Consider the following 44998-nt stretch of genomic DNA (forward strand, 5'->3'; position numbering starts at 1 on the left):
TATGCAGATAATGTTAACTTTCTCAAAGTAGATTGTGCAGACGGAAACTATGAGTTGGCTCCTTTTCAAAGCTATAATGGCGTAAGCGGAAGCACCAGCGATGGAAAATATTTAAATCCTTGTGATTGTAATCAACAAGCAATCCAGATGGATGATGATGCGCTTGCGATATTGAACGACAAGCCAATAATCGCTCCGGGTATCGAAGGTTTACGCGATATACAAATTGTTGAAGCTGCTTTGGCCTCAGGCCGAAATGAGGGTGAAAGAATAGTTTTAAAACAGTATTAAACAAAAAACCTCGCAATTTATGCGAGGTTTTTTGATACGTTATTTTTTCTCTTTGGAAGTAAAATAATCGGAGATTACCATCAGGATTCCGGCGACAGCGCCTAGGGCTAGCAACCACACCATAAATTGATTTTGTGTGGCGTTTGTATATTGACTGATCATTCCGCAGATGATGATCAAAGCTAAACCTATAAACTGTATGCGTTTCATCTAGTCGTTAAGTTTCAGTACCGCCATAAATGCTTCCTGAGGAATTTCCACATTACCTACCTGACGCATACGCTTTTTACCTTTTTTCTGCTTTTCAAGAAGTTTTCGCTTACGTGAGATATCTCCACCATAACATTTTGCAGTAACGTCTTTACGAAGCGCTTTTACAGTCTCTCTGGCGATGATCTTTGCACCAATCGCAGCCTGAATAGGAATATCAAACTGCTGACGCGGAATAAGCTCTTTGAGCTTCTCACACATCTTTTTACCTATATCGTAAGCATTGTCTTTATGCAGCAAAGCAGAAAGTGCATCTACGGTATTTCCGTTTAATAAAACATCTACTTTAACCAGATGTGAAGCACGCATTCCTATAGGTGCATAATCAAAGGAAGCATAGCCTTTAGATACTGTTTTAAGACGGTCGTAGAAGTCAAAAACGATCTCTGCAAGCGGCATATCAAAACTCAACTCTACACGCTCAGGCGTTAAATAGGTTTGATTGGTAATTTGACCGCGTTTTTCGATACACAATGACATTACCGGTCCTACAAAATCAGCTTTGGTAATGATCGAAGCTTTAATAAATGGTTCTTCAACACGATCCATTCCCGCAGGATCAGGAAGGTCTGAAGGATTGTTGACCAGTATAGGTGTTTCCTTATCTTTGATCGTATATGCTAAGTAAGAAACGTTAGGAACTGTAGTAATAACGGTCATATCAAACTCACGCTCTAAACGTTCCTGAATGATCTCTAAGTGCAACATTCCTAAGAACCCACATCGAAAACCAAAACCTAAAGCGGCAGAACTTTCCGGCTGAAAAACAAGAGAAGCATCATTAAGCTGAAGTTTTTCCATAGAAGAACGAAGGTCTTCATAATCTTCGGTATCTACAGGATAGATTCCGGCAAAAACCATAGGTTTTACATCCTCAAAACCAGAGATCATATTAGTTGTTGGGTTCTTGGCATCGGTAATGGTATCCCCAACTTTTACTTCTTTAGCCTCCTTAATTCCGGTAATTAAATAGCCTACATCACCGGTTTTGATTACTTTTTTAGGAGATTGTTTCAGGTTAAGCGTTCCTACTTCATCTGCATAGTACGTTTTGCCGGTAGCCATAAACTTAATATGCTGACCCTTTGTGATCTCCCCATTGATAACTCTAAAATAGGTTTCAACACCTCTAAACGGATTATAAACCGAATCAAAAATAAGTGCTTGTAATGGTTCGTCCGGATTTCCTTTTGGCGCCGGAATACGCGTAATAATCGCGTCTAAAATTTCCTGAATTCCAATTCCTGTTTTTGCACTGGCAGGGATCACCTCTGAAGCATCACAACCTAAAAGGTCAACAATATCGTCTGTAACCTCTTCAGGATTTGCACTGGGTAAATCTACTTTATTCAATACCGGAATGATTTCAAGATCATTCTCTAAGGCCAGATACAAGTTAGAAATGGTCTGTGCTTGTATACTTTGAGCAGCATCAACCACAAGTAAGGCTCCTTCACAGGCCGCTATACTTCTAGAAACCTCATAAGAGAAATCTACGTGACCCGGAGTGTCAATAAGATTTAAGATAAACGGCTCACCGTTGTGTATATAATTCATCTGGATGGCGTGCGATTTAATGGTAATACCACGCTCACGCTCCAGATCCATATTATCTAATAGTTGCTCTTGTTTTTCACGGTCTGTAACAGATCCTGTAAAATCTAACAAGCGATCTGCCAGGGTACTTTTACCGTGATCAATATGAGCGATAATGCAAAAATTGCGAATGTTCTTCATAGACGTTCTTCATCAATGTTCGCAGTAAGCGAACTTTAGCCTGCAAATATACAGTTTAGGTTATGCATTTTCTAATAAATAAATTTCGATTGATTTTATAGGCACTGCCAAAGGGTTTAATACTCCGCGGCTTATCTTGAATTTGAAAATTTGTTTCCAACCACCGCCTCATTGGCTTAACCTGAGGTAGTTTACCCTAAAAAACATTCAAAAAATTTAAGGTTTAATTTTATTAACATATAATTTACATTAGTTTTGAGCGTATATGAAGCACCAGTTACTAATCTCCTTTTTCTTAGCCCCTTTTGTTTCTTTTACCCAAAGCGGAAACATAACCGGTAAGGTTATAGATGATCAGCAACGTGCGGTGCCTTATGCTAATGTATTACTACTTAAAGCTGCAGACTCTACCTTTGTCAAGGGAGCGGTAAGTGAAGAAAATGGTGAAATTCTTTTTGCTGAAATTTCTTCCGGAACCTATTTAATTAAAGCCAGTTTTGTTGGTTTTAAAGAGAGTTACAGCAGTCCGTTTGAGTTGAAGGATCAAATACGTATTCCAGATTTAATACTTCAAGAGAATTCTGAAGCGCTCGATGCCGTTACGGTGAATTACAGAAAACCCACGGTAGACCGAAGAGTAGATCGCATAGTTTTTAATGTTGAAAATACTGCAATTTCTTCGGGGACTACTTTTGATATTTTACAGCGCACTCCCGGAGTAATTGTTAATCAGGGGCAACTTTTAGTAAAAAACAGACCGGCACAAGTATATATCAATGACCGTAAAGTGTATTTGACCAATGAAGAATTGCAACAATTGCTTGAAGGCTTTGCGGGAGTTAATGTAAAATCTGTTGAAGTGATCACGACACCTCCGGCGAGATATGATGCCGAAGGCGGTGCGATTTTGAATATCATTACTTCAAAAAATCTTTCGATTGGCTATAAAGGAAGTCTCAATGCTTCCAATACAGTTGCAATCAAACCTAAATACAACGTAGGAACCAGCCAATACTATAAAACCGATTGGTTAAATGCGTTTGCGAGTTATAATTTCAATTCCCGATTTGATGTCAAAACCGATGAAGGTTTTGTTCAGTTTTACAATCCTAACGGAAGTGAAAAAGCGACTTGGGAAGATTTGTTTCAGCGAGAAACCCGAACCATTTCGCACAGTTTAAATACCATTTTAGATTTCACATTAAGTGAGACAGAAATGTTGAGTTTTACTGCTAATATTCTGCATACGCCAAAAGCAAATTCAGACATCAGCGGTAGAACGGAAACCTACAATCCACAAGGTCAGTTAGATTCTTTATATACCACGCAAAGCCGATTAGAAAATCAGCGTGATAATTTGCTTTTCAATTTAAATTATGAGAAGCAATTGGGTGAAAATGGAGCAACGCTTTCGGCCAACGCCAATTATATAGATTATACAGATAATCAAATGCAATCTGTGGCTACGCGCTATGTTTCGGCTCAAGGCAACCTTTTAAATGCAAATGCGTTCAACACTATCCCAACTCAAAAATCTCAGATTTATACCGGGCAATTAGATTATTCAGGTAATTTAGGAAAGTGGTCCTTTGAAGCCGGAGCAAAATATTCTGGAATCAATTCTGAAAGTAGACAGGAGTTCTTTAATACTGCAGGAAATGTAAGCGATGCCGATGCGATCCTTAATGATAATTTCGATTATACTGAAGGTATTTATGCGTCGTATTTCAGCTTTGCTAAAGATTGGGAAAAATGGAGTTTTAAAACTGGCCTGCGCGGAGAATATACCGATGCTAACGGGAACTCACGAACTTTAGGCGTTGTGAATACGCAGGAGTATTTAGAATTGTTTCCTACAGCTTATTTGATGTACGCCGCTGCTGACAACCATAGCTTTGCTCTTGATTACAGCAGAAGAATAGATCGCCCGCGTTTTCAAAGTTTGAATCCGTACAGGTATTTCTTAAATGAAAACAACTTTCAAGAAGGAAACCCAAATATTCAACCGGCAATTGCAAACAAAGTCAAGCTTTCGTATTCTTTTAAAAACAAGTTGAGTTTTGAGCTGTATTGGGATCGTATCGATAATGCGATGAGTAGATTGCCTTTTCAGGATAATGAAAATTTAACCTTGAGAAGTGTAAATACTAATCTTAATTATGAGCAACAATACAGTCTGGATGTTATCTATTCAGAATTTGTAAATAATTGGATGTGGATGAGCGTTTATGCGTCTTTTTTCAATCTAGAAAATGAATTTGTAGCCCTAGAAGATAACAATAGCCTAGTTCAAAAAGAGATCAATGGGTTATACATTGAAACACTGAATTATCTCATAATCAATCCAACGCTTAATGTGGCTATTTCAAATAATTTCACTTCAAATTTTTTAGTGGGTTCCTATGAATACGATCGCCCGCAATATAGGCTCAATGTAGACATTCAAAAGCGTTTTCTAGATGGGCGTTTGATAGTTAATTTAAGTTCTGAAGACATATTCAACACCAATAACATTCCGCTTACGTCGCACTATTTGAATCAGAACAATACCTTCTTTGCTATGCCAGAATCTCAAAAGATTCGTGTAGGTGTACGTTATAACTTCGGAAACTTCAAATTAAGTGATAATAGTAGAAACACTTCAGTTGAAGAAGAAACCAGACTGAAAGAGCTCGGTACCAATTAAGAATATACTTCTTAATAAAACATTCCTTAATTTTGCGCGAGAATTGCTCGGTTAAAACAAACTGAAGCTTTCTAGGTATTCCAAAAAATTATTTTAAAAAGTATTGCTTTGGCTAAAATAGGAGATATTGATGTAGGAGACTTCCCGTTGCTTTTAGCACCTATGGAAGATGTGAGTGACCCGCCTTTTCGCGCATTGTGCAAAGAGCAGGGAGCCGATGTGGTGTATACCGAGTTTATCTCGAGTGAGGGCCTCATTCGTGACGCTGCAAAAAGCGTGATGAAACTCGATATTTATGAGAAAGAACGTCCCGTAGGTATTCAGATTTTTGGAGCCAATCTCGAGTCGATGCTTCAGAGTGTTGAAATTGTAGAAGCTTCAAAGCCAGATATTATTGATATCAACTTTGGTTGTCCGGTTAAGAAAGTAGTTTCTAAAGGTGCCGGCGCCGGGATTTTAAAAGATATTGATCTGATGGTTTCACTTACCGAAGCTATGGTCAAGCATACTAACTTACCGATTACCGTTAAAACCCGTTTGGGTTGGGATCACGACTCGATCAAAATCGTTGAAGTTGCCGAACGCTTGCAAGATGTAGGTTGTAAGGCGATTGCCATTCACGGTAGAACGCGCGCACAGATGTATAAAGGTAATGCCGATTGGAAACCTATTGCTGAAGTTAAAAATAATCAGCGCATGCATATTCCCGTTTTTGGAAACGGCGATGTAGATACTCCCGAGCGCGCTGTAGAAATGCGAGATCAGTATGGCCTTGACGGTGCGATGATCGGTCGGGCGAGTATTGGGTATCCTTGGTTTTTTAGAGAGGTAAAGCATTTTTTCAACACAGGTGAGCATATGGCTCCACCAACTATGCAAGAGCGCGTTGATGCTGCTCGCAGACATTTACAGATGTCCATAGATTGGAAGGGTGAAAAACTCGGTGTATTTGAGACACGCCGTCACTATACTAATTACTTTAAAGGAATTCCCGGTTTTAAGCCTTATCGTATGAAAATGGTAACCAGTGATGCTCCAGAAGATGTTTTTGCTGCTTTTGATGAGGTTGAAGAATTGTTTGCCGATTATGATTTTGCGCAACAAACCTATTAAAGCTAGCAGCAGGTTAATCCTGTAATAACTTAGGCCTAATAGTCGACGACGCGAGATAGGAAGCCAAAATCCCTAAGATGGAAATGGTAAAAAATACCGCTAAGAAATTAACGAGTGTAAATTCCATAGGGTAGGGAAGTGTTGGTGTGATCATTTTAAGCTGAAACTGCAATTGTGCTCCTACGATCAAACTTCCCAAAATCAAACCGATGATTCCACCAAAGACACTCATCATCGTTCCTTGTAAAAAGTAGATTTTTTTGATGTCTTTCAATGAAGCGCCCAGGCTATGCAGCGTTCGGATATTGGCTTTTTTATCGATGATGATCATAATAATACTTCCCACAAGATTGAAAAGCGCAATGATTAAAACCAAGGTGAAAATTAAGTAAACCGCTAGATTTTCGGCATTTAGCATTTTGTAAAGCTTGTCATTAAGCTGAAAGCGGGTTTTAACTTCAGTCTGATCTCCAAAAAGGCGTTGTATTCTTTGCTGTACCTGTACGGGGTCTGCCTTAGGATTTAACTTTAATTCTACACTACTGAGTGTAGCTTCGTTGTAATTCAGCAATTTTCGAACGTAGTCAATATTGGTGAACAAATATTTTTGATCAAGTTCCTCATTAACTTGAAAAATATCTGAAACGACCAATTGCGAACTATTAAAAGCTTGTGTAGGATCGGTAATTTGTCCGGTTCCCGGCTTGGGAACCATTACTCTAAGTAAATCACTATAATTATTTACGCCTAGCGAAAGAATGCGAGAGATTCCAAAACCAATGGCTGCTACAGGTTCTTCCGGAGTGATCCAATTACCATAGAGCAAGGTGCTATCGATACTGTTAACTTTTCGGTAGTTTTCATCAACACCTTTAATATAAGCTATGTGGTTTTTTCCTCTAAACTCGAGAAATGCACGCTCTTCAATAACTTGAGTGTAACTAATTATATCAGGATTAGCTTCAAGCTCAGCAGCTAAATCTGGAGTAAACAAAATAGTTTTTCCGCTTGCGGGAAGTACTTTTAAGTCTGGATCAAAAATCGAAGAAAAGGAAAGGCTGAAATCTTTTAAACCCGAAAACCCTGATAATACGATAAAAAGAGCGGCAGCACCTGCAATGATACTCACTGCCGAAATAAGCGTAATGATATTTATAGCATTATTACTGCTTTTTGTAAACAGATAACGTTTTGCGATAAATACGGGAAATTTCAACAGTGGAGTGCCTTATGATTTTTTTCTACGAGGAAGTAAATCGGGATTTTGAATAGGATCTTCAGAACCTTTAAGAGATTTATCAATTCCGTCGATGTACTCTAGAGAGTCATCAATATAAAATTGCAATTCAGGCATACGACGCAATTGATGACGCGTGCGATTTGCGATCTCGTGCTTAATAAAAGGCTTTACAGCGCTTACTTCCTTTAAAATTTCAGAAGCCTTGTCGTGAGGAAAAACACTTATGTAGACTTTTGCCTGTGAGAGATCTGTAGTTACATTCACTTTGCTCACCGAGACAATTATATTTTTTACACCAGCCTCCATCAATGCCTTTTGAATTACATCAACTAAATCGCGTTGAAGAACACCGGCAACCTTCTTTTGTCTATTTGTTTCCATACTGCAAAAATACATTTTTTATAATTGCGCTACCTTTAGCTTAACCGAGATTTAAAAGCTGAAAATTTAGAAACGGAATACCATGGAAAAAATTGAACATATAGGAATTGCTGTTAAAAGTCTGAAAGATTCCAACGAAATGTATACAAAGCTTTTAGGAACTGCTCCTTATAAAACTGAAGCCGTAGCTTCTGAAGGTGTAAACACCTCTTTTTTTAAAATGGGTGCTTCTAAAATAGAATTGCTTGAAGCAACACAAGATGATAGTCCCATAGCTAAGTTTCTTGAAAAGCGGGGAGAAGGAGTGCATCATATCGCTTATGCGGTTGACGATATCAGATCAGAAATGAAAAGACTGAAGGATGAAGGATTTCATTTACTCAATGAAGAACCTAAAAAGGGAGCAGATAACAAATGGGTAGCCTTTTTACATCCTAAAAGCACAGGAGGTGTTTTAATAGAGTTGTGTCAGGATATTGATTAAACAGCTGCTGCTATAATTTAAAGTTTGTAGTAAATAAAAATTAATCTTATTTTTGCGCCCGCTTTAACTATGAAATAATGGTTAACAGCCGGTCCTATAGCTCAGTTGGTTAGAGCACCTGACTCATAATCAGGTGGTCCCTGGTTCGAGCCCAGGTGGGACCACCAGTAAACACTAAGCCTCAGAAGATTTTGTCTTCTGAGGCTTTTTTAATTTGCAAGTAATTTGCAAATAAGTCCATTTTTAGTAAAACTTTAACTTATTTAAAGTCAATTGATTACAAATTGAATCACTTTTTGTAAAAATGGGAGTGAGAAAGCGATTTGAATGCACCTACAGCTTTATTAAGCTCAATAAGTAGCCTTGCTAAATTTATATAGCTAAGATTTTATTGATTTTTTCTTCAAGTATTACTATTCTCTCTTCACGTATATAAGGGTGAATATGTGCAGCAAGTAATTCGTTTTTAAGAGGGCTTTTCATAATAACGTTTAGTTCCTTTTGAATATAGGATATGACGTCTTTATGGGCTTTATTTATGTCTTCTACAATGTATGTACAGTTGTTGAGAACATTTATAATATCCTCAAAATCATGACTCGTTCGAAAATCACTCCCTCGACTGTGAAAAGCCTCAAATTTTGTTGCAATAAAAACAGCAGGACTGAAGATTTGAATTTCTTGATCCTTTGCAAATGTTTTGCGGATATCATCGAAGCCATAACTGTACCATTTGTTTGCCGGTCCAGTAAGGCCATCTTTTCCGGGAACAATATCTATAGCAATATTATTGAATTGATAGCTAATGATATCTCCTGCTTCTGGATCAGGATAAATGCTTAATTCACTCAATTTATCTTGAAGGTTTAGAAGGTCGGTATAGGTTACAAGTTCCGTAGTAAGATCAATATCCTGTGTTGGGCGTATCTCTTCTGCACTAGGATCATCTGTATATAAACTAACTATTGCACCACCTACAAAGATCATTTTCGATTTGAGATCTTTTAACCCTTCAGCTACTTGAGCAACTGTATCTATATTGATGATTTTATTTTCCATGAATTATATTTTGTTCTAGCTTTTCCTTTGCAATAGCTATTTCTCTTTGTTTTCCCACGCGAAGCGTATCAATTAAAGCCAGAAGTCCATAAAATTTAGAATCTACTAAACTAGCTTTTGGTAAATTTTTATAGAAAGGTTCAATATGCTGTCCTCTTATAGTTCCCTTAGCATATGCCCAAACATAATTTTCTTGACTGATTATAAGGTCGGACAGTGGTGGAGCGCTATGTGCTGTAGGTATACCTCTTACTATCGAGCCGGGTTGTACGGGAAATGCATATTTAACTCCATAAACCAGAAACTCAAAAGTATTGAGCCTATTTACTGATTTGTTGTACTTGCTATATAACTGGGCATAATCTAATCGGGATATAGATCTACTTACTTCAGATTGTGCTATGTATAGTTGTTCAGATAATTCAGTTTGCTTCAAAGGATTATCTTGATTAGCTAGTAATTTAAGTAGCATAGCTACATCTATTGCTGTAAGTTCTTTAGTAGTTTGCATAATAATATCCTGTATCCGGATATGCAATATAGTAATATATTATATTAGATATAAGCAAATTATAATAAAATATCCTGTATCCGGATATTAGATATTAGAATGAGATAAAGGTTAGTAATATGATTTATATTTATTAGAAAATTCTAAAAATGACAACTCAATTTACTCGTAAGAAGTTTTATGAATTAGTTTGGTCTAAGCCCTTAACCAAAATAACAGAGGAGCTCGAAATTGACTACCATACAATAGTAGCGCTTTGTAAAAAATACGAGATACCTCGACCTCCATCCAATTATTGGTTAAAATTAAAGTTTGGCAAACAAGCAGCTCAGCCAGCATTGCCTAACCCTGATGATGAACGTATTATTTGGGGAGCTATTAATGAAGAACAAGATCCTTATTCTTGGATCTATTTAAAAGGAAAGGCTTTAGAAAAACACATAAAAAAAGAAATAGAAGAGGATCAAAGCTTAGATCTAAATGTGTTTCAAAGACTCAGTAAACCTGATAGGTTGGTCGAAGACTATTTGAGGATAACAGAAGAGCGAGAAAAGGTACGTAAGCGAGGTCAATACCTGAGCAGTTATGACAATCCTACAATTTCTATTAACACCTCTAAAGAACAAGAGGTTCGTGCACTACGATTTATAGACTGCTTGATTAAAAATTTAAGATTGCGAGGCCACCATTTCGAAATCCGGAACTACCACTATGAAATTTATATTTGCGGGGTGTCCTATCCGTTTAGTCTTCGTGAGGTTAATAAACGGGTTCCTAGAAGTGATGGTTGGGGATCTGATTATATACCTACAGGAAAGCTTGCTTTAAAAATTGATAGCTGGCGCGGTAAAGAATGGCAAGACCAAAAGACCCTAACTCTAGAGCATAAAATTTCTGAAATCATTGCCAGGCTTGAATATTTAGCCAAGAAAGAACGTGCAGAATCTATTTATCGTGATGTAAAACACCGAAGAAATAAAGTCGAATCAGAAAAGGCTGAAGCTTTAAAACGGAAAAGGATTGAGGAAGATCAAAAATTTGAAAAGCTTTTACAATTAGCGGATCAATGGAAACGTGTTGAAAATCTGAAGGAATTTATATTGATGCTTGAAAATAATCGCTTAGTTGATAGTGATAAAAAACAAGTAATCCAATGGGCAAAAAACAGAATTGAGAAACTTGACTTTATTGGATCTATAGAATAGAATTTTAGATCCATAATTCTTCACCCCATTTCCCTACATTCCGCAAAATAGCTTCATTTCGGTAAAAGCGGTTCATTCAAAAATCTTGAACCCAATCCCGAAAAAAGGGATTACGTTCGCTTGATTCAAGTGCACTATAAAATGATTGCTCAAAAAGAGGCTGAGTCAAACTCAAAATACTACCAACACACTTTTTTCAAACGCTCATTTCCTTTGCTTGAAAGAACTAAAATTTAGTTTGAGCCGCTTTGCATAACCAGGCTCCGTTGTCGCTCTTTTTATAAAAGCTTTCCTCAATACTAAATTTTAAATGGAGGTAATCGAAAAGGAAACGCGATGGCGCTATGGAAAGTAAATGGATGCTTAGAAGCAGCTATTTTTCGTTTGAGCGGATATTGAAATCTATCTGATGTGGAGCTTCTGTTTTTCTATCAAACTTCAAGAAAAACGCTCCAGATATACCAAGTAATTGGTTTTTATCCTCCATAAAATTTGAAAGCATTTGACATCAAAATTAATGCGGATTTTAATTGATAACTTAGGGTGTAAAAGTTATCATTTTGAGTAGCGAAGCGGACAAAAATGAGAAGCAAGAGGATAACCCGCTGCGCGAGGTTATATAGCTCATTTTTATTTGTAATTAACTGTCTTTAAGCGAGTTATTTCAATATTGTAAAGTATTGAAAACAACTGCTTTATAGTAATTTTCCGTGAAACGCTTCAAAACCGTTATAAACAGGGTGATTGATTATCCTAATCTTTAAAAACCTAGTGATGAGTAAACGATTTTCCCGAATAAATTTTCACACCGAAACAGTGGAGCGCTTTAAAAAGTATGCCCTAGCAAATGATGCCAATTATACTGAAACCCTAGAGGCTATTTTAGACTTTTTTGAGCAGTATTCTATCAATCCATTTGAGCCTTTTGATGATTCTAAACAGCGATTGGAGGCACTAATTAACAAACGGATGGATGGGGTAGAAGCTATTTTAAGAAGAATAGAAAATGAACAAACCAAACCCACCAAAGCACTATTGGATCGGCTTTTTAATCAACAGGAAGAAGAACAACCCAAGTTTGTTGAACGGAAATTAAAATGAAAGCAAGTAAAGAGTTTATAACATTACTTCTTTAGATCTAGAATTTTGCAGAGAAGTAAAACCTTCTAGAGTGTATTGAGAAGTAATCAGTCGTGTTATTAAATACTTATCAAATTGTTACCTGTAATATAGTAATGATTTAAATATTCATATTTACAATTGATAATAATGAATATTATATGAAACATAACTACCATTTTTTACTATTTCCACTGTTCTCATTCCTTATAAGTTTTAGCTCTAACTCACAAAATTGTTCTTATAAATTAGAAGTGGCAGCAGATTATCTTTCACATCTAGAAAATCCATCTGAAAAATTGATTAGTGAGATTAGTAATAATATAGAAAACTGCTTTGATGACACTAAAATTTCCTTTTTTGTCAAAGGAAAAATACAGTTACTTACGGGGCAAAATGATGAAGATTTCCGACAAGCTTTTGAAAACATTGAAAAAGCAGCTATACTAGGAGATGTTAGTGCAGCTTGTTTATTAGGAGAACTTCATAAAAGTGGAATAGGCTGTTCGGTAGATTTTGAGAAAGCCTTCTACTGGTTTGAAAATGCAGCAGATTCAAATAATGAAAAAGCTAAGTATTCATTAGGTTATATGTACCTCAAAGGGTTAGGTTCTATTGAGCAAAGTTATGAAGAGGCAATAGAGTGGTTTGAAAATAGTTCTTACCCAATGGCTAAGCATTGGCTTGCAATATGTCAATTTTACGGACTTGGATTAGATGAGGGAAAAGAGAGTGCTAAGTCCAAACTTGATACTCTATCTCTAGAAAATAGTAAAAATTTCATAAACCATATTAATGAACTTAATGCTAATCGAACTGTATTCAGTTTTGAAAATCAACTTTTAACAAGCACGAGTAATAGTTCAAATGTTGATAAAGATACCTTACTTGGGGACTATGAGGGACATATTTTTGATATGGATTGGTCTGGAAATAAAGTAATCAGTAGTGATAATTTACAACTTAACCTTACCCAAAGTAAGGATGGCTCTTCCATAGAAATTCTGATGCAAACCCGTGAATCTATATTTAATGGCTCTGGATATTTTTACAATAATGTAATTTATCCTGAAGGGCTGGAAGTTGTTCTCCCTTTTGCTTATGTCGATCGGCCTGAATATAAAAATATCTCTTGGGCTATAAATAGTATATCATTTGAAAGTAAGAAGATCAAAGGAGATGAATATCTATTTGCTCATATTGATGCATGGAGCTCAAAATTACAAGAGCCACTTGAGCCCACTATCTTAGTTCTGACTAAAAACCAATTAGGTTTATCTGAATCTGAAATCGATGGTATAGCAGCTCAAAATGATTTCATTAAGGTTTATCCAAATCCCGTTGAGACAGATTTTCTGGTTCAATATGAATTACCTTATGATAGTAATTCCCAGCTTACGTTATATAATATGATGGGGTATCCAGTAAAAAGCTTGAGTAATAATGTTTACCAACGTCAAGGAATACAAACTTTAAGATTTGATGGAAGTGATATAGTAACCGGAAATTATGTTTTGAAACTTTCTACCGGCAAAGAATCTTACAATAAAGTTTTGATTAAGAAATAATATATAAGTGATGAAAAACAACAACCAAAGCTTAATTGTATTTCTTACAATTCTATTTAGTCCTATTCTACTTTTTTCCCAATATAATAAAATTGGTAATTCAGAGAATTCAAAATTAACTCAGCCTAACGAAACCTACTCTCTAAATAATACTGAGTCGGAATGGGATTTTACGTGTGAATGTTATTTCTACCCAAATTATTTTGATCTATTTAATTATTATGCTCAAATTGAGCAAGCACAAAGAAATTCTTGGTTAAGGCATCAAGAAGACAATTTGCAGGAAGAAATCGAAAATAGATTAAATCAAAGTTTCAGCAGTTTTAGAGATGCTCAACACGCTTTTTTTAAAAAGAATGATGGCTTAATAAGATCTCAAGATGAGATTAGAGATTTTCAACTCAGTTTGTCATCACAAATGAATGTTTTAAAACAAGATTTAAATTATACAGGAGCTGCATTCAGAATTTTAAAATTGAGATTTTCGGATTTACAACGTGTAGGTGATCCACCTATTTATGATTTTGAGGAATTAAAATATGATGGCGATAAAATCAATAATCTAAACTATTATGAAGTTAATAATGCCTTAGGTGATACAGGCGAGGATTATTATCCCACCTTTATTCCATTGGAGGAATTATATGTGAAAAATTATAGAAGTAATATCATTTGGGACCAAGATAGATTGGCAAATTTTATTGCAGATCAATGGATAGACATTTATAATAGTATTGGTAGTTATGAATCTCGTATAGCTTTTATGACTTATTCTTTAATACAAGATTATAATGGACAACGAATAGGAGCTATTCAAGGGCCAAGTCTACCATTATACCCATATTCCTATAATCAAGACGTATATGAGCATGATTATCAAGCAGAACTAGATAATTGGACTAATGATAGTAGTATGCCTTCAACGTTTTATAATGATATACTAGATCCGCTCGAAGTAAAGGTTAATTATGCTATTCATCAAATGAATAACGAAAATGTATTCAATACTATTACAAATAGTCCTGCTGTTAAACAAGTAGTTGGAAGTCATTTTGAAACAAGTGATTTTAATTCAGCTTCGATCAATGCAGTTAAAAATCTTTATCAGAGTTATTTGAATGGATCTACTAGTTTAGGTAACTTTTTCAACTCTTACCTAAGTTTTAGTGGACAAGATTCTGACCGCCCAGAATATCTGGCTCAAATGCGCAGATATTCTTCCACACCAGCTTCAGGGTATTACAACTTTCCGAAGGTACTTGAACAGTTTTCCTATGAAGCAACAGATTTAAGTAGCAAAGGAAACTTAATTCGCGAGTTTATGGCAAAGGGAGGAAAGCCTTTACCTACTTCACTTACTAATGAAATGCTAGGTAAGCTTTTTGATATAACAGGAAATAGTGACTATTATTCTTTAGAATATTCAAGTTTTGCTAGAGCACATATAAAAGACTGGGATTATGGCCCTTATGGATGGGCTTGGATAAATGATCCTTTTTTTATTGAAGGCCTTAAGGTAGTAGCAGAAGGAGGGGAAATGAATTGGAATGATAAAATCATTAAAGATTCAATGTTTATAAGTACTAAGGCTAATTGTGTTTTAGAAGCATTAATTTCTACTGGAAATAATATTTTTCGAAAAACTTCGGAAGCTTTTACGAATGGGAATAGTGAGTATAGGCTTAAGTTTTCGACATATAATAATGAAGATGATATCGGTCTAGCAAGAACTTCTCTCCCCAATTCAAATGGAATAATTGAGATCAAAGTAAACCTTTCTAATATCGCAAATAGCCCAGCTCTCGAAATAGCAGCAACAATACTTCATGAGACTATTCACGCAGAGTTACACAGACTTAAGTTTTCAAATAATTCAGGTCCAAACTCAATGCCAAGCGCCCAATTTGATTGGTATTTAACAATGTGGAATTATTATGAAGAAATAAACGTTGATCCGAATTATGTAGCTACCGCTGCTGAACATAATTATATGGCTTTATATTACATAGACCCTATTGCTTTGGCATTGAAGGAGTTTGATGGGGATCACCATACAATTTCTCATTATAAATATTTAGCTTGGCAAGGTTTGCAATATTACGGAAAACAAAATAAATACATTACTAATAATGAATTGGATCAATTATTAGTTTTACAAAATGAAGTATATAATGATGACAATACCAACCTTTGCGATTAGGAGTCTTTTATTCTTAGTGATTTCGATATATGGATGTGAATCGACTGAGGACTCTGGTCTATTTGAGCAAACTTTTAATAATATCCTATCAAATTCAGTAATTGATTCAAGATATAATAAACCACCTACGTTTGAGGAATTTAAAAAAGGAGAAAAACCTACAAGAGATATTGCCTATATCGATAGCTTAGCACCATTGGAGATATTTATTGAAAAAATACCGATACAATTAGAAATTGATAGTCTAAATATCAATTTGCCAGAAGATTATCATTTTGTTTTTACTGGAAGAAAGGATATGGTAAGTTACATATCTCAAAAGAAAAGGAGTTTTAAAAATGAAAAATTCGAAGTTTCGTTTTTGAAAAAAATAGATTACCAATCATTTTTTAAAAATGAAAAATTCGATGATCCTAATTTTGGAGGTATTCTACAGTTTAGCAAAGCTTTAATTAATGATAAAAAAAATAAGGCCGTTGTCCTTAAAAGATGGTCTCGTTCAAAATTGGAAAGTATTGAGACACTAATTTTATTTAAAAAAATTGAAGGCAAATGGAAGGTTCTTAAATATTTGCCAATATCTATGTCTTAATAAATAATAGAAATCATTTTGACCCGTCCTAAATTAGCTATACAAATTAATAAATAAATCCTGTTATAGCTATACAAAGCTAATTTTTATCTGATTAAGCCTTTAGCAAGTCGGTTCAAACTACGTGTTCTCCAACACTCCGCCGTTGGAAAGTCCATCCAAAAGCCCGGATGCTGTTATATGATGCCTCATCCACTACTCCATTGTGGAACTATACTCACCCACAAAAAGTGTGGCTGCAGTGTGGGCTCACTGTGGACTTAGTGTAGAGTCATCTTGCTATTTCAGGGTAGTTAAGTAGCTCCAATCAGCTTTTAAATCATCACGATGCGTTCATTGTACCCGTCTAAAACGGTACTGGGCAACGATTTTAGATAGACTTGAGTCGTATTTAAGCTGGTATGCCCCAGCATCTCTGATATAGCTTGCAACGGCACTTCTTGCAGCATAGCCTGAGTAGCAAAACTATGCCGGGCTACGTATGCTGTGAGTGTCTGTTGAATCTGGCATTTTTCACCAATTTTACGCAAGCCTAAGTTATAAAGGCGGCGGGCGCGGTGCAGGTCTTTGTATTGATGGTCTAAGGTTTCGCGATGAATAAACGGAAAGATAAAATCATCCGGCTTCTTATCTTTTGTGTAATGGGCCAGGAGTTCAATAACCTGATCAGTAAGCTTGATGTTATACTGTTTGGCTGTTTTCTTGCGTCTATACTTAACCCTGCCGTCCTGAATGTTCTTAAGTTTTAAAAAAGCCAAATCAATAAAAGGCATGCCGTAGAGCATATAAGATATGAGGAAGTAATTGCGGTGATGAAACAGTGGATCATCTTCCTTTAATTTGAGATTCACGATTTTCCGAATGGAAGGGAGGTCTAAAGCCCGTTTGGCGGTAGGTTCGGTTCTAATCTGATAATGAATAAAGGGATAGGCTTCCTGTTCAATGATCCCGGCCTTAATACCTCGGTTGAACAGGGCACGAATGTTTCGCATATAATTTGCAAGTCCGTTGAGGCTATTCCCTTTTGCCATATGGTATTTATGAAAGCGTTCTAACAAATCCAAGTTCACCTCATTGAACTTAAGATCTGCACCTTTATTAAATGTCCTTAGAACCCCAAGAGTAACTGTGTAAGACTTGGCACTGCCAATACGATCTGCGGCTTTTAGTTCAGCTACGACTTGATCTCCAAAATCAAAAAAGGAATCGTAGACAGCCTTCGTGGTGATTTTATCCCTTAATTCTCTAAGGGAGAGAAACCGCAGTTTTCGCTGATCGTTAAGCTTATTGATAATATCATTTCCTCTGGCTTTTTCTTTTAGGAGTACTGTGTTTAAACGAGAAACAGAAAAGGTGTCACGATAGGAATTTTTCACTTCTTGTTTTAGAGGGTCCCAATACCGTTTTTCGACGGCATATCCTGTAGCTATAGAAGTCGATTTTCCAAGATGAATCAATCGGAAAATTATGGGAAAAGTATTATCTTTTCGCTTGCGTCTAGTGTCTAAAATAAGGTTAAATCGCGTGTTCATAGCTTCAAATTACATAAAAAAAATCGCAAGCTATTTGCAACTATTTTCTGTAATCATCTGATATCAAATGAAATCGAAAATTATTAATATTCTAAAAATCAATAAACTAAGGTTTGTTTAAAGTAATTTTTAGGCACTCCTTAAATTCTCATAATCAGGTGGTCCCTGGTTCGAGCCCAGGTGGGACCACTACTAAAGACAAGCCTTACAGAGACGTAAGGCTTTTTTTATTTTCAAAAATTTTGAAGCGTAAATAAAACCAAATAGCCAGAATTAACGTAAATAAGGTAATTAGGAATATAACAGAAGTTAATTAAGAACATAGTAGCAATATTCCTTGTAAAAAATCGATAAACAGCAACGTTAAACAGCTGAAGTTGTGTAATTTTTCTTAATATTGCCGTGTTTATAAATTGAAGCCCCCACCTTCTATGCGTTCAAAACTATATACATATGTAGTTACGTTAATCCTCTTTGTAGGTACTGCGCATATTGGGTATGCGCAAGGAGGGAAAGAACCTCCTCAACCTGAAGTTAAATCAACTCCTCCTCTTCCTCCTCCTGTTGGACTTCCGACACCAATAGACGACTATATTCCGTACCTTTTGATTTTAGGTGCCTTAGCTGGAGCTTCTTATTTTTATAAGATAGAACGTCAGAAGCCTACAGATTCATAAGACGTTTCACATACTTACCGATCACGTCAAATTCGAGATTAACAATAGAATCCTTTTCGATAGATTTAAATGTGGTGTGTTCGTAGGTATATGGGATAATGGCAACACTAAATTCATTGACTTTTGAATTGACTACCGTAAGACTCACACCATTAATGGTTATTGAACCTTTTTCTATAGTCACATTATTATGAGACGCATCATAACTAAATGTAAAAATCCAGCTTCCATCTTGCGTTTCTTTATTTACACAGGTTGCTGTCTGATCTACGTGTCCTTGAACAATATGACCGTCCAGACGGGTGCCTAAAATCATAGCACGCTCCAGGTTCACGAGATCTCCTTTTTTGAGTTGGTCTAAATTGGTCTTCTTAAGCGTTTCATCGATTGCTGTAACTTTGTAAGAATTATCCTCCAATTCTACAACAGTCAAACAAACACCATTATGCGCAACACTTTGATCAATTTTCAGTTCACTTGAAAGTTTGCTTTTTACGGTAATATGTAAATTTTGACCCTCGCGCTCTAATTTTTCAATACTTCCTAAATCTTCAATAATACCTGTAAACATGTTTGCGTTTTAATTAAGTACTTTTACATTATAATTTACAAAAGAAAGCCAAAGCGGTTTCACATGAAAGGACAAAGTATAAAATTAGGAATAAGCATAGGAGATTTAAACGGAATTGGCGGAGAGGTGGTTTTACGAACCTTTGAGGATGCACGTATGCTTGACTTTTGCACACCGGTTATTTTTGCTTCAGCAAAAACAATAAGCTTTCTTCTCAAGCATTTTAACCTTGATATTAATTTTCAAGGAGTAAAGTCGGCAGATAAAGTGATCGATGGTAAAATAAACGTAGTTAATGTTTGGAAGGATAATCCCAGAATTCATTTTGGTTCTGAGACGCCAGAGGCGGGCAGTTATGCTATAAAATCTTTAAAGGCTGCAGTAAGTGCTTTAAAAGCTGATGAAATTGATGCTTTGGTCACTGCGCCAATCAATAAAGCAAATATTCAAGGAGATGAATTTAATTTCCCAGGCCATACCGATTATTTAAATCAGGAACTTGAAGGCAACAGTCTTATGTTTATGGTTTCAGATAAGCTTAAAGTAGGATTATTAACCGATCACGTTCCGGTGAATGAGGTTACTACAAAAATCACTTCAGATTTAATTAAGCAGAAATTTAAAACGATTCATCATTCATTAGTTCAGGATTTTGGAGTGAGTAAGCCAAAAATCGCATTCTTAGGAATCAACCCGCATGTTGGAGATAATGGCGTCATCGGGAAGGAAGACGATGAAATTCTAATCCCTACCTTAGAAGAACTTCGTGATCAAGGACATTTAACATATGGGCCATATGCTGCTGATAGTTTCTTCGGAAGCGGAAACTATAAGAATTTTGATGCCATCATCGCGGCTTATCACGATCAAGGTTTAATTCCTTTTAAAACTTTGGCTTTTGGAAAAGGAGTAAACTACACTGCCGGACTTAATAAAGTACGCACTTCTCCAGACCATGGAACTGCCTTTGAAATTGCCGGGAAAGGCACTGCAGATATTAATTCTTTTAAAGAAGCTGTGTATAAGGCTTTAGATATTTATAAGAAAAGAGAAGAATATGCTGTCTTGACTGAAAATATTTTGCAAAAACAACCGCGAAAAAAACAATATTCCGGTCGCTCTCGTGGAAAATAAAGATATTTAAAAAATTTATCCACACTTAATTAACAGCTAAATAAAAATTTATATCTTTGCACCCGCCTTTTGCGGAAGTGGAGATTTTAGGAAAGAGAAAGGTAATGAAGCATTTGAAAACGTATACCATACAATTTGTTGGTTTAAAACAAGGGGAACACGATTTTCAATATGAAATTGACAATACGTTCTTTGAGCATTTTGATTATGATGACTTTAATAGCATCGCAGTAGATCTAAAGGTAACTTTGATTAAAAAGTCTACCTTGATGGAGTTCTATTTTGATGCCGAAGGTACTGTAAATGTAAATTGTGATTTAACCAATGAACCTTACGACAACCCATTAGAAACTTCATATAAGTTGGTGGTTAAGTTTGGTCAGGAGTACAATGATGAGATTGATGATATCTTAATTTTGCCACACGGTGAATATGAAGTAAATATCGCTCAGTACATTTATGAAACTTTAGTTCTGGCGATGCCTGCAAAAAGAGTGCATCCGGGAGTTGAAGACGGAACCTTAAAGTCAGACATATTAGACAAACTTGAAGAATTAAGTATAAAAGATAATCAAGAGGAAGAGGAGCAAGAGCCTCAACCAAAGGAAATAGATCCCCGTTGGGACAAACTAAAAGATTTTTTAACAGATAATTAATTTAAACGGTAATGGCACATCCTAAGAGAAAAATCTCGAAAACAAGAAGAGATAAGAGAAGAACACATTACAAAGCTGCAATGCCTAAAATTGGTGTAGACGCCACTACTGGTGAAGCTCACCTTTATCACCGTGCGCACTGGCACGAAGGCAAACTTTATTACAGAGGGCAGGTTGTAATTGATGCAACAGCTGGCGAAGAAGTTGCTTAACAAAGACTTATAAAAAGATTAAACTCCCATCAAAGTGGGAGTTTTTTTTATTTTTTAGAAGGAGCAAAAAACGTTAATTGTAGGCTTTAATTGTTCTATTTTTAGTACTTTTCCTCCCATTTTTTAAGCGAAAAACCTTGTTTTTTCGTAGAAACCAGATTTATATGAGTAAAATCACTGCAGCCATAACTGCTGTTGGCGCTTATGTGCCAGAATATGTGCTTACCAATGAAATTTTGGAAACCATGGTTGAGACCAATGATGAATGGATCACAACCAGAACAGGAATTAAAGAGCGCAGAATCCTAAAAGATCCCGATAAAGGAACTTCTTTTTTAGGTATTAAAGCTGCCGAAGACCTGATCAATAAAAGCGGTGTCGACCCATCAGAAATTGATATGGTCATTATGGCTACCGCAACTCCCGACTTACCCGTGGCATCTACCGCTGCTTATGTAGCAACGCAAATAGGTGCAACAAATGCATTTTCTTACGATTTACAAGCTGCGTGTTCCAGCTTTTTATATGGAATGTCTACAGCTTCGGCATATGTAGCTTCAGGAAAATATAAAAAAGTACTTTTAATAGGAGCAGATAAAATGTCTTCTATTATAGATTATACAGATCGTACTACCTGCATCATCTTTGGTGATGGTGGTGGCGCTGTACTTTTTGAACCTAATGAAGAAGGTCTTGGACTTCAAGACGAATTCTTACGCTCTGATGGTATAGGAAGAGATTTCTTGCGTATTGAAGCGGGAGGTTCTTTAATGCCGGCATCAGAGGAAACCGTAGCAAATAAAAAACACTATGTTTATCAGGACGGCAAAACAGTTTTTAAATTTGCAGTCTCAAATATGGCAGATGTAAGCGAGCGTATTATGCAGCGCAATAACCTAAGTCATGATGACGTTAGTTGGCTTGTAGCACACCAAGCAAATAAACGCATCATTGATGCAACTGCGCGACGCATGGGGCTTGATGATAGCAAAGTGCTTATGAATATAGCACGCTACGGAAACACAACATCTGCGACACTTCCCTTGCTTTTAAATGATTTTGAAAAGCAGTTTAAAAAAGGGGATAATTTAATATTTGCCGCTTTTGGAGGCGGTTTTACTTGGGGTTCCATTTATTTGAAGTGGGCCTACAATGCTTAATTTTTAATCTAACTAACGTTATTAATTATGGATTTAAAAGAAATTCAGAATCTTATCAAGTTTGTTGCTAAATCTGGCGCAAGCGAGGTTAAACTTGAGATGGACGATGTGAAAATCACCATTAGAACTGGTGAAGACAGTAAAGGTGAGACCACAATCCTTCAGCAAGTACCTATGATGGGTTCTGCAATGCCACAGCAAGCAGCTCCTGCAGCACAACCTGCAGCTCCGGCACCAGCCCCTGCAGCTCCAGAAGCTGAAAGGCCAAAGGCAGATGATAGTGACAAATACATTACAGTAAAGTCACCAATCATTGGTACATTCTACCGCAAACCGGCACCAGATAAACCAACTTTTGTTGAAGTTGGAGCAAGTATCAAAGAAGGTGACGTACTTTGCGTTATTGAAGCCATGAAATTATTCAACGAGATCGAAAGTGAAGTTAGCGGTAAGATCGTTAAAGTACTTGTTGATGATTCTTCTCCGGTTGAATTTGACCAACCATTATTCTTGGTAGACCCTGCATAATTATTTATTTGATCTAAAGTTTCCACCTTTGGAAAGCATACGCTGAAAAACTGCGTTTAAAAGATCAAATACTATAGATTAAAGCCTTGTGGCTTAAACTATAAAGCACAACAGATATGTTTAAAAAGATACTTATAGCAAACAGAGGGGAGATTGCACTGCGTGTAATAAGAACCTGTAAAGAAATGGGCATCAAAACTGTAGCGGTTTATTCTACTGCAGATGCCGAAAGTTTGCACGTACGTTTTGCAGATGAAGCCGTTTGTATTGGGCCGGCTCCAAGTAGCGAATCGTATTTGAAAATAGCAAATATTATGGCTGCTGCCGAAATTACAAATGCAGACGCCATTCACCCAGGTTACGGGTTCCTTTCTGAAAATGCTCGTTTTTCAAAAATTTGTCAAGAACACGATGTAAAATTCATCGGAGCATCTCCTGATATGATTTCAAAAATGGGAGATAAAGCAACTGCAAAAGCGACGATGAAAGCTGCCGGAGTTCCTTGTGTTCCCGGTAGTGACGGGATCATCGAAGATTTTGAATCTTGTGAGCGCATCGCAGAAGAAACAGGATATCCTGTAATGCTTAAAGCTACTGCCGGTGGTGGTGGTAAAGGTATGCGCGCTGTTTGGTCAAAAGATGACTTGCGTAAAGCTTGGGATTCTGCTCGCCAAGAAGCTGCTGCATCTTTCGGAAACGACGGGATGTATATGGAAAAGCTTATCGAAGAGCCACGCCATATTGAGATTCAGGTTGTAGGAGACAGCAACGGTAAAGCCTGTCACCTTTCTGAACGTGATTGTTCCGTACAGCGTCGTCATCAAAAACTTACCGAAGAAACACCTTCACCATTTATGACCGATGAACTTCGTGAGAAAATGGGAGCTGCAGCCGTTCGTGCCGCAGAATTCATTAAATATGAAGGAGCCGGTACCGTAGAATTTTTGGTAGATAAACACCGCAATTTCTACTTTATGGAAATGAATACACGTATTCAGGTAGAACATCCTATTACGGAGCAAGTAGTAGATTATGACTTGATTCGCGAGCAAATTCTGGTTGCTGCCGGAGTTGCAATTTCTGGTAAAAACTACTATCCGCAATTGCATTCTATCGAGTGCCGTATCAACGCGGAAGATCCTTATAACAACTTTAGACCTTCACCAGGTAAGATTACCAACTTACACGCGCCGGGCGGTCACGGAGTTCGTATAGATACGCACGTTTACAGCGGGTATTCAATCGTTCCTAACTACGATTCTATGATCGCTAAATTGATCACTACCGCACAAACTCGTGAAGAGGCGATCAATAAAATGAAGCGTGCATTAGATGAGTTTGTTATTGAAGGAATCAAAACAACGATCCCATTCCACAGACAGTTGATGGACGATCCTGCATACATTTCAGGTAACTACACTACTGCCTTTATGGATGATTTTAAAATGAATCCACCGGTAGAAGAATAACGTCTACCTTTCAATAGATATCAACCCTGAACGTTTGTTCGGGGTTTTTTTATGGTTAGCAACAAAGGGTTTTATACCTTAAAGAAGTTTCTTTTGGGCATTACCTGCGCTAGCGATTAGGTCGGTCCTGCCTGCCGGCAAAGGCAGGCTCTCAGGACTCGCTTTCTACCAAAGGGGGCAGAAGAGCTCAAACAAATCCTTCAATACCTAATGCAAAATTCTGCTATCTTTAAGCAGTTATGCAAGAAGCTCATTCTAATCTCTCGTATTGGGAATATAAATCCTGGCTAGCAGATGTCGACTTTACCATTGTGGGAAGTGGCATCACCGGGCTCAGTTGTTCGTTGCAGCTGCGTAAACGCTTTCCAAAGGCTAAAATTTTAATTCTTGAGCGCGGAAGTCTTCCGCAGGGAGCGAGCACAAAAAATGCTGGTTTCGCTTGTTTCGGGAGCGTTTCAGAGCTTTTATCCGATTTAGAACGGCATAGCGAAGACGAAGTTTTAAAACTGGTTAAAATGCGCGTAGAGGGGCTGAAAGTTTTGAGAGAAACTTTAGGCGATCGCGCTATCAATTTCGAAAAATGTGGCGGTTACGAACTTTTTCTAACTACAAATCTTGAGCTTTATGAAAGCTGCTTCAGCCAGATCGAATATCTAAATGAATTGCTCGAACCGGTTTTTGAAAAGCCTGTTTTCAGTAGTGTTCCGAACAGATTTCAGTTTAAGAATGTTCAAGACAATCTCCTGTTTAATACTGAAGAAGGAGCAATAGACACGGGGAAAATGATGCAAGGTCTGCTTCAAAAAGCGCTTCAGCAAAATATATTGATCTTAAATAATTGGACGGTTACCGGTTTTGAAACGCTATCGAATAGTGTAGAAATACGAGCAAATTCCATCTCATTCAAAACAAATAAACTGTTTATAGCAACCAATGGTTTTGCAGCACATTTGGGAATTACTCAAGTGCAGCCTGCGCGCAATCAAGTATTGGTGACCAAACCTATTGCTGACCTAAAAATTAAAGGTACGTTTCATCTGGATGAAGGCTATACCTATTTCAGAAATATCGATAACCGAATCCTTTTAGGAGGCGGCCGCAATCTGGATTTAACCGGGGAACAAACCAATGCACTCGGGATTTCAGAAACTATTCAAGCGTATTTAGAAAAGACACTCAGTCAAATAATTCTACCGCAAACTCCAGTTGAAATCGATTATCGCTGGAGCGGAATTCTGGGTGTTGGAGCTCAAAAGAAGCCAATTCTAAAACCGCTTTCTGAACATGTTTTTTGCGGTGTTCGACTTGGTGGAATGGGTGTCGCCATTGGTAGCCAGATAGGGAAGGAGCTGGCGGATTTATTGGCGCCGCCAAAAGCGATGAAGTAGAGCGCTAGATTAGAGCTTCAGTTTTAAATAAACAGCAGTATCTTTTTCTAAAGTTTCAGCAGTATTAAAGTAGATCTTTTGCCCTTGAGCTTCAGCTTCAACGAGGTAGTGACTTCCTTTAAAATAGCTTTTTAAAACGCTGGCTTTGATTTGGGTTTCTTCTTGAGATACCTGCAATTTATGCGGCATAATCAAATGTTTTTCATCATCAAGCTCCAGTGTATTTACGTCTCCAAAAAACGAAGCGACATAAGCATTCTTAGGGTTTTTAAACAAGGCTTCCGGAGTTGCGGTTTGTATAAATTGACCCTCACGCATCATTTTAATTTCGTCTGAAAAAGAAAGTGCTTCTTCGCTGTCGTGCGTAGCAGTAATGCAGGTTATATTTTCTTTTTTCAGATACGCATAGAGATTTCGGCGTAAGGCATTCCGTCTAAAGTTGTCAATATGGCTAAACGGTTCGTCCAGCAACAATAATTCGGGCTCTTTGGCAATCGCACGTGCAAGTGCAACGCGCTGTTTTTGTCCGCCACTCAACAATTTTACGTGTACATCGGCAAAAGCGGTCATATCAACCACTTCAAGAAGTTCGTTGATGCGTTCTTCTCGCTGCTGCATAAAACGACGCGACAAATGTTTCCCAATATTATCTGCCACCGAAATATAGGGCATCAAGTCAAAATCCTGAGCGAGATATTTGATAAAAGGCTCTCCCGGGACCAAGTTAAAGTTGGGGCCTAAAAGTTCGTTGTCGTTCCAAAAAACCGTCCCGTTTTCAACGTGAAGCAAGCCGTAGATGATTTTAAGCAAGGTGCTTTTTCCGCAGCCGCTTTCCCCTAAAATAGAAATGTGCTTTCCTTTTTCTACCGTGAAGTCAAGGTTTTTTAAAACGGTTTTTTCGGTATAGCCGAAGTCGGTTATGTCTACTTTTAGCATAATAGAATATAAAAAGACCTCAAAAGTTATCAAAGCCTTTGAGGTCTTAATTTTATTGGTTTTAAAAAGCTCCGCAGTTAGCCTTTAATTTCTGATTTAGTTTTTTCGGGAAGCACGTCAAAGCCCATATTGTAAAGCGTAAAGGCAAAAATATCTGCTGTTTGCTCAATTTGCTTGCTTACCGGAGTTCCTGCACCGTGGCCGGCATCTGTCTCAATACGTATCAAAACAGGCGCGTCACCGGCTTGTTTCTCTTGCAATTCTGCCGCAAATTTAAAACTGTGTGCAGGAACTACGCGATCATCGTGATCTCCTGTGGTTACTAAGGTCGCAGGATATTCTGTTCCGGTTTTTACATTATGCACAGGAGAATAACCTTTAATGTACTCAAACATTTCTTTGCTGTCTTCTGAAGTTCCATAGTCGTATGCCCAGCCGGCTCCGGCGGTGAATGTGTGATAACGCAGCATATCCATCACACCTACAGCAGGAAGCGCTACCTTCATCAAATCGGGTCTTTGCGTCATCGTTGCACCCACGAGCAAACCACCGTTAGAACCCCCGCGAACGGCCAAATAATCGCTTGAGGTATAGTTTTCTGAAATCAGGTATTCTGCGGCAGCGATAAAGTCATCAAAGACATTTTGCTTTTGCATTTTGGTCCCGGCATCGTGCCATTCTTTACCATATTCGCCGCCACCACGCAGGTTAGGCACGGCATACACACCGCCCATTTCCATCCAGATCGCATTAGTAATGCTGAACGAAGGCGTAAGCGAAATATTAAAACCTCCATAACCATAAAGAATGGTTGGGTTCTTACCGTTACGTTCTAAGCCTTTTTTAAAGGTGATGATCATAGGAACTTTTGTACCGTCTTTTGAGGTATAAAATACTTGCTTGCTCTCGTAATTTTCAGGATCAAAATTGATTGCCGGTTTGCGGAACAATTCAGAAGTTCCAGACTCGATGTCGTATTTGTAAATACTTCCTGGAGAGGTATAGTTGGTAAAACTGTAATAAAGTTCTTTATCTTCTTTTTTAGCACCAAAACCGCCGGCGCTTCCGATACCGGGAAGTTCAACTTCACGTACGAGCTTACCCTCGTAATCGTATTGTTTTACTTGCGAAACCGCATCAACCATATACTCTGCAAAAAAGTAACCACCACCGGTAGAGGGCGAAAGCACATTTTCGGTCTCCGGGATAAAATCTTCCCAGTTTTCTGGAGTTGGATTAGCAGCATCCACGGTAACAATCTTACGGTTGGGCGCATCTTTGTCGGTCACAATGTAAAGTTTAGAACCTACATTTTCGATCACAGAAGTATTGGTTTCTTCCGTATCAACAATCGCAACAAAATCGGCATTTGGCTTGCTCAGATCTTTGATATAAAGCTTGTTTCCCGACGTTGCATTACTAGCGCTCAAGATCAAGTATTTATTGTCTTCTGTAGTCCCGGCACCAATGTAGCGATGCTTTTGCTCAGGCGTACCGCCAAAGATCAGTTCGTCTTCTTTTTGAGCCGTATTCAGCTTGTGGTAATACACTTTATGCTGATCTGTTTTTGCTGAAAGTTCGCTGCCGTCTGGCTTGTCATAACTCGAGTAGTAAAACCCGTCGTTCTCGCGCCAAGAGATTCCGCTAAATTTGATATCGACCAAAGTATCTTCGGTGATCTCTTTGGTTTCAGCATCCATAACCAAAACCTTCCTCCAGTCGCTTCCACCTTCAGAAATACTATACGCAGCAAGTTTTCCATTATCTGAAAAACTAAGTCCGCCTAGTGAAACCGTACCGTCTTCGGCAAAGGTGTTAGGGTCTAAAAATACTTCTGCAGTAGAAGGATCTTCACCGGTTTTATAACGGTAGATCACATATTGATTTTGCAGTCCGTCATTTTTGTAAAAATAGGTGTAATCACCTTCTTTAAAAGGAGCGCCAATTTTCTCGTAGTTCCAGATTTTCTCAAGCTTTTGCTTGATTTCATCTTTAAACGGAATCTTATCTAAATAGCCAAAAGTGGCTTTATTTTCTGCTTTTACCCAAGCCTCAGTCTCGGCACTGCGATCGTCTTCAAGCCAGCGATACGGGTCGGGAACTTCGGTGCCAAAATAGGTGTCAACGGTATCTACCTTTTTCGTTTCAGGATAAGTCACTGCCATTTCAGGGGATTTTTTTTCATTGGTTTCACAGGCGCTGAAGAGAATCGTAAGTGCGCCCACATACGCTAATTTTTTCATTTGAAGCAAAATTGAATTCTTTCAAATATAGTCAGTAAACTTCCTCAGGGCAAGCCTAAGAGGCATTGCTTGGGAACGAATTTTCAATTTCGAGGCAAGCATCGGAGTATTAAACCCTTTGGCGGTGCCAATAAAAAAAACCTCCGAAACGGCAGGTCTCAGAGGTTTGTGAAATTATTAGGTTCTTTTAAACTAAACCAATTCTTTAGCTGCTAGATATTCAGCGATTTGAACCGCGTTGGTTGCTGCACCTTTTCTCAGGTTATCTGCAACGACCCACATATTTAGCGTGTTTTCTTGAGAATAATCACGACGAATACGACCTACAAACACATCGTTTTTACCTTCAGCGTAAATAGGCATTGGGTAAGTATTGGTATCCGGATTATCTTGAATGGTAACACCATCTTGTGCTTGAAGCAGTTGGCGAACTTCCGCCAGGTCAAAATCATTTTCAAACTGTACGTTGATCGCTTCAGAATGGCCACCCACAACCGGGATGCGTACCGCTGTAGCGGTAACTGCAATCGTGTTATCACCTAAGATTTTCTGAGTCTCGTTAACGAGTTTCATTTCTTCTTTGGTATACCCATTTTCGGTAAATACATCACAAGCAGGGATTGCATTGCGGTGAATAGGATATGCGTAAGCCATATCACCTTGCTCTCCTTTGTATTCATTTTCTAACTGTTGAACCGCTTTAACTCCGGTTCCTGTAATCGACTGATAGGTAGAGATCACAAGACGCTTGATCTTGTATTTCTTATGTAAAGGTGCTAAAGCCAAAACCATCTGAATGGTAGAACAGTTAGGGTTAGCGATGATTTTATCAGAATCTTCTAATTCTGAAGCGTTGATCTCAGGAACAATAAGTTTTTTTTCAGGATCCATTCTCCACGCAGAAGAGTTGTCTACCACAGTAGTACCAACTTCTGCAAACTTAGGAGCAAACTCTAACGAAGTCCCACCACCTGCAGAAAAAATCGCGATATCAGGACGTGCTGCAATCGCATCTTCCATAGAACTAATGGTATATTCTTTATCTTTATAGGTAACCGTTTTACCTACCGAGCGTGCGCTCGCAACAGGTATTAATTCGGTTATGGGGAAGTTGCGTTCTGCGAGTACTTGCAACATTACGTGGCCTACCATCCCGGTAGCACCTACAACAGCTACTTTCATAATTTTAATCTTTAGCGTATGTCAATCTCAATATGAGAGATAATTTAAATGGTTTATTAGTGCTGAAATACAGCCAGTCCCGCAGCTTATCTCTTTGCGGACGCCAAAAGTAGCAACACTTTGCAAAAAAGCAGACTATCTTATTAAAAATATACACATTTGTTTAAAAAGTGACATTTTGTATGTTTTAAAAACATTATGTTATTTATATAACAAAAAGAACCCCCGAATTTCTTCGAGGGTTTAGTTAAAATTAGTCTGCAGTGCAGCGGTTTGTGCCCTGAGGCATATAATCAATTATTTCTTTCTCAATTCGTCACGAATTTCGATAAGTAATTCTTCTTGAGTAGGTCCTTTAGGAGCAGCTGGTTTAGCTTCTTCTTTCTTCTTGGTTTTCTCATAACCTTTCAACAACCAGTAAATCACAAAGCCAATGATGATAAAATCAATAACCGCTTGTAGAAAGTTACCGTAGGTCATAATCGCTCCACCGGCTTCTACAGCAGCTTCAACCGTATCATACTCACCGCCGTCTAGAGAAAAGAAGAGGTTATTTACGTTTTTACCACCCATTAAAACGCCAATAACCGGCATAATCACGTCTTTTACAAGAGAGCCAACGATCTTGTTAAACGCTCCACCAATGATTACAGCTGTTGCCAGAGCAACAATGTCTCCCTTCATTAAGAAGGCTTTAAAATCTTTAAAAAATGCCATTTTTGAGTCGGTTTTTAGTTAATTAAGGTTCTAAGATAGATAAATATTAAAAAGTCGAAAAGTAGAAAACGTTAGTTATTCTATAATTTTTCGTTCTATACGTTGAGAAACCGCTGTAATTAACTCATAAGGAATACTTTTAATGCGAGCAGAGAGCGCCACTGCTGATGCCCCTTTTCCAAAAATGACCACCTCATCTCCTTCTTCACAATCAATTTTGGTCACATCAACCATAATCATATCCATACACACATTACCTATGATCGGAGCCTTTTTACCATTGATCATCACATAGCCGCGCCCTTTACCATAAGCACGCGAAATTCCATCAGCGTGGCCAATGGGCAACGTAGCGCTTCGGCCTAATTTTGCAGCTGTATGTGCACGATTGTATCCTACGGTTTCACCAATTGAAATATCATGAATTTGAGAGATCACGGTTTTCAGTGTAGCAACCGGTTTTAATTTAAGATCTTCCTCTTGCGTATTCCCGTAACCGTAAAGTCCGATTCCGGAGCGCACCATATCAAACTGAGCTTGCGGGTAATTAATTATCGCCGAAGTATTGCTTTGATGCAGCATAGGAGTATATCCTAAACCTGCGATCATATGCTTAGCATTGTTCTCAAAATTTTCAATCTGCTGCAGGGTAAAGGTTCGTTCGTTTGGGTCTTCACTGGCTGCGAGATGAGAGAAAAGCGACTTTACCTTTAAAGCTTCGGTGGCGTGAAGTTGTTCAAGAATATCTTTTTCATTCACGTCTTTAAACCCTAGACGGTTTAGGCCGGTGTTGAATTTTATATGAATGGGATATGCTTTTAAGCCTTGTGCTTCAGTGATTTCGGTAAAAGCTTTTAGTACTCTAAAACTATAAATACTAGGCTCAAGCTGATGTTTTATAATTTGGTCAAAGTTTTCGATTTGTGGGTGCAGCACCAAAATAGGTGTTTTTATTCCTGCTTCGCGTAGTGCAACGCCTTCTGCGGTATAAGCAACCGCTAAGTAATCGATACCTTTTTCTTCAAGTTTTTTTGCCACAGCAACAGACGCGCTTCCGTAGGCGTACGCTTTTACAACGCCCAGCATTTTTACGTCTGGTTCTAATTTAGACCGAAGATAGTCATAGTTATGGCTTAAGGCATTTAGGTCTAGTTCTAGAACAGTGTGCGACATTTATTCTTTTGTTTTAGGGTTTTTAAGTTCTTCGGGGTCTTTAACCTCAATGGTTTTAAGACGTTCCCGTAACATTGCTTTATAATAAGCACTACGGCTTAAGGGTTCATATTCTTCAGTTTCTCCCAGCAATACAAGATCATCGCTGGTTGCTTTTCTATAGCTGAATTGCGCCAGATTTCCCGTACGGGTACACACGGCGTGTACTTTGGTAACATACTCTGCGGTAGCCATAAGCGCAGGCATAGGGCCAAAAGGGTTTCCTTTAAAGTCCATATCCAGACCGGCAACAATGACTCTGATTCCACGGTTGGCAAGATCATTACACACCTTCACGATTTCTTCATCAAAAAACTGGGCTTCGTCAATACCTATCACATCACAACCGTCTGCAAGAATAGGAATATTAGCCGCAGCAGGTACCGGAGTAGATCTTATTTCGTTAGCATCATGAGAGATGACCAGCTCATCATCATAGCGGGTATCTATAGCAGGTTTAAAGATTTCAACCTTTTGTTTGGCAAACTTGGCACGCTTTAATCGGCGAATTAATTCTTCGGTTTTACCCGAGAACATAGAGCCACATATGACTTCTATCCATCCAAATTGCTCTTTATGATTAACGGTATTTTCGAGAAACATTTCGTACTTTTCAACCTCTTAAAGGGCAAAGGTGCTATTCTTTGAGGGCTTAGCAAATTTATTAAAAACCCCAGCAAATAAACAGAGCAAACAAAAAACTTATGAAGAAGAAATTAAAATCTGACTTGGTGAGCCTGGCGCACAAGATTTTAAAACTTGACTCAGAGAGTGACTACGAGACCCTAAAAAATGAAGCTCAGAAGATTTATGAAGCACTATCTGTTCTTGCTTATATAGAGGCTAGTTTTGACGCGGGGCAACCTGCAACAGATAAAGCCGAAATTATAAAAGCTTTAGAAGATGAAAATACTGAAGTGATTGCAGAAAGTATTCAAGAAATTCAACAAGAACAGGTTGAAGAAACTCCCACTGAAGCACCCCAAAAAGAGGAAACCGAATTGGAACGCATCGCTCGTATAGCGGCGGCCAACGAAGAACTTTTTGAGCGTTTAAGAACTCCCGAAGAACCAAAGCCTAAAGCAGAAAATCCCAAACCGAAAGAGCAAAAAGAACCCAAGATCAATCAGGCTTCTTTGCATGAACCGGTGATGGAAAAGATCAAGGATATCGTTGCACAAATGCCGCCGGAAGCTGACGCTATTGAAGCGATGTTTCAGCAAATCACACAGCAACCTGATGCGGTGAAAAATGATAAAGACGAGATAGGCGAATATGGTCGTATAGCCGAGTTTGAAGAGGATGAAAAACCACAGGAGAGCAAGCCAAAACGCTTGAATGACCGTATCTCTCGCGGACTTTCCTTTGGACTTAATGATCGTATTGCGTTTATAAAGCATCTTTTTAACGGCAGCGATACCGATTATAACCGGGTGCTTTCTCAACTCAACACCGCAAATTCTGAAGAAGAAGCATTTAACCTTATCGACCAAATGGTAAAACCAGACTATAACAATTGGGAAGGTAAAGAGATGTATGAGACGCGCTTCAAAGAGCTTATCGCTCGTAAATTTGATTAAAAATGGGTAAACTTTACCTTGTTCCCACGCCTATTGGCAATCTGGAGGATATGACCTTTAGAGCGGTAAAAGTACTGCAAGAAGCAGATCTTATTCTTGCCGAAGATACCCGCACCAGTGGGAAGCTTCTCAAACATTTTGAGATCACAACACAGATGCATTCGCATCATATGCACAACGAGCATAAAACGGTTGAAGGTCTTGTAGACCGCATTAAAAACGGTCAAACGCTTGCATTGATAAGTGACGCAGGAACTCCGGCTATTTCAGATCCCGGATTTTTATTAACGCGTGCTTGTGTAGAAGCAGGCTTGGAGGTTGACTGTCTGCCGGGCGCCACAGCTTTTGTCCCGGCTTTGGTTAACAGCGGGCTACCTAATGATAAATTTGTTTTTGAAGGATTTCTTCCGGTGAAAAAAGGAAGACAAACCCGCTTTTTACTTCTGGCGGAAGAAGAGCGCACGATGATCTTTTATGAAAGTCCGCATAAGCTGGTGAAGACCTTAAAAAACATGGTAGAATTCTTTGGTGAAGACCGAAGCATTTCGGTTTCCAGAGAGATCTCAAAACTACATGAAGAGACGGTACGTGGTACCGCAGCCGAGGTTTTAAAACATTTTGAGGCCAAAGCGCCTAAGGGAGAAATTGTGATTATCGTAGGAGGAAAGCCTAAAAGCTAGGCAGTTTCTGCGACTTGTTTAGTTTCAGGCTGCAACAAGTCTAGAAGTCGGTTGATGTCGGCTTTAGCATAGCCTTCAATGATCACTTGTTCAGACTTCTTTTTTTGATTTGAAAATGATGAGGCGATCCTCATAAGCTTCCACATATTTTATTTGAGAAAACCTATAAGTATAACTTCCACCTTTTTCTAGTTTAAAAGAAATCATATGCTTGGTATATCGCACATAGTTCTTCAGCTTAAAAGGAATAAAATGCGGGACAAACAAAAGCAGCATACCCAGAGGTTGAATCAAGGTCCCAAATACAGTTTCTTTTAAAGAAAGCATTCCTACTAAAAACAGAACAAAGCCTACAGCAGCAACGGCTAGTCGCCAAGGTTCATTTTGATTGATAAAAGTGATGTTTTTAGCGCTCATTAATTGTTGTTTTTTAAAATATTCTCAAAAAGAAGCACATCTTCAGTGGCGTAAGACTCGAGGTCCAGCACTAATCCAGGACTTGCTTTGAATAGAATTTCAATGGACTTTCCGTTTACTTTAATTTTTGAGATCGCTTTTCTTTTAATGATTTGTTGAACCCCGGCGAGTTTTAGATTAATGCGTTTTTGGTCATATTGAACCCAATGTGCTTTTTGTTTGCGGTAACTATAGATAATAAGCAGTACACTAAATAGACTATTAATAATGACGTAGGTGCTTACATTTTCAGTTTCTGAAAAAAGAATTTTATAACTAGAAAAGCCCATCGTCAGAAGAATTACTCCTAAAATAAGCAGATTGCTTGTAGAAAAGGTTTTATAAAATTTAATGCGCTTCATGATTGTGAATAAGGAATGTAAATTACACAAAATCAATTAGAAATAAAATGAGGCTAATTTGTAACTTGTACGCTCCCAAATCTAACAATACTGCTATGTACTATAAATTACTTATTGTTTTTCTGGTTTTTTCAAGTTCTTGTCTGGGACAAGGTTTGCCCTTTAAAAAGGTAAATGAGTTTTATCTTAATGGTGACACGCGTGTCATAGGCAACACCATTTTAAGCGATCATCCCACGCGCGTTTATAGACGTTCTAAAGGTCTTAATGATCGTACAGAGATGGTTTATATAGATGTAGATAACAACAAGGAAACATATAGTTCGAGCAGTGCTACATTAGAATTACCGGAACACGCACGTATTAAATATGCGGGTTTATATTGGGCAGCTACCTATCCCGGGGAGCGCGGTAAACAGAAAACACGCAAAAACAGAATTGACTATGTGATCAAGAAAAAGCGGAGTATTCCTTTTGATCAGGTACAGCTACAGCTGCCGGGAAGTGACGCGTATCATTCGGTTATGGGCGAAGTGCTCTATGACGGTATGCAGGATCAAATCACCGAGCTAAAAAATGCTGCTCCCTACGTTTGCTATAGTGATATCACCACCTTGTTACAAACAGAAAACGCAAGATCGGGTACCTATACGCTGGCGAATGTTACGGCACTAGAAGGTTATATGTACGGTGGGAGTTCTGCCGGGTGGATGCTTTATCTGGTTTTTGAAGATCCTGAAGCACCTTTACAATATTTTGCCGGCTATCACGGCTTCAGTTTTATAAATCCTAACAACTCACAAGAGTTAGATTTCAATAATTTTAGAGTGGTAGAAAATGGTTCGGTAAATACCTCGATTACCTTGGCAGCGCTAGAAGGCGATTTGATTTTGGTTGGTGACCAAGTTGGGGTGTACAGCGAGAAAGAAGATGAGTTTGTTCCGCTTAAGAGTCGCGTACGTTATGCCAATAATTTTTTCAACAGCAGTATAACCATAGGTGATAAAAAGTATATTGATCGCATTCCGGAAAACTCAAACACGCTAGGATTTGACTTGGCTAAAGTTGATATTCCTAACGAAAACAATGCATTGATCGCTAACGATGCGACGCGTATGAAGCTTCAGTTTAAAACAGAATCAGACCGATTGTTTGTATTCTTTAATGCTTTTCAAACTGAAATAAGCACGGATTTCTATCAGCGTGTGATCGTTGAAGGTAAGCCAGACCGTATTCCGAATAAAGCAACACTTACAACTCAAGAAGGGGTGAAAAATCGCGCTACTACTGAAGCAGAAAAAGAAGATGTGGCAGTATTAGGAAAGGATGGAGAGACCCTAAAGACTGCTCAAGGCTCTCAGGAAATTCCGGTAGATCGGCCTCAGGCTTTACAAGATATGCTGGCAACAAAACCCATGGCGGTGCCGGGAATGGATCGTGGTTATTACATCGTGAATCATGTTTTTGCGCAGCGTAAAAATGCCTTACGCTGGCAAGAGAAAATGAAATTAAGAGGTCTTTCACCGGTTCGGTTTGTTAATCCAGAAAACAACTATCATTACATTTATATTGATTACAGCACCAATCCTGATGCGCTATACGAGCGGTTGGTTGAATTTAGAAAATTGAATGATTTTGAAGATGCTTGGATTATAAAAGTAAATTTGTAATCAAATAGCTGTTGGTTGAGACCAACGTCAATACGAATCCCACTTAAAACTTATTGCAGCAATGCGATGGACACTCAAACCTATTCCTGAAACTGAGAAAATCAACGCTTTTGCTAAGCAGCTGGCCATACCTGAGAAAATCGCGCAGCTTTTAATTCAGCGCGGAGTAGATACTTATGATAAAGCCAAAGCTTTTTTTAGACCCTCGTTAGAAGATTTGCACGATCCGTTCCTGATGAAAGATATGGATAAGGCGGTTGCCCGCATAAATTCGGCAATAGCTCAAAACGAAAATATTTTGGTTTACGGAGATTATGACGTTGACGGGACCACCAGTGTTGCATTGATGAGTAGCTATCTCAAAACCTTACATCCACAAGTGGCGACCTACATTCCCGATCGTTATGCCGAAGGTTATGGTGTTTCTTATACAGGTATAGATTATGCGCACGACAATGACATCACGCTCATCGTTGCGCTGGATTGCGGGGTAAAAGCAATTGAAAAAGTTGCCTATGCTAAGAAGCTCGGGATCGATTTTATAATTTGTGATCACCACCGTCCCGGTGCAGAAATTCCGGAGGCAGTTGCGGTTTTAGACCCAAAACGGGAGGATTGCGATTATCCGTATAAAGAGCTATGCGGTTGTGGCGTTGGTTTTAAATTGATTCAAGCAATGGAGCAGGAGAAGGGCTTACCGGTAAAAACCCTGGTGCCCTATCTGGATCTTGTGGCAACTGCGATTGGTGCTGATATTGTGCCCATTACCGGTGAAAACCGAGTGCTGGCATTTTACGGTCTTGATGTGATCAATACCCTGCCTCGAACCGGAATTCAAGCTTTGATCGAAAATGTGAACAAAGACGAACTCACGATCACCGATGTGGTCTTTATCATCGCACCACGCATTAACGCGGCGGGAAGAATCAAACACGGTCTACACGCCGTAGAATTACTTACCGAACAAGATTATGAGCGTGCGCAGGAAATGGCTTCAGGGATCGAAGGTTTTAACGCAGAGCGGAAAGATCTTGATAAGGTAATCACGCAGGAAGCCTTATTGCAAATAGAAACGAATAAAGAAGAAAACCGAAAAACCACCGTGGTTTTTCAGGAAAATTGGCACAAAGGTGTGATTGGTATTGTGGCTTCAAGATTAACCGAAACCTATTATCGACCAACTTTAGTATTTACTAAAAGTGGCGAAAAGTTAGCCGCGAGCGCACGTTCTGTAAAAGGTTTTGATGTGTATGATGCTTTAGAGCAGTGTAGCGAACATATAGAACAGTTTGGTGGGCACAAATATGCTGCGGGTCTCACCCTTGGAGAACATCAATATGAAGGTTTTAAACAAAAATTTGAAGAAGTGGTAAGCAGTTCTATTGACGAGCGCTTGCTTATTCCTGAGATCACCATAGATGCCGAACTTGAACTTGATGATATCACTCCAAAATTTTACCGTATTCTTCGGCAATTTGCGCCGTATGGCCCTGGAAATATGACTCCCGTGTTTATGAGTAAAAATCTCACTGATACCGGTTACGGTAAATGTGTAGGTGCAGATGAAACCCATTTAAAATGCAGCGTCACCCAAAATGGAAGTCAGACTATTGGAGCCATTGGTTTTGGGCTGGGTTCCAAATGTGATTTAATTCAGCATAAAAAACCTTTTAAAGCCGCATATTCCTTAGATATTAATGAATGGAATGGTACTAAAAGCATTCAGTTGAAACTGCGGGACATTCAGGAATAATTAATATTCTATTTAGATTTGTTCTAAATAACTTCTGTATATTTGTTTCAAACCTTAGGTTATGAAGCATATTGATATTATTTACCGCAACGATAGTGGCATTTCGTTTTACTGGAAAACTTCAAAACACAGCAGTATTAAAGCGCAGGTTGTTTTTAGGGATATGGGATTTTATTTTACGCTCGATCAACTCAAAGCGTTTGCGCATTTAACTCAGGATACGCTAGCACAAAGCACTTGCAAAGATTGCCCTGCACCACGGGAATGCCGGTCGTTATTGCTTAAAACGCCTTCTCCAGATGTTGATCTGGCGGTAAGTCGGGATGAGGTTTATGCTATTCAGGATCTTTTAGATCAGACGATTTTAAGAATGGAAACGCAACAGTTTATGCAAACCGCATTAAACTAAAAGCTGTATTCTTTCAATTCAAAAGATGTTCCGTCAAAAACACCATAAGTGTAATGTGTGATCCAATCGCCTAGATTGTAATACGTGGAAGATTTGCCAACTTCGATCGTCATCGGTAAATGCCGGTGACCAAAAATGAAGTAATCGTAGTGTGCGGTTTCTAATTTCCGCTTGGCGTATGTAGCCAACCATTCATTTTCTTCTCCAAGGAAATTTTGATCGTCTTCACCACTTATCAACTTATTTTTTACGGAAAGATGCTGTGCTACTCGCACTCCAATATCAGGATGCACCCAACGGAACAACCACTGAAAAAACGGCGAAGTAAACACTTTTTTCATGCGTTTGTAGCCTTTGTCTCCAGGGCCCAGACCGTCGCCGTGGCCTATAAAAAAGCGTTTGTTGTTCAAGTCAAAAATGCGCGGCTCGTGATAAACAGGAATGTCGAGTTCGGTTTTAAAGTAATCCTTCATCCACAAATCGTGATTTCCTACAAAAAAGTAGATCGGGATGCCCTTATCGCGCAGTTGCGCCAGTTTACCTAAAACGCGTACAAAGCCTTTAGGAACAACGGTTTTATATTCAAACCAAAAGTCAAACAGATCACCCAATAAAAAAATCGCTGCAGCATCTGCTTCGATCGCGCTCAACCAAGCGATAAACTTTTTCTCGCGGGGTTTGCTCGCTTCAGCAGTAGGTGCGCCCAAGTGATTATCACTAGAGAAATACACCTTTTTTCCTTCAGGGATATGTATTGCTGTTATGGCTTGATTCATACTTGAAGATTACGCATTATCAGCGGCATACCATTCAGCAAAACTGGTATCGGTTTCCTGCAATTTCAGCGAAAAAAGATTGATATTTTCCGGAAGGTGTTTCTTTATTTTTTCAGCAAAATCAATCACCATCATCTCGCTGGTAGGTTGATAATCTACCAACAACACATTATGCCCACGGTCTGAAAGTTCTTTGGCCAGCTCAACGTGCGGCGTATTTTTATTAAAAACTGTCGCGTGGTCAAATACATCTACGATCTCGCTTTTCACTATTCTTTTAAGATCACCAAAATCGATAACCATCCCAAACTTCACATTGTTGCTATCTGAAATAGGCGTCCCGATCACCGTTACCGAAAGTTTATAACTGTGGCCGTGCACATTGCGACACTTGCCATCGTAGCCATAAAGTGCGTGACCGGTTTCAAAAGAGAACTGTTTGGTGATGCGAATGTTGCTCATAACTATTTTTTAAATTTTCTAACCAAAACCACCACGATAAGTGCAATCGCAAAAATGAGGTAAATACCGGTCCCGCTTAAAAACTGTAAAATATCCATAAATGATATGATTAATTAGGCAAAAGTAACAAAGTCTAAGCGGCGCACCTAGAAAATAATCAAGGGCTTAAAAATTGCGAATTTCGCAATGTTTTTTGTGCGTTATTTGTGCGCAATTTTTGATCCTATTTTTGAGGATTTTATCGCCTATGAATACACAGCTTTTTGAGCAGGTAGATTTTGTTGAAAACCCTACCTATGAGCAGGTTATTACAGATTTACTTGCTTGCAATTATGCCATTGTAGATGACTTTTTTTCTTCGGAAGAAATTGAAGAATTAAGACAATCGCTGAAGGAAGTTTACGAGGCAGATCGTTTTAAAAAGGCAGCTATTGGCAACAAGTTTAATGAAGAGATCGATAAGACCATTCGAGGAGACTTTATTAAATGGATCAATGAAGCTGAAGGAAGACCGCAAGAGCACTTATTTTTTGCTAAAATAAATGACCTTGTTGCCTATCTAAACCGTACATGTTTTCTGGGAATTCTTCAGAAGGAATTTCACTATGCGATTTACCCAAAAGGCACGTTTTATAAAAGGCATCTGGATACCTTTCAAAATGACGATCGCCGTAAACTCTCGATGGTTTGCTATTTAAACGACGACAGTTGGGTGGCAAGCAATGGTGGCGAACTCACGATTTATCTGCCCGAAGGAGAAGGAGAGCGTGCGCTTGATATCATTCCTAAACCCGGTCGCGTGGTGATTTTTGAAAGTCAAATTCTGGAGCACGAGGTAAAACCGGTATTGGCTTCAGAGCGTTTGAGCATTACGGGCTGGTTAAAGACGAGGTAGCTTTTTTAGTCTACTTTTGGTTTAAAGCGTTTTCTGAACTTGAGAATAAGTGCGCCACTTCGTACCATCATCCAAACGGAAAAAGCGATCCAGACCGCGTAGAGTTTCAGTCCAAAATAATCCCCAATAAAAATCGCGGGAACAAAACCTAGAAATGTGGCGGCCATCAGTACGTTGCGCAGGTATTTCATTTCGCCCATTCCTTTAAAAATTCCGTCAAAAATAAAGGCGAGGGCGTTTAACGGTTGCATGAGAATTACCACGAAAAACAGCGCTGTAAATCGTGCGATCACTTCGGGTTCTTTACTGAAAATTAATCCGATAGGTTCATATAAAATGGCAGAGATAAGCATCAATCCGCCGGCAATGATCAGGCTGTACTTGCTCAGCTTTTTACTCAACTCCCAAAGACTTGTGTAATCTTTAGCACCGAGAAAACGGCCTGCGAGAATGTTTCCGGCAGCGGCATATCCATCAATAAAAAATGCCGAAAATAACCAGATGTTGATCAAAATAGTTTGTGCCGCAATGTAGGAAGCGCCATAATCTGTAGCAAACGAATTGGCAAGATATAAGGCAAGATTTAAAGCGATGGTACGTACAAAAAGGTTGAGCGCCATACCCACGAGCCTCCATAGTTCGGGATGAATTGGGAAGAGGAGTTTTAGGCTTACATCGGTTTTGATAAGCACAAGAATCAGTGATAAAACTGCCATTAACGCTTGCGCACCTAGACTGGCATACGCAGCACCTTCAATCTGCATTGCGGGAATGTAGCCCTCGATTCCATAGACCAAAATAAAATCAAGCAGAATATTCACACCGGCACCAATTATTGCAACAACCATTGGCCAAAAGGTATTTTGTAACCCTCTAAAAATGCCGAAAACAGCAAAGGTGAATAAGGTAAGTGGGAAACCCCAAACCCGAATGGAATAATACTGCACGCAGTAGTCGAGGATGAGCCCCGAGGCATTATAGAGCGAAAAAATAGCTTCAATAAAGGGAAGCGTGGTGACCAAGATCACAATACTCAACAGGATATTGAAATAGATCGCCTGCGCCGGAAGCGTGCTGATCTCGTCAATTTTATCAGCACCATAATACTGCGCGATGATGGCTTGCAATGCGCTACGCGTTTGGCCCAAAATCCAAATAAGCGCAGACAAAAACGAACCCACAATACCCACAGCGGCAAGAACTTCTGTAGCATTATCAGGCACATTGCCCACCACAGCCGCATCTGTTGCAGAAAGTATAGGTTCTGCAATACCCGCCAATAATGCCGGAACAGCAAGACGGTTTATATTTTTAAAAGAAAGCGGGTTGGTTGTGGTCATGAGTTTTAGTGTATGGCGAAAATAAGATTTCTAAAGCCGGTATTTACAACACGAGTTCGTAGCAGTAAAACGGAAATTCACTTTGCTTGGGAAAATAGACCGGTTCAAGCTTTTGATAACCCCGTTTAGTATAAAAAATATTATTCCTCTCATTTTTACTGAAGGTGTCCAGCCTAACGGAAGCAAAATCGTGCTCTCGGGCATACTCTTCTGCAAATTGCATCATTTGCTGTGCGATTCCTTGACCTTGCGCTTCAGGATGAACGGCCAGCCGATGAATGTAAATACAGCGGGCGTCAGAAGGCGTCAGCCAGGTGATTTCCTCATAAATCTCATCTTTTAAAGTGGAAACCACAACAGTACCCAGAATACGCTCTTGGTGCGTGTAGATGTAAAGTTCGTTGCGTTTAATATCTTCTTCAAAAGCTGCGTGCGATGGGTAGTGTTCATTCCATTGATAAATACCTTTTGCGATCATCGCTTTTGCGCAATCGGCGGTCACTTGCAAGATTTCATCAACATCTGCAGAAGTAGCGGGTCGTATCATTTAGGGAGGTTTTTTGCAAAAATGAGGCATTTACGCTGAATGTAAAAAGCATCAGCAGCAAAAATGATAATTGGGATGTTTATTAAGGAATTTGGTTATATTTACGCCCTCCAAATGGGGATGTAGCTCAGTTGGCTACCCGCCCGAACGTACCTTTTCGGTACGGGCGGGGAGTGCAAGACTGTATGTAGAATGTATTTTGTATATATTTTAGAGAGTTTAAGCTCTGGAAGAAAGTATGTAGGTTTCACCCAAAATTTAGATGCTAGACTTTTAGAACACAATAGAGGAAATGTAACTTCCACTAAGCCTTTTCGGCCTTGGAAGAGAATTTACTCTGAAGAGCAACCAACCCAAATAGAGGCACGCATGCGTGAGAAATACTTAAAGAGCGCTGCCGGAAGGCGTTGGCGCAAAAAAATGGGGATGTAGCTCAGTTGGCTAGAGTGCTTGACTGGCAGTCAAGAGGTCGTGGGTTCGAATCCCATCTTCTCCACAAAAGAAAACCTGAAGCAATTTCTGTTTCAGGTTTTTTGGTTTTTATAAAAGAGTCCATTTATATGGGAAGCTGATTTATGCAACTCTCAGTCTGTTATCAGATTTATTTTCTGTATATATTCTTTTCAAAATATCCAATGGGAGCTTAAATGCTTCGCATAACTCATCAAGACTATAACCTAATTCATTAAAATGAAGATTAAAACCATTTTGAAGTAGAGTAGGCTTGTCTATAGGTACTTTGATAGATTCTTTTTTCTTTTGTCCGCTTCTGCTTAATTCAATATTTAAATAGCGATATCTGTCGTAGTTAATGCAACCTAAGTCTTTAGCCCTTCTGATAATTGAAGACATTGAGGTTAACCAGTAGCGTTTTAGGTCAGCCAAATATGAAAGTTTTAAATTTCTTAAAGCATTTTTGACAAATTGCGCCGGCATTAAAAATTCGCTCGCAAAGGTATTGGCTTCCATTTCCTTATCTCTATTTAAGGGGATAGGGAATCCGCCTGCTAAATGCATAATTATATGGCCGAGCTCGTGTGCTAAACTAAATCGCTTACGATCATTGTCAAAGTTCTTGTTTATTGCAATTACAGGGTATCCTTCATCTGTTAAGAAAGAAACACCATCAAATTTTTCGAATGCATCAATTTCAGCTACTATCACACCTTTTGATTCAAGCATTTGAAAAATATTATTTACCGGATCACCTTCCTTGATGTTAAGTGTTTTGCGTGTGTAACTAGCTGCATATTCAGGAGTGTAACCTTCTTCTAAGTCAATAGGTATAAGTTTAAATTCAGGCCATTCAACTGAAATTGACATTTGATCAACAATAAAGCCGATTAATTTATTCGTATAGTCTAAGTAAGATCTTTGCTTTTTAGTTATAGTAGCACGTTTTCTGTATTCTGCGTTTTCACAAACTATAGAAATTTTTTGTTCGAAAAAACCCAAAGGGAAGTCTAGGAACTTGATGATTTTCATTAGGATATCATCAGAGAGTACATTTATTCCTTTTTCAAATTTAGAAAGATTTGATTGTGATAACCCATCAATATTCTTTGCTAATTCAGTCTGGGAATAACCTCTGTATTCTCTTGCAAAAATTAGCTGCGTGTGATTCATTTTTATAGTCTAGTTTTAAAGTTAAAGAGAGTTGGAGCCGCTCTGTTATAAATTAACTGCTTTTCTTTTTAGCAGTTTCTCTTAAAGTTGGAGTAGCAGTCGGTGCGACTGGTGATGATGTAGTAATATTAACATTATCAGCACCTGGTAAGTCATTCTGACTGATCGTCCATTTAACTTGGTCTTCATCAATATAAACCAGTTTTGGATCTACAATGTTTCCTAGTCTATTTTTCTGGTAGCCAAAATATAAAATAGGATCCTCAATAAAACTCTCATCATTAAATAATGATAGAGAAGTTTGAGAATTAATAGCCGATACCATTTTTGTCTTGATATTCATAGGCTTATCAAACTTATTCAATTTTT

46 protein-coding genes and 2 tRNA genes (1 of these 48 running past the window's edge) are annotated in these 44998 nt (G+C 38.5%); 26 read left to right on the top strand and 22 right to left on the bottom strand.

Annotated elements, in window-relative coordinates; all coding sequences use genetic code 11:
• Positions 1-291 carry the 3' portion of a Gfo/Idh/MocA family protein gene (locus MED217_RS18175; protein ID WP_009782031.1) on the top strand. It extends 804 nt beyond the left edge of the window, so the window shows 291 of its 1095 coding nt (coding positions 805-1095); its start codon lies beyond the left edge, outside the window; it ends in the stop codon at positions 289-291.
• 39 nt (positions 292-330) lie between these two features.
• Here MED217_RS18175 and MED217_RS19070 read toward each other — a convergent pair whose 3' ends face one another.
• The gene (locus tag MED217_RS19070; RefSeq protein WP_009782032.1) at positions 331-501 is read right to left on the bottom strand and encodes a hypothetical protein; all 171 of its coding nucleotides are present in this window, start codon (positions 499-501) and stop codon (positions 331-333) included.
• The gene (lepA, locus tag MED217_RS18180; protein WP_009782033.1) at positions 502-2298 is read right to left on the bottom strand and encodes a translation elongation factor 4; all 1797 of its coding nucleotides are present in this window, start codon (positions 2296-2298) and stop codon (positions 502-504) included. It abuts the gene before it with no gap.
• A gap of 265 nt (positions 2299-2563) precedes the next feature.
• On the opposite strand from lepA, the gene MED217_RS18185 reads away from it, so the two are divergent.
• Together MED217_RS18185 and dusB are read left to right on the top strand one after the other, a co-directional pair.
• The gene (locus MED217_RS18185) at positions 2564-4984 is read left to right on the top strand and encodes an outer membrane beta-barrel family protein (RefSeq protein WP_009782034.1); all 2421 of its coding nucleotides are present in this window, start codon (positions 2564-2566) and stop codon (positions 4982-4984) included.
• Between the two features lie 108 nt (positions 4985-5092).
• The gene (gene dusB / locus MED217_RS18190) at positions 5093-6097 is read left to right on the top strand and encodes a tRNA dihydrouridine synthase DusB (RefSeq protein ID WP_009782035.1); all 1005 of its coding nucleotides are present in this window, start codon (positions 5093-5095) and stop codon (positions 6095-6097) included.
• Between the two features lie 13 nt (positions 6098-6110).
• Here the strand turns inward: dusB and MED217_RS18195 are convergent, their stop codons facing one another.
• Positions 6111-7313 (bottom strand): ABC transporter permease, encoded by a 1203-nt coding sequence (locus tag MED217_RS18195; RefSeq protein WP_009782036.1) that lies wholly within the window; start codon positions 7311-7313, stop codon positions 6111-6113.
• A gap of 12 nt (positions 7314-7325) precedes the next feature.
• Positions 7326-7718: a 30S ribosome-binding factor RbfA gene (gene rbfA, locus MED217_RS18200; RefSeq protein ID WP_009782037.1), complete on the bottom strand. Its 393-nt coding sequence runs from the start codon at positions 7716-7718 to the stop codon at positions 7326-7328.
• Positions 7719-7800: 82 nt separating this feature from the next.
• Here rbfA and mce point away from each other — a divergent pair, with 82 nt between their 5' ends.
• Together mce and MED217_RS18210 are read left to right on the top strand one after the other, a co-directional pair.
• Complete coding sequence (gene mce, locus MED217_RS18205; RefSeq protein ID WP_009782038.1) at positions 7801-8202, top strand: methylmalonyl-CoA epimerase; 402 nt, start codon at positions 7801-7803, stop codon at positions 8200-8202.
• A gap of 90 nt (positions 8203-8292) precedes the next feature.
• A tRNA-Ile gene (locus MED217_RS18210) sits at positions 8293-8369 on the top strand.
• A 205-nt stretch (positions 8370-8574) separates the two neighbouring features.
• On the opposite strand, the gene MED217_RS18215 is transcribed toward MED217_RS18210, so the two are convergent.
• Together MED217_RS18215 and MED217_RS18220 are read right to left on the bottom strand one after the other, a co-directional pair.
• Positions 8575-9261 carry a nucleotidyl transferase AbiEii/AbiGii toxin family protein gene (locus MED217_RS18215; protein ID WP_009782039.1) on the bottom strand — a complete coding sequence of 229 codons (687 nt, stop codon included), beginning with the start codon at positions 9259-9261 and terminating at the stop codon, positions 8575-8577.
• A complete protein-coding gene (locus MED217_RS18220) occupies positions 9251-9772 on the bottom strand; it encodes a MarR family transcriptional regulator (protein WP_009782040.1) in 522 nt (173 codons plus the stop codon). The genes MED217_RS18215 and MED217_RS18220 overlap by 11 nt, the downstream gene beginning before the upstream one ends.
• Before the next feature lie 149 nt (positions 9773-9921).
• Between MED217_RS18220 and MED217_RS18225 the strand changes: the two genes are divergently transcribed.
• The 5 genes from MED217_RS18225 (at position 9922) to MED217_RS18245 (ending at position 16456) form a co-directional block, all read left to right on the top strand.
• On the top strand, positions 9922-10977 hold the full coding sequence (locus tag MED217_RS18225) for a hypothetical protein (protein ID WP_009782041.1): 1056 nt from the start codon (positions 9922-9924) through the stop codon (positions 10975-10977).
• A 774-nt stretch (positions 10978-11751) separates the two neighbouring features.
• The gene (locus MED217_RS18230) at positions 11752-12078 is read left to right on the top strand and encodes a BfmA/BtgA family mobilization protein (protein WP_009782043.1); all 327 of its coding nucleotides are present in this window, start codon (positions 11752-11754) and stop codon (positions 12076-12078) included.
• Positions 12079-12257: 179 nt separating this feature from the next.
• A complete protein-coding gene (locus MED217_RS18665; RefSeq protein WP_083778058.1) occupies positions 12258-13664 on the top strand; it encodes a T9SS type A sorting domain-containing protein in 1407 nt (468 codons plus the stop codon).
• A gap of 10 nt (positions 13665-13674) precedes the next feature.
• Positions 13675-15864, top strand: coding sequence for a hypothetical protein (locus MED217_RS18240; RefSeq protein ID WP_009782045.1), 2190 nt, complete (start codon positions 13675-13677; stop codon positions 15862-15864).
• On the top strand, positions 15836-16456 hold the full coding sequence (locus MED217_RS18245; RefSeq protein ID WP_040533058.1) for a hypothetical protein: 621 nt from the start codon (positions 15836-15838) through the stop codon (positions 16454-16456). Before MED217_RS18240 ends, MED217_RS18245 begins: the two co-directional genes overlap by 29 nt.
• 314 nt (positions 16457-16770) lie before the next feature.
• Here the strand turns inward: MED217_RS18245 and MED217_RS18250 are convergent, their stop codons facing one another.
• Positions 16771-17988 carry a site-specific integrase gene (locus MED217_RS18250; protein ID WP_009782047.1) on the bottom strand — a complete coding sequence of 406 codons (1218 nt, stop codon included), beginning with the start codon at positions 17986-17988 and terminating at the stop codon, positions 16771-16773.
• A 413-nt stretch (positions 17989-18401) separates the two neighbouring features.
• On the opposite strand from MED217_RS18250, the gene MED217_RS18255 reads away from it, so the two are divergent.
• Positions 18402-18665, top strand: a complete 264-nt coding sequence (locus MED217_RS18255; RefSeq protein ID WP_154648979.1) for a hypothetical protein — start codon at positions 18402-18404, stop codon at positions 18663-18665.
• On the opposite strand, the gene MED217_RS18260 is transcribed toward MED217_RS18255, so the two are convergent.
• On the bottom strand, positions 18652-19236 hold the full coding sequence (locus MED217_RS18260) for a riboflavin synthase (RefSeq protein ID WP_009782049.1): 585 nt from the start codon (positions 19234-19236) through the stop codon (positions 18652-18654). The two genes, MED217_RS18255 and MED217_RS18260, sit on opposite strands and share 14 nt — an antisense overlap.
• A gap of 63 nt (positions 19237-19299) precedes the next feature.
• Here MED217_RS18260 and pdxA point away from each other — a divergent pair, with 63 nt between their 5' ends.
• From pdxA to MED217_RS18295, 7 genes are all read left to right on the top strand, one after another.
• Positions 19300-20370: a 4-hydroxythreonine-4-phosphate dehydrogenase PdxA gene (pdxA, locus tag MED217_RS18265; RefSeq protein WP_009782050.1), complete on the top strand. Its 1071-nt coding sequence runs from the start codon at positions 19300-19302 to the stop codon at positions 20368-20370.
• Positions 20371-20474: 104 nt separating this feature from the next.
• Positions 20475-21026 (top strand): YceD family protein, encoded by a 552-nt coding sequence (locus MED217_RS18270; protein WP_040533845.1) that lies wholly within the window; start codon positions 20475-20477, stop codon positions 21024-21026.
• An 11-nt stretch (positions 21027-21037) separates the two neighbouring features.
• The gene (gene rpmF, locus MED217_RS18275) at positions 21038-21238 is read left to right on the top strand and encodes a 50S ribosomal protein L32 (protein ID WP_040533061.1); all 201 of its coding nucleotides are present in this window, start codon (positions 21038-21040) and stop codon (positions 21236-21238) included.
• 164 nt (positions 21239-21402) lie between these two features.
• On the top strand, positions 21403-22398 hold the full coding sequence (locus MED217_RS18280) for a beta-ketoacyl-ACP synthase III (protein WP_009782053.1): 996 nt from the start codon (positions 21403-21405) through the stop codon (positions 22396-22398).
• 27 nt (positions 22399-22425) lie between these two features.
• A complete protein-coding gene (gene accB, locus MED217_RS18285) occupies positions 22426-22926 on the top strand; it encodes an acetyl-CoA carboxylase biotin carboxyl carrier protein (RefSeq protein ID WP_009782054.1) in 501 nt (166 codons plus the stop codon).
• A gap of 116 nt (positions 22927-23042) precedes the next feature.
• Positions 23043-24395 carry an acetyl-CoA carboxylase biotin carboxylase subunit gene (gene accC / locus MED217_RS18290; RefSeq protein ID WP_009782055.1) on the top strand — a complete coding sequence of 451 codons (1353 nt, stop codon included), beginning with the start codon at positions 23043-23045 and terminating at the stop codon, positions 24393-24395.
• Between the two features lie 239 nt (positions 24396-24634).
• Positions 24635-25783 carry an NAD(P)/FAD-dependent oxidoreductase gene (locus tag MED217_RS18295; protein WP_009782056.1) on the top strand — a complete coding sequence of 383 codons (1149 nt, stop codon included), beginning with the start codon at positions 24635-24637 and terminating at the stop codon, positions 25781-25783.
• A 9-nt stretch (positions 25784-25792) separates the two neighbouring features.
• Here MED217_RS18295 and MED217_RS18300 read toward each other — a convergent pair whose 3' ends face one another.
• The 6 genes from MED217_RS18300 to MED217_RS18325 form a co-directional block, all read right to left on the bottom strand.
• On the bottom strand, positions 25793-26719 hold the full coding sequence (locus MED217_RS18300) for an ABC transporter ATP-binding protein (protein WP_040533847.1): 927 nt from the start codon (positions 26717-26719) through the stop codon (positions 25793-25795).
• 77 nt (positions 26720-26796) lie between these two features.
• Positions 26797-28962 carry a prolyl oligopeptidase family serine peptidase gene (locus tag MED217_RS18305; protein WP_009782058.1) on the bottom strand — a complete coding sequence of 722 codons (2166 nt, stop codon included), beginning with the start codon at positions 28960-28962 and terminating at the stop codon, positions 26797-26799.
• Between the two features lie 192 nt (positions 28963-29154).
• On the bottom strand, positions 29155-30144 hold the full coding sequence (locus MED217_RS18310) for an aspartate-semialdehyde dehydrogenase (protein ID WP_009782059.1): 990 nt from the start codon (positions 30142-30144) through the stop codon (positions 29155-29157).
• Positions 30145-30441: 297 nt separating this feature from the next.
• Positions 30442-30861 (bottom strand): large conductance mechanosensitive channel protein MscL, encoded by a 420-nt coding sequence (mscL, locus tag MED217_RS18315; protein ID WP_009782060.1) that lies wholly within the window; start codon positions 30859-30861, stop codon positions 30442-30444.
• Positions 30862-30936: 75 nt separating this feature from the next.
• The gene (gene alr, locus MED217_RS18320) at positions 30937-32034 is read right to left on the bottom strand and encodes an alanine racemase (RefSeq protein WP_009782061.1); all 1098 of its coding nucleotides are present in this window, start codon (positions 32032-32034) and stop codon (positions 30937-30939) included.
• Positions 32035-32676, bottom strand: coding sequence for a thymidine kinase (locus MED217_RS18325; protein WP_009782062.1), 642 nt, complete (start codon positions 32674-32676; stop codon positions 32035-32037).
• A gap of 101 nt (positions 32677-32777) precedes the next feature.
• Here MED217_RS18325 and MED217_RS18670 point away from each other — a divergent pair, with 101 nt between their 5' ends.
• Together MED217_RS18670 and rsmI are read left to right on the top strand one after the other, a co-directional pair.
• Positions 32778-33653: a hypothetical protein gene (locus MED217_RS18670; RefSeq protein ID WP_009782063.1), complete on the top strand. Its 876-nt coding sequence runs from the start codon at positions 32778-32780 to the stop codon at positions 33651-33653.
• 2 nt (positions 33654-33655) lie between these two features.
• On the top strand, positions 33656-34333 hold the full coding sequence (gene rsmI, locus MED217_RS18335) for a 16S rRNA (cytidine(1402)-2'-O)-methyltransferase (RefSeq protein ID WP_009782064.1): 678 nt from the start codon (positions 33656-33658) through the stop codon (positions 34331-34333).
• Between the two features lie 90 nt (positions 34334-34423).
• On the opposite strand, the gene MED217_RS18340 is transcribed toward rsmI, so the two are convergent.
• Together MED217_RS18340 and MED217_RS18345 are read right to left on the bottom strand one after the other, a co-directional pair.
• Positions 34424-34750 (bottom strand): hypothetical protein, encoded by a 327-nt coding sequence (locus tag MED217_RS18340; RefSeq protein ID WP_009782066.1) that lies wholly within the window; start codon positions 34748-34750, stop codon positions 34424-34426.
• The gene (locus tag MED217_RS18345; protein WP_009782067.1) at positions 34750-35151 is read right to left on the bottom strand and encodes a hypothetical protein; all 402 of its coding nucleotides are present in this window, start codon (positions 35149-35151) and stop codon (positions 34750-34752) included. Before MED217_RS18345 ends, MED217_RS18340 begins: the two co-directional genes overlap by 1 nt.
• Before the next feature lie 95 nt (positions 35152-35246).
• On the opposite strand from MED217_RS18345, the gene MED217_RS18350 reads away from it, so the two are divergent.
• The 3 genes from MED217_RS18350 (at position 35247) to MED217_RS18360 (ending at position 38983) form a co-directional block, all read left to right on the top strand.
• Complete coding sequence (locus MED217_RS18350; RefSeq protein ID WP_009782068.1) at positions 35247-36821, top strand: hypothetical protein; 1575 nt, start codon at positions 35247-35249, stop codon at positions 36819-36821.
• Positions 36822-36882: 61 nt separating this feature from the next.
• Positions 36883-38574, top strand: coding sequence for a single-stranded-DNA-specific exonuclease RecJ (gene recJ, locus MED217_RS18355; RefSeq protein WP_009782069.1), 1692 nt, complete (start codon positions 36883-36885; stop codon positions 38572-38574).
• A 61-nt stretch (positions 38575-38635) separates the two neighbouring features.
• Complete coding sequence (locus tag MED217_RS18360) at positions 38636-38983, top strand: hypothetical protein (protein WP_009782070.1); 348 nt, start codon at positions 38636-38638, stop codon at positions 38981-38983.
• Here the strand turns inward: MED217_RS18360 and MED217_RS18365 are convergent.
• A complete protein-coding gene (locus MED217_RS18365; protein ID WP_009782071.1) occupies positions 38980-39759 on the bottom strand; it encodes a UDP-2,3-diacylglucosamine diphosphatase in 780 nt (259 codons plus the stop codon). The genes MED217_RS18360 and MED217_RS18365 overlap by 4 nt on opposite strands.
• 9 nt (positions 39760-39768) lie before the next feature.
• Positions 39769-40221: a 6-pyruvoyl trahydropterin synthase family protein gene (locus tag MED217_RS18370; RefSeq protein ID WP_009782072.1), complete on the bottom strand. Its 453-nt coding sequence runs from the start codon at positions 40219-40221 to the stop codon at positions 39769-39771.
• A 247-nt stretch (positions 40222-40468) separates the two neighbouring features.
• Here MED217_RS18370 and MED217_RS18375 point away from each other — a divergent pair, with 247 nt between their 5' ends.
• Positions 40469-41116 (top strand): 2OG-Fe(II) oxygenase, encoded by a 648-nt coding sequence (locus MED217_RS18375; RefSeq protein WP_040533064.1) that lies wholly within the window; start codon positions 40469-40471, stop codon positions 41114-41116.
• 5 nt (positions 41117-41121) lie between these two features.
• Here MED217_RS18375 and MED217_RS18380 read toward each other — a convergent pair whose 3' ends face one another.
• Complete coding sequence (locus MED217_RS18380) at positions 41122-42456, bottom strand: MATE family efflux transporter (protein ID WP_009782075.1); 1335 nt, start codon at positions 42454-42456, stop codon at positions 41122-41124.
• A 43-nt stretch (positions 42457-42499) separates the two neighbouring features.
• Positions 42500-43003 carry a GNAT family N-acetyltransferase gene (locus MED217_RS18385; protein ID WP_009782076.1) on the bottom strand — a complete coding sequence of 168 codons (504 nt, stop codon included), beginning with the start codon at positions 43001-43003 and terminating at the stop codon, positions 42500-42502.
• Between the two features lie 192 nt (positions 43004-43195).
• On the opposite strand from MED217_RS18385, the gene MED217_RS18895 reads away from it, so the two are divergent.
• Together MED217_RS18895 and MED217_RS18390 are read left to right on the top strand one after the other, a co-directional pair.
• Complete coding sequence (locus MED217_RS18895; protein WP_009782077.1) at positions 43196-43435, top strand: GIY-YIG nuclease family protein; 240 nt, start codon at positions 43196-43198, stop codon at positions 43433-43435.
• A tRNA-Ala gene (locus tag MED217_RS18390) sits at positions 43426-43499 on the top strand. Before MED217_RS18895 ends, MED217_RS18390 begins: the two co-directional genes overlap by 10 nt.
• Positions 43500-43576: 77 nt before the next feature.
• Here the strand turns inward: MED217_RS18390 and MED217_RS18395 are convergent.
• A complete protein-coding gene (locus MED217_RS18395) occupies positions 43577-44629 on the bottom strand; it encodes a helix-turn-helix domain-containing protein (RefSeq protein WP_009782078.1) in 1053 nt (350 codons plus the stop codon).
• 52 nt (positions 44630-44681) lie between these two features.
• The coding region (locus MED217_RS18400; protein ID WP_009782079.1) for a hypothetical protein at positions 44682-44998 on the bottom strand (317 nt) is incomplete at its 5' end.

This window comes from Leeuwenhoekiella blandensis MED217 (assembly GCF_000152985.1).
GTDB classification, from domain to species: domain Bacteria; phylum Bacteroidota; class Bacteroidia; order Flavobacteriales; family Flavobacteriaceae; genus Leeuwenhoekiella; species Leeuwenhoekiella blandensis.

What these genes read in the sequence shown, in the direction of transcription:
- MED217_RS19070 (WP_009782032.1), bottom strand. Translation starts at nt 501, where the DNA reads ATGAAACGCATACAGTTTATAGGTTTAGCTTTGATCATCATCTGCGGA.
- lepA (WP_009782033.1), bottom strand. Translation starts at nt 2,298, where the DNA reads ATGAAGAACATTCGCAATTTTTGCATTATCGCTCATATTGATCACGGT.
- MED217_RS18185 (WP_009782034.1), top strand. Translation starts at nt 2,564, where the DNA reads ATGAAGCACCAGTTACTAATCTCCTTTTTCTTAGCCCCTTTTGTTTCT.
- rbfA (WP_009782037.1), bottom strand. Translation starts at nt 7,718, where the DNA reads ATGGAAACAAATAGACAAAAGAAGGTTGCCGGTGTTCTTCAACGCGAT.
- mce (WP_009782038.1), top strand. Translation starts at nt 7,801, where the DNA reads ATGGAAAAAATTGAACATATAGGAATTGCTGTTAAAAGTCTGAAAGAT.
- MED217_RS18215 (WP_009782039.1), bottom strand. Translation starts at nt 9,261, where the DNA reads ATGGAAAATAAAATCATCAATATAGATACAGTTGCTCAAGTAGCTGAA.
- MED217_RS18220 (WP_009782040.1), bottom strand. Translation starts at nt 9,772, where the DNA reads ATGCAAACTACTAAAGAACTTACAGCAATAGATGTAGCTATGCTACTT.
- MED217_RS18225 (WP_009782041.1), top strand. Translation starts at nt 9,922, where the DNA reads ATGACAACTCAATTTACTCGTAAGAAGTTTTATGAATTAGTTTGGTCT.
- MED217_RS18230 (WP_009782043.1), top strand. Translation starts at nt 11,752, where the DNA reads ATGAGTAAACGATTTTCCCGAATAAATTTTCACACCGAAACAGTGGAG.
- MED217_RS18665 (WP_083778058.1), top strand. Translation starts at nt 12,258, where the DNA reads ATGAAACATAACTACCATTTTTTACTATTTCCACTGTTCTCATTCCTT.
- MED217_RS18240 (WP_009782045.1), top strand. Translation starts at nt 13,675, where the DNA reads ATGAAAAACAACAACCAAAGCTTAATTGTATTTCTTACAATTCTATTT.
- MED217_RS18245 (WP_040533058.1), top strand. Translation starts at nt 15,836, where the DNA reads ATGATGACAATACCAACCTTTGCGATTAGGAGTCTTTTATTCTTAGTG.
- MED217_RS18250 (WP_009782047.1), bottom strand. Translation starts at nt 17,988, where the DNA reads ATGAACACGCGATTTAACCTTATTTTAGACACTAGACGCAAGCGAAAA.
- MED217_RS18260 (WP_009782049.1), bottom strand. Translation starts at nt 19,236, where the DNA reads ATGTTTACAGGTATTATTGAAGATTTAGGAAGTATTGAAAAATTAGAG.
- pdxA (WP_009782050.1), top strand. Translation starts at nt 19,300, where the DNA reads ATGAAAGGACAAAGTATAAAATTAGGAATAAGCATAGGAGATTTAAAC.
- MED217_RS18270 (WP_040533845.1), top strand. Translation starts at nt 20,475, where the DNA reads ATGAAGCATTTGAAAACGTATACCATACAATTTGTTGGTTTAAAACAA.
- rpmF (WP_040533061.1), top strand. Translation starts at nt 21,038, where the DNA reads ATGGCACATCCTAAGAGAAAAATCTCGAAAACAAGAAGAGATAAGAGA.
- MED217_RS18280 (WP_009782053.1), top strand. Translation starts at nt 21,403, where the DNA reads ATGAGTAAAATCACTGCAGCCATAACTGCTGTTGGCGCTTATGTGCCA.
- accB (WP_009782054.1), top strand. Translation starts at nt 22,426, where the DNA reads ATGGATTTAAAAGAAATTCAGAATCTTATCAAGTTTGTTGCTAAATCT.
- accC (WP_009782055.1), top strand. Translation starts at nt 23,043, where the DNA reads ATGTTTAAAAAGATACTTATAGCAAACAGAGGGGAGATTGCACTGCGT.
- MED217_RS18295 (WP_009782056.1), top strand. Translation starts at nt 24,635, where the DNA reads ATGCAAGAAGCTCATTCTAATCTCTCGTATTGGGAATATAAATCCTGG.
- MED217_RS18300 (WP_040533847.1), bottom strand. Translation starts at nt 26,719, where the DNA reads ATGCTAAAAGTAGACATAACCGACTTCGGCTATACCGAAAAAACCGTT.
- MED217_RS18305 (WP_009782058.1), bottom strand. Translation starts at nt 28,962, where the DNA reads ATGAAAAAATTAGCGTATGTGGGCGCACTTACGATTCTCTTCAGCGCC.
- MED217_RS18310 (WP_009782059.1), bottom strand. Translation starts at nt 30,144, where the DNA reads ATGAAAGTAGCTGTTGTAGGTGCTACCGGGATGGTAGGCCACGTAATG.
- mscL (WP_009782060.1), bottom strand. Translation starts at nt 30,861, where the DNA reads ATGGCATTTTTTAAAGATTTTAAAGCCTTCTTAATGAAGGGAGACATT.
- alr (WP_009782061.1), bottom strand. Translation starts at nt 32,034, where the DNA reads ATGTCGCACACTGTTCTAGAACTAGACCTAAATGCCTTAAGCCATAAC.
- MED217_RS18325 (WP_009782062.1), bottom strand. Translation starts at nt 32,676, where the DNA reads ATGTTTCTCGAAAATACCGTTAATCATAAAGAGCAATTTGGATGGATA.
- MED217_RS18670 (WP_009782063.1), top strand. Translation starts at nt 32,778, where the DNA reads ATGAAGAAGAAATTAAAATCTGACTTGGTGAGCCTGGCGCACAAGATT.
- rsmI (WP_009782064.1), top strand. Translation starts at nt 33,656, where the DNA reads ATGGGTAAACTTTACCTTGTTCCCACGCCTATTGGCAATCTGGAGGAT.
- MED217_RS18340 (WP_009782066.1), bottom strand. Translation starts at nt 34,750, where the DNA reads ATGAGCGCTAAAAACATCACTTTTATCAATCAAAATGAACCTTGGCGA.
- MED217_RS18345 (WP_009782067.1), bottom strand. Translation starts at nt 35,151, where the DNA reads ATGAAGCGCATTAAATTTTATAAAACCTTTTCTACAAGCAATCTGCTT.
- MED217_RS18350 (WP_009782068.1), top strand. Translation starts at nt 35,247, where the DNA reads ATGTACTATAAATTACTTATTGTTTTTCTGGTTTTTTCAAGTTCTTGT.
- recJ (WP_009782069.1), top strand. Translation starts at nt 36,883, where the DNA reads ATGCGATGGACACTCAAACCTATTCCTGAAACTGAGAAAATCAACGCT.
- MED217_RS18360 (WP_009782070.1), top strand. Translation starts at nt 38,636, where the DNA reads ATGAAGCATATTGATATTATTTACCGCAACGATAGTGGCATTTCGTTT.
- MED217_RS18365 (WP_009782071.1), bottom strand. Translation starts at nt 39,759, where the DNA reads ATGAATCAAGCCATAACAGCAATACATATCCCTGAAGGAAAAAAGGTG.
- MED217_RS18370 (WP_009782072.1), bottom strand. Translation starts at nt 40,221, where the DNA reads ATGAGCAACATTCGCATCACCAAACAGTTCTCTTTTGAAACCGGTCAC.
- MED217_RS18375 (WP_040533064.1), top strand. Translation starts at nt 40,469, where the DNA reads ATGAATACACAGCTTTTTGAGCAGGTAGATTTTGTTGAAAACCCTACC.
- MED217_RS18380 (WP_009782075.1), bottom strand. Translation starts at nt 42,456, where the DNA reads ATGACCACAACCAACCCGCTTTCTTTTAAAAATATAAACCGTCTTGCT.
- MED217_RS18385 (WP_009782076.1), bottom strand. Translation starts at nt 43,003, where the DNA reads ATGATACGACCCGCTACTTCTGCAGATGTTGATGAAATCTTGCAAGTG.
- MED217_RS18895 (WP_009782077.1), top strand. Translation starts at nt 43,196, where the DNA reads ATGTATTTTGTATATATTTTAGAGAGTTTAAGCTCTGGAAGAAAGTAT.
- MED217_RS18395 (WP_009782078.1), bottom strand. Translation starts at nt 44,629, where the DNA reads ATGAATCACACGCAGCTAATTTTTGCAAGAGAATACAGAGGTTATTCC.